The sequence below is a fragment of the Aureibaculum marinum genome, assembly GCF_003813905.1.
In the GTDB taxonomy this organism is placed as follows: Bacteria; Bacteroidota; Bacteroidia; order Flavobacteriales; family Flavobacteriaceae; genus Aureibaculum; species Aureibaculum marinum.
The window spans coordinates 1-57,671 of record NZ_RPFJ01000049.1 but is presented as its reverse complement, the minus strand read 5'-3'; the positions used below and the strand labels follow the sequence as shown (position 1 = coordinate 57,671).

Here is a 57,671-nt window from a genome sequence, read left to right as displayed (position 1 = left end):
GTTGGCAAATTATATGTTTCAACAATTTTGTAATCAATATAATGTAGCAGAAGTAGATTGTCTTGAGTTTAAAGTTGGAGCTTTGACTACAAATGCAGTTGCTCCTCATTATTATGGTTTTACTTGGAGTCCTATTGGTGTGGCAACTGAATATGTAAAAGAGTGTATTGCACTTCGTAATTTTAAAAAAGTGAACCTCCCTGCATTGTCTGAAAGAGCTACACTAATTATTGATGGTATTGCATATGAAGAAGATCTTACTTCTGGTGGTGCTGCTGACCTCCCTGATGCGTTAAGTGGTAAAGTTAAAAAACTAGATTATAAAACATTACGTCATCCTGGCCATTATGATTGGGTAGATAAGCAACTAAATAAGATAAAAAATTCTGATGCTATTATAACAGATTTGCAAGAAATTATGTTGTCGGAAATTCCACTTGTGGAAGATGATCAAATTGTACTTTATGTAGCGGTAGAAGGGAAAGATGATAAAGGAAACTTACGTAGACAGGAAATTTCTAAGCATATAAAACCCCAAAAGGTTGGTAAACATTTGCTCAGAGCTATACAAACTACAACGGCAGCTCCTTTAGTACAATCTATTCATTGGTTGTTAGAAAATAAACCAAAAGGGATTACTCTTCAAAGTCAATTGGATGCTAGCACATTTTTAAATGGAGCGTTTGTTAAACGCGTTTATGGAGAGGTGTAAACTTTAGTTATTTTCTATTTAATTGCTGATATGGCATGTTAAAAAAGTAAAAAACACCTCAAAAGGATTTTTAAATCCTTTTGAGGTGTTTTTGTAATGAATTTTACTTCAATACCTCCTTGTTTTTTATTTAAAATTAGGATGTATTGGGTTTTATTTGTTCATCAAATCCTCAATTTCTTCTGCTTCAATTGGAATATTTTTCATCAGATTTAAAGGTTCTCCATGTTCTTGAATAACCACATCATCTTCTAATCGAATACCAAATCCTTCATCAGGTATATAAATGCCTGGTTCAACAGTAAAAACCATATTTGCCTGCATAGGTTCAGTTAAAATACCATAATCATGAGTATCTAACCCTAAATGATGAGAAGTACCGTGCATAAAATATTTTTTATAGGCTGGCCAATCAGGATTTTCATTCTCAACATCTGCTTTGTCTAACAATTTTAATCCAAGCAATTCAGAAGTCATTATTTTACCAACTTCTTTGTGATATTCGGCCCAATCAGTTCCGGGAACAAGCATTTTTGTAGCCTCGTTTTTTACACGATTTACAGCGTTATATACATCTTTTTGTCTTTGGCTAAATTTTCCAGAAACAGGGATGGTACGTGTCATGTCACTGGAGTAATTAGCATACTCAGCAGCTGCATCAATTAATATTAATTCCCCATCTTTACACTGTTGGTTATTTTCTATATAATGCAATACGTTTGCATTGTTACCAGACCCAATAATAGGAGTGTAGGCAAATCCTTTAGATCTATTTATAAGAAATTCGTGCATAAATTCTGCTTCAATTTCATACTCCCAAACCCCAGGTTTTGTAAAATTTAGTACACGTCTAAAACCTTTTTCTGTAATAGTACAAGCTTGTTGTATTAAATCGATTTCAATTTGGTCTTTTACAGAGCGTAAACGTTGTAATATAGGGTTGCTTTTAGCTACCGCATGTGCAGGATATTTGTCTTTTAACCATTTTGTAAATCGGTCTTCACGAGTTTCAGTTTCTACCGAAGCTCTATAATGTTCGTTAGTGTTAATATAAACAGTATCGCATTGTGTCATTAACTCAAACATTACCTTTTCTAGGTCTTGTAACCAATAAACGGTTTTAATGCCACTCGTTTTAAAAGCGGCTTCTTTTGTAAGTTTTTCACCTTCCCAAATTGCAATATGTTCATTGGTTTCTTTTAAAAAGAGTATTTCTCTATGGTTTTCTTTTGGTGCATCTGGAAATAACACTAAAATGCTTTCTTCTTGGTCAACACCACTAAGATAAAAAATGTCTCGGTGCTGTTGAAATGGCATAGTGCTGTCTGCACTTATAGGATAAATATCGTTAGAATTAAAAACTGCAAGGCTGCTTGGTTTCATTTGAGCCATAAAGTTTTTACGATTTTTTATAAAAAGCCTGTTGTCAATAGGATGATATTTCATACATCTATATTTTGTAAAGTTAATCTTACAAATTTATTAAATCTTATAGAGTTTAGAGGTGCATTTCATATTAATTTAGTAGTTTTCGCTTATAATTTTTTAACTATGATTAGAAATTTAATTTTTGGTATTATCTTCCTTTCTTTTGGAATGGGCTTTTCTCAAAATACTAAAACTGATGTATCAGAATATTTATCTTTAGTAAGAGATGAATTTACTGGGAATCAAGCCTATAAAACTACTGTATTTGTAGAGCAGTTTTGGCGAGTTGTTGGTAATGAGGGATTTAATAAAAGTATTTATCATATTGCAACAACACTTGAAAACTCTGGTTATGTTTTAGAAAGTAATGCTAAGGAAACTGATAGGTTTACCTATAGAATTGAAAAAAGACCATTGAAGAACCCTACATGGCAACCTATTGATGCTAGGTTAACTATAGTAGGTGAAGATATGCCATTGTTAGAGTCTTCTACCAATAGAAATATGACATATTTAAACTCTGCATCAACTCCAAAAGGTGGTGTTGTCGCTGAAGTCGTCTATATAAAAGATCTAGAGTTATTAGAAAAAATAGACATAAAAGGTAAGGTAGTTTTTGCAGAAATGAGTCCTTATAGATTATATAAAACAGCATTGAAAAATGGAGCTTTAGGCATGTTAACCTATAATATGCCAGCTTATTTACAACCAGAAAAAAATAGTACTTCTATACAATTTAGAAGTATTCCCTATAATGAAAAAAATATATGGGGTATGGCTTTATCTTATCAAGCAAAAGAAAGATTAATAAAAGCTTTAGAGCGTGGAAAAGTTAAAGTAAAAGCAGTTGTAAATACAAAAATTTATCCTTCAGAAGAGCTTACTATTGTTGCTGATATAAAAGGAAATGTAACCCCAGAAGAAAGGTTGGTTTTTAGTGCTCATGTTCAAGAGCCGGGGGCAAATGATAATGCTTCTGGAGTAGGTGTTCAATTAGAAATGGCACAGTTGGCTGCCAAATTTGTAAAGGATAAAAAAATACCACTAGACAGAACATTAACTTTTTTATGGGGAGACGAAATTATCTCTACTCAACGATACATTAAAGAAGATAGTCTTAGAGCATCAACTATAAAATGGGGAATTAGTTTAGACATGGTGGGTGAAAATACAGCCCTAACAGGAGGTTCTTTTTTAATTGAAAAAATGCCAGATCCAAGTGCAATATGGACACGAGGAAATGATAAACATTCAGAGTGGGGTGGAAGACCTTTAACACTAGAAGATATGAAACCTCATTATTTAAATGATTTTATAGTAAGTGTTTTTGAAAAACAAGGTAAGTTTGCTAATTGGGTGGTAAATACCAATCCTTTTGAAGGAGGTAGTGATCATACTCCATTTTTAAAAGCTGATATTCCTGGATTGTTGTTGTGGCATTTTACAGATCAGTTTTATCATACTGATAATGATAGAATAGATAAGGTTTCTAAAGAAACTTTAAAAAATGTAGGTACTGCTGCATTAGCAAGTGCTTTTACTTTGTTAAATGCAAATACTAAAACTGCATTAAAAGAATTAAGAAATATAAAAACCAAAGCAGAAATACGACTTAAAAATGAGTTTTTATTGTCGCAGAAATCTATCGCTGAAGGCAATGATTTTTTAGAAGAAATTAAAATTTTATCGGCATGGAATACTTGGTATCAAAAATCATTCGAATCACTAAAAGATATGAGCAATACCCCAAATACTAAACTAAATAGAGCTATAAAAAAAGCGAAAATGCAATTAGATAAACAAACGGAAAATTATATTAAATTACTAAAATAGTATGCAAATTACAACAGTTAAGAAAATTCTGTTCTATTCTTTCACAATTGCTTTATTTGCCAATTGCTCACCGAAATTAAAGAAGTCTTTTTCTCAATTGTCAAAACCTGAAAAAACTTGGGCTATTTTTCATCCTTTTAAGGCAAAAAAAGGCTATCAAATTTCAAAAGAAGTTTTAGTTGTTACTGATTCTATAGCCAAAGAAAATATAATTGGAAGCGATAATAATGGAGGGCAATTGGATGCTTTTAAACATAGTTTCTGGATGGCAAGATCAGCACAAGTTATTGGTAAAAATGCAGCTCTTAGTTTAGGTAGAGCTCATGAAAAAGGAAATTACCAATCTTATTTAAATAGAAAGTTGGAGGATGGCTTGTTACCTGATAAACCTTCTTCTGATATGGATCTTTATAATAATTCAGTTGGTGCTACAGTTGGTAAAAAATATAAAAACGCTTCAAAAAAAATAATTATAAACCATTTATTAGACGCTATCCGTCAAGGTAAATTAAGAATGTTAAAAAAAGATAATTTTGGTAATTTCTTAGATTGCCAAGGTCAAATTATACCCCATGATATATTAAAAGGGAAGTGGGACAATAATAAATGTTTAATACCTACTCGTTAATTAGGTGGTTTGTTTATAGTAAATTTTTAATAATTTAATATCAAATTTAATATAATTTAAACCTATTTTGTTTTATTTTCGCAATACACCGCTAAAAACGATATATTTTATTTATTGTTTATAAACTAGACTTACTTTATGCATACACCACTATTACAAGATTTTGTAATTTTATTAGGATTCTCAATTTTAATTGTGTTTTTATTACAACGATTAAAATTACCTTCCATATTGGGTTTTTTAGTAACGGGTATTATTATTGGTCCACATGGTCTTAGTTTAATTAAAGCAAGTGACCAAATTGAAGTAATTTCAGAAATTGGAGTTATTTTACTGCTCTTTGTTATAGGAATGGAACTCTCTATAAAACAATTGGCATCTATAAAAAATACTGTGTTTATTGGTGGTTCTTTACAAGTAGGACTTTCTATTTTATTTTCAGGAGTTACATATTACTTTCTTGGTAAAACCATGGAAGAAGCTGTGTTTGTAGGTTTTTTGTTTTCATTGTCTAGTACGGCTATTGTTTTAAAAATATTACAAGACCGAAACGAAATGAAAACTGCTCATGGACGAAATGCTTTGGCTATACTTATTTTTCAAGATATTGTAGTTGTACCTATGATGCTGATAACACCAATATTATCTGGAGCATCAGAAAATGTAACTATGAGTATTATAATGCTTGTTGTAAAATCAATTATTGTTGTAATTATTACAATTGTTAGTGCAAGATATATTGTGCCAAAGTTAATGTATGCTGTTGCAAAAACGAATAGTAAAGAACTTTTTTTACTTACCACAATTGCAATTTGTTTTGCAGTAGCATTTTTAACCTCTGAAGCAGGACTCTCATTAGCATTAGGTGCTTTTTTAGCAGGTTTAATAATCTCTGAATCGGAGTATTCTCATCAAGCTACAAGTATTATTTTACCATTTAGAGAATTGTTTACGAGTATTTTCTTTATATCTATTGGAATGCTGTTAGATTTGGCATTTTTCTTTGAGCATATTGGAATTATTCTATTGCTAGTAATGGCTGTTTTTCTTGTTAAAACATTAGCTACCTCTATTGCAGTAGCTGTATTGAGATATCCACCAAAAACAGTATTACTTACTGGGTTGTCTTTATTTCAAATTGGGGAATTTGCTTTTATTCTTTCTACCATTGGAATGGAATACGGTTTGTTAAGTCATGAAGTAAATCAATATTTTTTATCAGTTTCTATTGTCTCTATGATTTTTACCCCATTTGTAATTATGTTTTCTCATACTATTTCAGATAAATTTTTAAGCACAAAATTGGGTAGAAGAATTGATAATAACGTGTTTAGTGATACTGAAAATGAAGATGTTCTTGATCATGAACTTTCCAATCACCTAATAATTATTGGTTTTGGTATTAATGGATCTAATTTGGCAAAAGCAGCTCAATATGCAGATATACCTTACGTAGTTATTGAAATGAACGCTTCTATTGTAAAAAAATCTAAACAAGAAGGAATTCCTATTTTATTTGGAGATGCTTCAGAGCCTCATATTTTAGACACTGCAAATCTTACAAAAGCAAGATCTGTTGTTATTGCTATTTCAAATAAAGAAGTTACCAAAACTGTTATTAGAAATATACGCGAAACTTCTCGATCTGTACATATTCTTGTACGTACTAAATATGTGCGAGAAATAAGAGGATTAATTGCCTTAGGTGCAGATGATGTAATTCCTGAAGAATTTGAAACTTCAATTGAAATATTTTCAAGAGTAATGCATAACTTTTTAGTTCCTGAAAGTCAGATAGATCAATTAATTGATTATGTAAGGTCTAATAATTATGACATATTCCAAATGAAAAACAAACAACCTAAAACATTTACAAATACTCAAATTCCAGATTTTAATATAACTTGTGTAAGAGTAACTTGTGATGGTAGTAAAATTAATGGTAGAACCATAAAAGAAGCCAATATCAGAGCAAAATACGGAATAAGCATTTTAGCTATTTTACACAATGATAAAATAAATGATGATATACATCCTGATCAAAAAATTTATCAGAACGATTTGTTGTATATTCAAGGAAGTTCTGAAAATATAGAGAAATTTAGAAAGTATGTAAATTAAAAGCCTATACTTGACTTTTTTTTGAAATAGCTAATTAAAATAATTAATTTTTATATCAAATTTAATTCTTAGAAATTATACAAATATGTTGCAAAAAGCTAAATCAATTGTTAGTACTTTTTAGTATATTGCAGGTTCAAAATTTCGATTTTACCTATAGCTTTAAATGCAAATATTTCCGAAAAAACATATACTTTTTTTATTCATTTTAACGTTACTTTTTTTAGGTAATATTTCTGTATTTTCACAGTTAACAATTCCTCCTAAACCTAATTTACAAACTAGTGTTTATGATGAGGCCGGCTTGTTAAAAGCTTCTGAAAAAAATGCCTTAGAACAAAAGTTAATTCGTTATAACGATACTACTTCAACACAAATTGTTGTCGCTATTATCAACACTTTAAACGGTGAGGATATTGCATTGTATGCTACAAAATGGGCTCATGAATGGGGTGTGGGTCAAGAAAAACAAGACAATGGTGTTTTTGTATTGGTGGCAAAAAATGACAGAAAGTTATGGATAGCAACAGGTTATGGAGTTGAGCATTTACTGACAGATGCACTTTCAAAACGGATTGTAAACAATATAATTACTCCTCAATTTAAACAAGGGAATTATTATAATGGGTTAGATAGAGGTACCTCTGCAATTATGCAGGTGCTTAATGGTGAGTTTCAAGGAACTCCGCAGAATGAGAGCGATGGCCATATTCCAATAGTATTTATTGTATTTTTTGTTATTATTTTATTTATAATCCTTACTAATCGCAATAAAGGAAATGGCGGCAATAGAGGCCATAGACACGATGGAGCTACACAATCTATATTAGAAGCTATTATTTTAAGTCGTGTTGGTCGAGGTGGCTTTGGTGGCGGCAGTTTTGGTGGTGGTAGCTCTGGTGGTTTTGGTGGTGGCGGTTTCGGCGGCGGCTTTGGCGGCGGCGGTTTTGGTGGGGGTGGTGCCGGAGGCAGCTGGTAATATGCTGCTTGAACATATTTTTACCTTATTTTAATTGTATTATGAAAAAAATTATACTAGTAGCTCTTGTAATTTCTATATGTTCTTGCAAAGTAAAAACGCCAGTAACAACTACAGAAACCAAAACAACGTTACAATCAGAAATAATACCTCATGAAGATAATTCTTTTAGCTTTATAAGTGATTTTTCTAAAGTATTTACCGATAATCAAAAAGCTTCTTTAAATTTAAAATTAGCAAAATTTGAACAAAAAACTACCAATGAAATAGCCATTTTTACATTAGATTCTATTGTTGGTGATGTTGTTTCTAACGCTACTTATTTGGCTAATCAAATTGGTGTTGGAAAAAAAGATAAAGACAATGGGTTGTTAATACTCTTGGTAAAGCCAATGAAGAAAGTAAGTATTGCCACAGGAAAAGGTACTATGCTTATTTTAACCGATTCAATTTGTAAAACTATTATTGATAAACAGATGATACCTGAATTTAAAAACGAAAATTATTATACCGGTATTAATAATGCTGTTGACGAAATTATTAAACGATGGAGTTATGAATAAAGGACTGTTTTTTATCCTATTTATTCTATTTATTTGTTGTGCTGAAAGGCAAAACAAAACCCTAGTTTTTAACGTTCCAAAAGAACCTTATGTAGTGGTGCTTGGTACTGCTCAAGATGCTGGATATCCTCAAGTTGCTTGTGAAAAAGAATGTTGCAAACGTGTGCAACAAAATCCTGAACTGAAAGAGTATGTGAGTGCTATTGCAGTGGTTGATCCAATTTCTAATGAAAGTTGGATTTTTGATGCTACTCCTGATTTTACTGCTCAAACGAAACTTTTATCTTATCATTTAAAAAATAAAGAATTGCCAGATGGTATCTTTTTAACTCATGGTCATATTGGGCATTATACCGGATTAATGTTTTTAGGTAGAGAAGCTCTTGGAGCAGATAAAATGCCAGTGTATGCCATGCCAAAAATGAATACTTTTCTAATTGAAAATGGACCTTGGAGTCAATTAGTTGAGCTTAATAATATTCAATTAAAAACCATTAAAAAAGATTCTACAATTTTATTAAATGAGAGAATTTCCGTAAAACCTATTCAAGTACCTCATCGTGATGAATTTACAGAAACTGTTGGGTATATGATTAATAATCAACAGAAAAAAGCATTATTTATTCCTGATATTGATAAATGGCAAAAGTGGGATAGAAGTATAGTTGATTATATTAAAAATGTAGACCTTGCTTTTTTAGATGCTACATTTTTTAAAGATGGTGAAATTAATCGTGATATGAATGAAGTACCACATCCTTTTGTCCAAGAAAGTGTAGCTTTGTTTGAAAACTTAACTGCTAAAGAAAAACAAAAAATCTATTTTATCCACTTTAACCATACAAACCCATTGTTAATTAAAGGAAGTGAAGCACAAAAAACAGTTTTAAAAAAAGGGTTTAATATTGCTGAACAAGGTATGGTGGTCAGATTTTAAAATGATGTGTTAGGTACGTTTTATTTTATAGATTACTACCAATTAATTAGCGAAGTATATATTTGAAATTTCAATAAAAAGTAGTTCCTTTAGTCCAACAATTTCATTTAATTTGTATCTCAGACCCAAAAAACGATTAATGTGCAATATTCTTTATTGAAATTTTTTTCTTGTACGGTTGTCTCCCTAGTTTTATTTAGCTGTAAGCCCACTGTTGAAGAGCCAGTTATTAATTTAGACGGATATAAGATAGAAGATGGTTTTCAATTGGAAGTAATTGCTTCAGAACCTTTATTAGAAGCTCCAGTAGCGATAGATTTTGATAATCAAGGTCGTATTTGGGTGGTAGAAATGCCTGGATTTTTTATTGGAGAAACCACTCCAAATGGTTCTATTAAAATTTTAGAGGATTTAGATAATGATGGTGTTGCTGATCATGCCAAAATTGTTCTTGATAGTTTGGTTATGCCTAGGGCCTTGGCTTTGGTTTATGATGGATTATTATATGTAGAGCCTCCTAAATTATGGTTTGCAGAACTAGAAAATGATAAGGTGAAAAATAAAGTTTTGGTAGATTCTCTTTATGCACCTGATGGTAATCCTGAGCATCAACCTAATGGATTGTTGATTAATATTGACAATTGGATTTATAGTGCCAAATCAAATTTCAGATATCAAAGAAAAGAAGGGAAGTGGATTAAAGAACCAACTTCATTTAGAGGGCAATGGGGTATTACAAAAGATAACTTTGGTAGACTTTATTTTAACGATAATTCACGTCAGTTATTAGGTGATTATGTGTTGCCTAATCGATTAATACGCAACAAATATTATACACCAAAAGAAGGGCAAAATAAATTGTTAACAGATGACCAACGAGTATATCCTATACATCCTACACCTGTAAATAGAGGTTATATTAAAGGGGTTTTAAATCAAGATAGTTTATTAGTTCATTTTACTGCAGCTTGTGGACCATTGGTATATCGTGGTAATAATTTTACTGATGATTATAACCAAAATGCTTTTGTATGTGAACCAGCAGCTAATCTTATTAAAAGAAATATTTTAGAATTTAATGGTATTTATACACAAGCAAATCAAGCTTGGCAAGAAAGAGAATTTTTAGCCTCTACCGATGAGGGATTTAGACCCGTTAATTTAAGTACCGGACCTGATGGAAATATGTATATAGTAGATATGCATCGTGGTGTTATTCAACATCATGCTTATTTGAGTCCATATTTGAGAAATATATCTGCCAAGAAAAAGTTGGATTCAATTGTAGATTTTGGACGTATTTTAAAAGTATCAAAAAAGGATATTCCCAATCAAAAAGTACCTATTCTCACTAATTTGTCAGCAAATAAATTAGTTGATTTATTAAAAGATAGCAATGGTTGGTTAAGAGATAGAGCCCAGCAATTAATTATTTTTAAAAATGATAAGAAAGTAATTCCTTTATTAAATGAATTGGTCAAAAATGTAGAGCATCCTTTAGCACAAATTCATGCTTTATACACTTTAAAAGGTATTGATGCCTTAAGTTTTGAAACTTTAATAGCTGTTGCTAAAAATAGTAATGCTGAAGTTGGAGCACATGCAATTATTTTATTAGAAAGTTTTTTAGAGAAAAAACACACGAATACTGTTGCTAATCTTTTTAATGAGCTTCTCGGAAAAAATAGTATGATAATTGATTTTTATATTTCTACCACACTTGGTGGTTGGGCATCTGTTGATAAAGAACAATTTATACCGCTTATAACTTTATTAAGTTGGAAATATAAGAATCATAAAATTTTTCAAGAGGCGTTAATTAGTGGGTTTTCTAATAAGAATATAGCTTTGCAAATGGAATTGATTGAGACTATACATGCTAAAAACATTCTTTTTAAAGATGTTTTACTTAAAAATATAAATCAATTTAAAGATGAAAAGCCAAATTCGCTTTATGTACAAATAGGACCGAGTAAAGATGCTCGAACAAATGGAGCAAAATTATATAGTCAAATATGTTCTGCTTGTCATAATTCTGGTGGTGAAGGAATTGAAGGTCTTGCACCTCCTTTATTAAATTCAGATTATTTAAAGGGGAATGTGGAAAAGTTAGCTCTTGTTTTATTACATGGCTTGCAAGGACCAGTTACTGTAAGTGGTAAACAGTATCATTTTAATAGTACGATGCCAGGAGTAATCAATAACGAACAAGTTTCAGATAAAGATTTGTCATCAATTATTTCTTATATAACAAATGCTTTTACTAATAAACAGCAACATATCGATGCTAATAAAATTAACGCTTTAAGGTCTAAAAAATCAAAAACTGGTGTAGAGTATTCAGAAGCAGAATTAAAAGAAATGTTTACAGACTAAGTTTGCTAATTTTATTTTTTAAAACATTCTATAACGTCTTCCTTTTCTTATTTCTCCAGCTTTACCTAGGGTGTTAAACTTATAACTAAAACCAACCATAAAATAGCGTTGTAAAACCATGCTCTGAGAGTCTTCTATATAATTTTCATTTGATACTCTTCTGGCATTTGTGTTTTGGTTTAATAAATCAAAGGCTTTTAAACTAATAATTCCTTTATCTTTAAGTATAGAATAAGAGATTGTTGAATTCCAAAACCAAGCACTTTTTTGGAATCCATCAGCAATGTTAGGGTTGTAATTAAAATTTACAACATTTTCCCATTCTAAATTCTTTGGCACATTGGTACGTGTAGAAATTCTTAAATTATGAGTTGTAAATTCCCTATTGTCAAAATTTTCAATATCGTAAGAGGTATTATTAAAAGAGAGTCTGTAATCTGGTCTTATTTCTAATACATCTCTCCAATCAAAAGTAAGGGATAAAGTAGGAGAAAAAGAAGTGTTAGTTGTAGCGTATTTTACATCATTATTAAAGCTGTATTGTTTGTTGGTACTAATATTTGTGCCTAAACCAAACTTTATTGTTTTTACTGAGTCTATTTTTACAGATTTGTTAAAGAAAGCACCTCCACCAACATAATAATTACCATCTACATTAGTATAAGTAGTAGTTCGTATATTGTTATTGTCTATAGTGGTTTTAGAAACAACCTCGTTATTAGTATAATTAGACCATAAATAACTATAAAATCCAGTACCTTTTTGAAAGTCGAAACTATTAAAATTCATGTTTAAACTATGCTCATTTGATGGTACTAAGTTTGGATTTCCTATACGTGTATTTAAAGGATTTGAAATGTCAACAAATGGTTGTAATTGACTTAATGCAGGTACTCTACTTCTTAAATTATATCGTAACCCAAATGATTTTTTTGAACTAAATTGATATCTGAACCTTGAAGAAGCTCTAAAGGTGTTAAAATTTCTTTTTAAATCAAGTTCTGGTCGTAATAAATCTTTATTTTCCAATACGCGATATACGTGAGATCCTCTAAGGTTAAAATAGATTTTATCTTTTCTGTAGTTTAGGCGTATGCCTTGGTCACTCGTTTTATTTAAGTATTGGTAATTTGTACTTAATTCTGTGTTAAAATCAGTAAAATCTTGATCTATTTGATTAAAGTCATATGTACTTCTAACATTTTCTCGTTTGTCTCGGCTATATTCATGCTGAAAATCTATATAAAATGTTTTACCCATCAAAGGCAATCGGTAAGTAAGTTCGGTGCCAAAACTGCTATTATCATTACTACCATCAGTAAATTGATTTCTTAAAATTGTTTCAGGAGTGTCACCATAAATTTCTGTTTCAGAACTTAAAAAATCATCACTTTTGCTAGAGTTAAATTGGTTGTCTAATTCAAATTTTAAGAATGACCCTTTACTACCAAATTTTTTAGTAATACTAAATTCATTTTCAAATGAATTAGCAGAACTTTCAACAAAAGAATTAGTGGTAGATTCGTTAGTTAATGATTGTATTTCATCTCTAGTACCTTCGTATTCTTCATATTTTCTTTTGTTGGTTGAAAATCCAAAAGAAGGTTGAATATTAATGTATAAGGTGGTGTCAATATTTATTTCAAATTCTAGATTAGCACTATGGCTTTCTGATTGATTTGTAGCTGCTGAATTTGAATTAGAGAAATACCTTCTATCTGGCAATATATTTTCTCTTTCTTTTGAACTTTCATCTTCAGAATTACTATTTGAATAAAAATAATCTGCAGAAACATCTACTTTTTTACTCAATTTATCTGCGTAGTTAAAACCTGTATTTTTTGAAGTGGTAATTCCTTGTCCACCACCAAAAGATCGTCCACCAATAGAAAATGACGTTTGACCTCCATTTGATACTCGAAAAGTAGTGTTACCACCACCAAACATTTTTTCAATTTCGCCAAAGCTAAATCCAGGAGAATTAATATTGTTTCCTCCAGCCAATACACTAATGCGTCTGTCGTTGTTAAAATAATTTAACATGCCGGCTCCTTCCCAACGTTTATCTGTTCCAGCTCCTGCTGATATTCTACCAAAAATACCTTTATTGTTTTCTTTCTTAATTGTTAAATTAATAGTCTTGTCGTCACTAGTACTTTCTTCTCCAGTAAAAGCCTGAGATTTTGTCTTGGTGTCTGTAACTTGAATTTTTTCAATAATATCTTTAGTTAAATTTCTAGTAGTAATTGTTGGGTCATTTCCAAAAAAAGGTTTGCCATTTACTAGTATTTTGTTAATAGGTTTGCCATTATGCGTAATTTGGCCACTTTCATCTACTTCAAAACCAGGTAATTCTCGAATTAAATCCTCAACAGAGGCATCTTTTTTTGTTTTAAAAGAGCTCACATTAAATTCAAGAGTATCTTTTTTTATGGTGATAGGAGATCTCGATTTTATAATTACTTCATCCAATACATTGGCATTAGCTAATGAAATGGTATTAAGATTTATAGGTGTGCCTTTGTAATCAATATTTTGGTTGTGAGGTTCGTATCCAATATATGAAACATTTAGACTAAAATCTGTCCATGAAGTTCTTCCTTCTAACTCAAACTTACCATTTTTGTCTGTTATAGTGTATGTAATTAAAGTGCTGTCTTTTGCTCTTTCTAAATAAACAGTGGCATCAGATAAAGGTTTTTGATCAATCTTAGAAACAACAGTTCCTGAAATGTAATATGGTTTAGATTGAGCTACTATTGTTATGGAACATAACAATAGTAAGAAGGTGATTGTTTTTTTCATTATTGGGTTAGTAAAATGAAAAGCAAATAACTAATTTTTTTACTGGAACAACTAAAAAATTAGTTTAAAATTTTGTTAAAGGAATCTTAAATGTCATTTAGATATGTGTAAAGTGAAAATTGAATTATAGAAATTGTTATTATGTTGTATAGGTTTAATACATTCGCCATTTCATATTCAAATCATTACCAGAAAGCTATATTTAATGAATAAGTCTTCAAAAAAAACTAATGTTTTATTACTTGTTGGTATTTTATTAATTGCTATTAATTTGCGTCCTGCACTTGCAGGTGTTGGTCCTTTAGTTGATGATATTAAAATGGCAACAGGTCTTTCTAATGCAATGTTAGGTCTTTTAACAACACTACCACTAATAGCTTTTGGTGTTATTTCTATGCTTACTCCACTGTTTACAAATCGTTTTGGTATTGGTAAAACTTTATTAGTAGCTTTACTGTTGTTAACGACTGGTATTTTAATAAGAACTATTGAAGGGAACTTTTTTCTTTATTTTGGTACGTTATTGTTTGGAATAGCGATAGCTTTTGGTAATGTACTATTACCTGGAATAACAAAAAGAAATTTTTCTGAAAAATCAGGATTTGTAACAAGTTTGTACTCTTCTTTAATGGCTGTAGGAGCTTCTCTAGCAGCAGGTTTAAGCGTTCCTTTAACGCATATAAAAGGAGTTGGTTGGAGAGGTTCTTTGGGGATCTGGGCTCTATTGGCTTTTGTGGCTATGCTGGTATGGATTCCTCAGGTAAAACAATTAAAAAAACCGTTGCAAAAAAACAATTACATAAAGGCAATGAAATTATTAAGTAAGTCGCGTTTGGCATGGCAAGTAGCTCTGTTTATGGGCTTACAATCTATGACTTTTTATATTGTTTTAGCTTGGCTTCCTGCCATTTTACAAAGCAGAGGGTATAATGCTAATTATTCTGGTTGGATGCTTTCTTTGTCACAAGCCACTGGTATTTTAGCTTCATTAATTGTACCTACAATTGCAGGAAAAACACAAGATCAAAGAAGTATTGTTGTGGTGTTAATTTTAATGGAAATAGTTGGAATTGTTGGACTTATTTTACCTCAATTTGGAGGTGTAGAAATTTGGGTGTCTTTAATAGGATTTGTACTAGGTGGCTCGTTTGGCTTGTCATTGTTGTTTATTGTGTTAAGATCTCATGATACTGCATCCGCAACGGAACTTTCGGGTATGGCTCAATCTATAGGTTATTTAGTTGCAGCCACAGGTCCATTTATTTTTGCTAGTATTTTCGATTTTACGGGAAATTGGATTTATGCACTAGTTTTATTACTGATTGTGGCAGTATTAAAGCTGCTGTCTGGCTTGTATGCTGCTAAACCAGGACAAGTGTAATTATTTTTACATGTTTATATTTACTTCTTTCTGAAATAAATTACAATGGGTACACCATTAAAATTAAATAACTCACGCATTTTATTTTCTAAATACCTTTTATATGGAGGTTTCACATATTGTGGCAAATTGCAGAAAAATGCAAATTGAGGAGTAGGTGTAGGCAATTGAGTACAAAATTTTATTTTTACATACTTGCCCTTATAAGCTGGTGGCGGATTTTGTTGAACAATATCCAACATTATTTCATTTAATTTACTTGTAGAAATTCTTCTTTTCCGTCTTTCATAAACTTCAACAGCTGTTTCTATAGCCTTAAAAATACGTTGTTTAGTAAGTGCAGATATAAAGAGAATAGGAACGTCTGTAAAAGGTTCTATTTCTTTTCTAATTTTAGCTTCAAATTCTTTAGTTGTTTTTGTGTTTTTTTCAACTAAATCCCATTTGTTAACAAGTATAACAATGCCTTTTTTGTTTTTTTCTGCCAACCAAAAAATATTTCGGTCTTGTCCTTCAAAGCCACGCGTAGCATCCAATACTAATAAAATTACATCAGAATGTTCAATAGCTCGCACCGAACGCATAACAGAGTAAAACTCCAAATCTTCTTTTACTTTGCTTTTTCTTCTTATGCCAGCGGTATCTACTAAATTAAATTCAAAACCAAAACGATTGTATTTGGTGTCTATAGCATCTCTAGTTGTGCCGGCTATGTCAGTTACAATATATCGATCTTCACCAATTAAAGCATTAATAAATGAAGATTTTCCAGCATTAGGCCTTCCTACAACCGCAAATCGGGGTAAATCATCTTTATTTTCTTCTTCTTTTTCAGGTAATTCTTTAACTAAGGCGTCTAATAAATCTCCTGTACCACTACCATTTATACTTGCAATGGTATAATATTCTCCTAAACCTAATGAGTAAAACTCTACCGCTTCAGCGTTACGTTTGCTATTATCTACTTTGTTAACTGCTAATAAAACAGGTTTTTTTATTTTGCGAAGTAATTTTGCTACATCTTCATCCATACCTGTTACTCCGGCTTCCACATCAACCATAAAAATAATAACATCTGCTTCGTCAATAGCCAATTCAACTTGTTTATCAATTTCGGTTTCAAAAACATCATCAGAACCTTTTACATAACCACCAGTATCAATTAATGTAAATTCTCTACCATTCCATTCGCTTTTTCCATAATGTCTATCTCGTGTAACACCACTAACAGCATCAACAATCGCTTCACGGCGTTGAATTAAACGGTTAAAAAAAGTCGATTTCCCTACATTGGGTCTTCCTACAATAGCAACTATACTCATAATTAATAAATAATTAGGCTACAAAGATAGGTGAAAAAATTTGCACTCTATTTAAAAGTTTCTCAATGGCTTGGAATGGATGTTAAATTTTATTTACTATTTTTAACCATTAACAAAAAATAAAAAATTATAAACTTTTGAACCAACCACTTCATGATAATAAACTAAATGCTATTCTTTTAAAACCTCGTTTCAGAGAAGAGTTAAAAGAGAGTAAAGACGTTATTTTAAAAAAGTTTCAAACTTTTTTTGCTGAAAATAAATATGAATTTAGAACAAAAATGTCTGATAGTCATATTATTATTGATGTTCCTAAAAATGAAGATCATTTTTGGTCTCCACAATTACAGATTGAAATTGTAGAAGAAGAGGGTAAAGCTTTTTTAAAAGGATTATTTGGACCTAAACCTCAAGTTTGGACAATGTTTATGTTTTTTCATTTTATTGTTGGGTTGGCCTTTTTTGTTTTTTTAATTATGGCATATACACAATATAGTTTAAAACAGGAGTATCAATTTGCTATGAGCATGTGTATTGCTATGCCAATTATTTGGATTCTCTTTTATGTTTTTGGGCAGTTAGGAAAAAAGAAAGGATATCGTCAAATGTTAGCCTTAGACGAGTTTGTGAAAAGAATAATCAATCATTAAATAGGATTAGTATGAACTCTTATTTAAGTTAAATCTCTTTATAAAAATAAGTGTTTTGTTTAGCTTTTAATTAATAGTTCCATTTCTTTTTGCAATTCCAAAGCTTTTTCTGTTGCTTTTTCTGCAAAATCTTCACTATTAGAAGCGTAAATAATGCCTCTACTTGAATTTACTAATAATCCAATGTTGTCAGTTAAACCGTATTTACAAACCTCTTGCAAGCTTCCACCTTGAGCACCAACGCCAGGGACTAATAAAAAGTGATGGGGTACAATTTTTCTAATTTTCTGAAAAAAATCAGGTCTTGTAGCACCAACTACATACATTAAGTTATCTGAATTTTTATAATTAAGAGATGTTTTTAAAACGCTCTGGTAAAGTTGTTCATTGTTGTATTCTGAGGTTTGAAAATCCAACCCGCCAGCATTTGATGTTAAAGCTAAAAGTATAGTAAATTTATCTTCAAATGCTAAAAAAGGTTCAACAGAGTCTCTTCCCATATAAGGGGCAACCGTAATTGAGTCAAAGTTTAAATCGTCAAAAAAAGCCTTTGCATAACGCGTTGATGTGTTTCCAATATCACCTCGTTTAGCATCAGCAATAGTAAAAATTTCAGGATAATTGTTGTTGAGGTATTTTATAGTTTTTTCTAAAGATTGCCATCCTTTAATTCCGTAAGCTTCGTAAAAAGCAATATTGGGTTTATAAGCAACGGTTAAATGATGTGTGGCATCAATAATTTGTTTATTAAACTCAAATATAGGATCGTCTAATTGTTTTAGATGGGAAGGAATTTTATCTAAATCAACATCTAAACCAATACATAAAAAAGACTTTTTTAATCGGATTTGTTCAATAAGTTGCTTTTTTGTCATAAACCTCAATAATTTTCACAAAAATAGTAATTATTAATAGATTATTCTTTTGTAATTATAAAACAAAAGTCAACACTTGTTCTTATATTTGTACTTTAAATAAAGTTAACATTAAATTCCATAAAATGAGAAAAAACATAGTTGCCGGAAACTGGAAAATGAACAATAATTTATCTGAATCTAAAGCATTAGTTAAGGGTATTAAAAAAGCTATAAAAGGCAAAGAATTGAAGAATACGAGAGTAATCGTTTCTCCAACTTATGTTAATTTAAGAGCTGTGGTTAAAAAAGCAAAAAAATCTGCTGTTGAAGTTGCTGCACAAAATATGCATCAAGCGGATAGTGGTGCTTTTACTGGAGAGATTTCTGCAGATATGTTAAAAAGTATAGGAATTAAAACTGTTATTTTAGGTCATTCTGAACGAAGAGAATATTTTTGTGAAACAGATGAAATATTGACTAAAAAAGTAGACCAAGCATTAAAAAATAAATTAGAAATTATTTTTTGTTTTGGAGAAAAACTAGAAGAGAGAAAAAACGACAAACATTTTGAAATTGTTGAAAGTCAATTAAAAAATGCGTTGTTTCATTTAGATGCTAAAGCATGGAAAAATATAATTTTAGCCTATGAACCAGTTTGGGCAATTGGTACAGGAGAAACAGCAAGTCCTGAACAAGCTCAAGAAATGCATGCATTTATTAGAAAAATAATTTCTGAAAAATATGATGCTAAAGTAGCAGAAAATGTTTCTATCTTATATGGAGGAAGTGTAAAACCTGCTAATGCAAAAGAAATTTTTTCTAAAGAAGATGTTGATGGAGGTTTAATAGGTGGTGCATCTTTAAAAGCTGATGATTTTGTAGCATTAATTGATGCTATATAACTAGAAATAAATATAATTTTATGATTAAGGCTCCAAATTTGGAGCCTTAAACTTAAAAAAACTACAGTATTAACTTTATTGAGTTTCACAAATGTCAAACATTTACATTGCTTATAACTTTATTGTTTCACCATTACAACCAACAACAGAAATTTTAATTGCAGAATTAGGAAATGTTGGTTTTGAAAGTTTTGTGGAAAACGAAAATGGTTTTATTGCTTACATTCAAAAGGAGGATGATGCAGATGATATATTAGATGAAATATACATTCTTAAAAGTGATGAGTTTGAAATTTCATTCACTAAGGAGGAGATAGAACAAGTAAATTGGAATAGTGAGTGGGAGAAAAATTTTAATCCCATTCAGGTAGATGATTTGGTAAGTATAAGAGCTCCTTTTCATGACAATCCTAATTTAAAGTATGATATTGTAATTGAACCTAAAATGAGTTTTGGTACTGGACATCATGAAACTACACACATGATGGTACAACATCTTTTAAAGTTAAATTTAAAAGATAAAAAAGTTTTAGATATGGGATGTGGTACTGGAATTTTGGCAATTTTAGCTGAAATGAAAGGTGCCAAACCCCTTGATGCTATTGATATTGACAATTGGTGTTACGAAAATTCTTTAGAAAATGTAGAACGCAATAATTGTAAACATATTAGTGTTTATGAAGGTGATGCCACCTTGCTCACTAATAAAAGTTATGATGTAATAATTGCTAATATTAACAGAAATATTTTGCTTAATGATATAAAAACCTATGCGAATTGTTTGTTTGAAAATGGAATTTTATTATTAAGCGGTTTTTATCAAGAAGACATTCCAATTATTGATTCAGAAGCCATAAAATATGGATTCAATTTAGAAGATACAATAGAGAGAAACAACTGGGTTGCACTGAAATACGTGAAAAGCTAAACTGTTAAAATGTTTTGAATTTGGAATCTTTTTTTTACATTTACAAACATTATGAGTACTACACAACATAAAAAACAGGAAGATTTTGATGTTCTTGAACAGGATGTCAAGCAATATGAAATTATACTATTTAATGACGATGTTAATACTTTTGAACATGTTATTGAGTCACTAATTAGCGTATGTAATCACACTCCTGAGCAAGCAGAACAATGTGCCTATATTGTGCATTACAATGGAAAATGCACAGTTAAGACTGGTGAGTATGACGAATTAAAACCACGTTGCTCACGTTTATTAGAGTTAGGTTTGTCTGCCGAAATCGTTTGAAAACTGCACTTTCAGTTTTATTTGCTACAAGTAAATCGTAAAAATTCTTACCAGAAGTAACATTTTCTGTAATGAAAATTCGTTTTTTTTGATTATTCTCTAATACGTTCTGTTTAGGGTTATTTTATTTTATGAATATTTTAAAAAGTTTTAATAATTAGTTACATTTGTGAGCATTAATTTTAAGAAATAGATAAATATTATGGCATTTGATATTGAAATGATTAGGAACGTTTACAAAACTATGGGTGAACGTATTAACAAGGCGAGAACATTAACAGGAAAGCCTTTAACATTAGCAGAAAAGATTTTATATTCTCATCTAGACGAAGGTATGCCAACTCAAGTTTACACAAGAGGAAAATCTTATGTTGATTTTAAACCAGATAGAATTGCTTGTCAAGATGCTACAGCACAGATGGCATTATTGCAATTTATGCAAGCAGGAAAGCCAAAAGTAGCTGTGCCAACTACAGTTCATTGTGATCACTTAATTCAAGCCAAACAAGGAGCTAAACAAGATTTAAAACGAGCTAATGAAACGAGTAGCGAAGTTTTTAATTTTTTAGAATCAGTTTCTAATAAATATGGAATTGGTTTTTGGAAACCAGGTGCAGGTATTATTCATCAAGTAGTTATAGAAAATTATGCATTTCCAGGAGGAATGATGATTGGTACAGATTCACATACGGTAAATGCAGGTGGTTTAGGAATGGTTGCAGTAGGTGTTGGAGGTGCTGATGCTGTTGATGTAATGGCAGGTATGCCTTGGGAATTAAAATTTCCTAAATTAATAGGAGTAAAGTTAACAGGAAAATTAAATGGTTGGACCGCTTCTAAAGATGTTATTTTAAAAGTAGCAGGTATTTTAACTGTAAAAGGAGGAACAGGAGCTATTGTTGAATATTTTGGAGAAGGAGCAAGAAACTTATCATGTACGGGTAAAGGAACTATTTGTAATATGGGAGCAGAAATAGGTGCTACCACATCTACTTTTGGTTATGACGAAGCTATGGAACGTTTTTTACGTGCTACCGATAGAAATGATATCGCTGATGAAGCTAATAAAATAAAAGAACATTTAACTGGTGATCCTGAGGTTTATGCAGAACCTGAAAAATATTTTGATCAAGTTATTGAAATTGATCTTTCTACATTACGTCCTCATTTAAATGGTCCTTTTACTCCAGATTTAGCAACACCAGTTGGAGAATTAGGAGAGAAAGCAAGAAAAAATGATTGGCCATTAAAAGTAGATTGGGGATTGATAGGTTCTTGTACAAATTCATCTTACGAAGATTTAACACGTGCCGCTTCTATTGCTCAACAAGCTATTGATAAAAAATTAAAACCAAAGAGTGATTTTGGTATTAATCCTGGTTCTGAGCAAATTAGATTTACTGCAGAGCGTGATGGATTGTTAAGTGTATTTGAAAACTTAGGTGCAACAATATTTACAAATGCCTGTGGGCCATGTATTGGACAGTGGGATAGAAGTGATGCTCTAGGGGATAAAAAGAATACCATAGTACACTCTTTTAATAGAAACTTTTCTAAACGTGCAGATGGCAATCCAAATACGCATGCTTTTGTAGGGTCTCCAGAAATGGTTGCTGCTATTGCTATCTCAGGTAAATTGGACTTTGATCCAATGAATGATACTTTGATAAATGAAGATGGACAAGAAGTAAAATTAGATGAACCAAAAGGATTAGAATTACCACCTGAAGGTTTTGATGTTGATGATAATGGATATTTAGCTCCTATAGAAGATGGAAGCTCTGTTGAAGTAAAAGTTTCTAAAGAAAGTGAAAGATTACAATTGCTAGAACCTTTTAAACCTTGGGATGGTAAAAATATTACAGGAGCTAAATTATTAATTAAGGCTTTTGGTAAGTGTACAACTGACCATATTTCTATGGCAGGCCCTTGGTTGCGTTATAGAGGTCATTTAGATAATATTTCTAACAATACGTTAATTGGTGCTGTTAATGCTTTTAATAAGCAAACAAATATGATTAAAAATCAATTAACTGGAGAGTATGGAGGTGTGCCAGATACTGCAAGAGCTTATAAAAAAGAAGGAATTCCAACTATTGTTGTAGGTGACCATAATTATGGTGAAGGATCTTCTCGTGAACATGCAGCTATGCAACCTAGACACTTAGGTGTTATTGCTGTTTTAGTGAAATCATTTGCTAGGATTCATGAAACAAACCTTAAAAAACAAGGAATGTTAGGTTTAACCTTTGCTAATGAAGCTGATTATGATAAAATTCAAGAAGATGATACTTTTGATTTTATTGATTTAGTTGATTTCGCACCAGACAAACCTTTAACTATTTTAGTTAAACATGCAGATGGAACTGAAGATACCATTATTGCAAATCATACTTATAATGATAGTCAAATACAATGGTTTAAAGAAGGTTCTGCGTTAAACTTGATTAAAAAGGAAAATGCAAAATAAGAAGTAAATTTTGAGTGGTTTAAATACCATTGAATTTTTAAAATAAACCCCGCAAACCAATAAGCTTGTGGGGTTTTTTAGTAAAATTGATTTCTTTTTTTTATTGTAAAACTTATTAGCTTCTAGAAAAATACCCTAAACGCAACATTTGGGGTGAAACCTAACGAATATGTATTAATTTCTTTTGCTGTATTTGTATTTGAATCTACATAATAATACGTATTGATAATATTTTTCCTGTCTAAAACATTAAGTACAGAAAGTCCAGCTTGAGCTTTTATGGTTTTTGAAAAATTAAAATCATAAATAACTGATGCATCTACTCGAAAATAAGAATCTAGATTACTGCTGTTTGGTGACTGGTAATTGACTAGATTGTTAGAGATTTCATTACCTACTACAGGTTTTGTTGTTGGTTTGCCTGTACGCCAATTGGCACCAGCAGAAAGTTTTAGTTTATCAAATCTATAGCCTCCTGCCAACGAGATTGTGTGTCTAATATCGTAATTACTTGGAAATTTTTCAGTATCCAATTCTTTAAACTTATAATTATTGTCTGCTAAAGAATAGCCTAACCATGTATTAAAATTTCCAATTTTATTATTTACCATAAAGTCAAAACCTTTAACATTATAATCTCCGGTTGTATTAATAAATTCGTATTGGTTCCGAAATCCTTGACTTTGAGCGGTAATTCCATTAACGTGTTTGTAATAGATTTCGGCATTTATTAATAATCCTTCATTACTATAATTAGAGCCGAAAGAAATTTGTTTACTTTTTAAAATTGGAATAGAATTGTCATTTGCTAATGTCCATCTTCTACTCTCAATACCTAAAAAGTTGTTTCTAAAATCATTAATTAGAGTTGTAGTTTGACTTTTAAATTCACCTAGAACTTCTAATGTAATTTTATCATTTATTCTATAATTAAAATTTAATCTAGGCTCAATTAGTAGTTTATTTAAAGCATTGAGGTAATTAAACCGAAGACCAAAGTTAATGTTGGTATTGCCATCTTCAGATCTATAGGCCGCTGTTGAAGAGATGGCATGAGATTGAATAGTTTCTTTTGCGACAGTATCTAATGGCGGAAAATTTAATTTATCAGCATTAGAAATCATCGTATTTCTATAATGATAGCCGTTGTGTAACGTTAAATAATCATTCAATTCTAGTCTTGAGTTTATATCGATTCCTATTTCTGTTATTTTATTATTTTGATTTAAAATAAGTTCATTAATAACATCAAAATTGGTTCCTTTTAATTCATATTCTGTGGCATATACCTGAGCTGTAGTCTGAAATTTGTCATTCCATCTTCTTTTGTATTCAACACCACCCGCAATATTACTTTGATTTAAAGAACTTTCGTATGAAGCTGTTTGCCCACCGCCAAAAGCATTTTCACTAATGGTTAAATTGTTGTTAAGGTGTAAAAAATTTACTCTAATATTGTCTTTTGCAGAAACTTTGTAAAGCCATCGTAAACTTAGATCGTAAAAATCGAATTTTTCATCAGTAGTATTAGTGTTACTTGTACTTATTACAACGTCGGTATTTTGAAAAGCTCTATCAAAATATTGTGTATATGTTGGCGTATTTAAAAAATCATTTATAGAAGTTCTAGAAGCTATTTGTAAAGACGAGTTTTTATGAATAGGAATGTCTATAAAGGCATCTAGATTTATAAAATTTAATCCTATTTCAGCATTTAAAACCTTATTTGTAATCCGGTCAGATTCCATGTCAATAGTGCCAGAGATCCCATCAGTATAAGAGGTTGGTGTACCGTTTTTATAGAGTTTTACTTTCTTAGCAATACGAGGATTTACTGCAGAAATTAAACCAAAAAAATGTCCAGATTGATACAGTTTTATGCCGTCCCATACTATTAAGTTTTGATCGTGTGTACCACCTCTTACATTAATGTTTGAAACCGTTTCGTCTATACTTTGAATTCCAGGAACTACTTGTATGGTTTGTAAAACATCTGTTTCTATTAATCCTGGTACTGTACCAAAATTTTTGTAATTTACACTTATGCTTCCATCCATAACCTTGTTTATACCTTGAGTAATATAATCTTTAAGGATAATTTCAGATAAGTTTTCAATTTTAGAATCTAAAAAAATAACTTCACAACTTTCGGTATTTAAATTTTTAGCATAATCAGTGTATACATTATAACTAATATGTCGAATTGTAATGATGTCATTTTTCGAAAGGTCTTCCAATATAAAATACCCATTTTCATCACTTATAACAGAAGTGTTCTTTGTTTGAATGACGGCACTTTCAATGGGAAAGTTTGTGGTTCCATCCATTAAATATCCGCAAACAGAGAATAAATTTGATCTGTCTTTAGTAATGGTTATGAAGTTACTTCCAAGAATAGTAAATACTAAAGAAGTATTGTTTTGTAGGTAATTAATAGATTCTGTTAAATTAAGAGAATCTGCGGGGGCTGGAATAAAAATGTTATTAATGTCTTTATCTATAAATGAAAAATTAGAGTCGAAACGTGACTCTAATTTTTCTAAAATTTTAATAAGCGATTGCCTATCTTTTTTGGTTTGGGCTGTAAGTGAGTTTAGACAAAAAAAAGATAAAAAGATTAGACTAAGAAGTAATCGCTTTTTTATCACTCTTTAGTTAATACAATTTTGGTTTTATTTTCCTTGTTATACTTCAACTGTAATGGTAATGTTATTGCTTTTAAAGCTAATTCTTGGTCATTTAATGCAAAACTACCTGTAAATAATTGGTTTGTATCTACATTTTTAGTTTCTACTTTAGTGTTATATTGTCTTTCAAATTCATTGATAACTTCGCTGTAAGGAACACTTTTGAAACTAGCCATTTTTTTACTTGACCATGAAGGCAAAGAATCTTTAGTTTCGTCTTCAACAATTTCATTTCCAATTACTTTGAAAGATTTACCTGCTGGAAGTTTTATTTCCTTCCCTTTATAGTTTACACTTACTAAACCTTCATAACAGGTAACTTCAAAATAATTAACGCGTTGTTTAACATTAAATTGTGTACCTAATACGCTTACTTTACCTAACCAAGTGTTTACATCAAATTGTGATCCTTTTGCAACTTTAAAATAAGCCTCACCTACTAAATTTACTTCTCTATTGTTTTTCCAATTTCCTTTTTTGAATTGAATAGATGATTCAGCATTTAATTTTACACTTGAATTATCTGGCAATTCTAATGTTTTTTGATTGCTTGCTAATGTTTTAACAGTGGTTGTATCTCCATAAAGAGGAGCGTAATAAATGGCTAATCCTACTACAAGTATTGCAGCTACTCGCATTAAAGGTTTTATCCAATTTAGCGTTTTTACCGGAGGATCTTTTTGACGCCGTTCTTTTATAATAGCATCTAATTTGCTATACTCCATTTCAACATCGTAAGATGTGTCTTCAAAAAGCTTTGCCTTTTCGGAAATCTTTATGTAAGACGCATACTCAGGCAATGCCTTAAAAGCAGCAAGTTCGGCGTCGTTTAACTCGCCGTCTAACCATTTTTGTATTAAAATTTCTTTTTTCATATCAATGTTTCTTATTACATAACAACTGAAGTTGGACTTTTCCTACCCTAAGTATAGAATTATTTTTAATTCTTTTTAGAGACACTTCATCTATGTAACAACTTCTTCGCATTAATTCCTACTAATATATATTAAATTCCATCAATTTCCTTTCTTAATTTCTCTAAAGCTCCATAAATTCTTTTTTCTACACCTTTTCTAGAAATACCTAATTCTTCTGCAATCTCTTTATGTTTCTTACCTTCAATTCTGTTCATTAGAAAAGCTTCTCGTTGAGCTTCAGTTAAATTACCTAATGCCCGTTGGTATTTTTTCATATACTCTGATTCCTCCATTATAAATTCAGGATTCTCATTCGTATAATCTTTAGGCTTAACTTGTTGATGTTTAAGAACAACCTTTTGATGTTTTACTTCATTAAGCATCATATTATTTGCCGTAGTAAATAAAAAAGATTTTGCCTTTTCTGGCGTTACATTTTTACAATTGTCCCACAATTTAATAAAAGCTTCTTGAACTTTATCCTTCGGATTTAAATTATCCCCATACTTATACCGTAAAAAGTTATGTACATCTTTTGACAGGGTTTTAAATAAGTTAGAAAAAATACGCTCCTCACAAACATTTGTATTTAAAGACTGTACCATTTAATTGAGATAATTTATTTAGTATTGGTTGATTTAGAGTTTTTATTCAAGAAAATATCAGCTTAACTTTGTTAATATATTCCTAATAATAAACACTCTAATAACTACAAAATAGTATAAATTATTGTTTTTATATGCTAGAATTATACGATTAATAAGGTTTAATAGAGGATTTAAAGAAAAATAAGACGCTATTTTATTTTTAATAATTATTAAATTGTAAATGGACATTCGCAATTTAAGATTTAATTTAATAGATGAATTATAGAAAGTAAATTTTTTTTAAAAATTTAAAACATTGATAAATAGCAGGTTATAATTTTTTTTGATTTTTTTTTATTATAAGGTAGGAATTTTAGCACGGTTGTTGTTCTATACCTAAAGAGCCGAAACTAATTAGTTAAATAAAATAGAACTTTTAACGCACTTGATTTAGGTTTAATAAATGAAACATAAAGTAAACTTTTTATAAGTCACTAAAAAGAAACATTTATTACAATATTTTTATCAAGAGTAGTTTAAAGGCGTAGTGGGAAAATTGCTATAAATACTTTTGTGGATTTGCTAATCTTATTTAGCAAATTCACTTCCCAAAAATTATAGATTACTTTTAAAAAGAGAGCTTAAAAAGTTAGTTTAAATTGATAGTTTAGTTAGAGAAAAATTGCCCGCTGAAGAGTGGGCTTTTTTTTTGTTAAATTGCTCTATGTTAAAATTCAATGTAAATGAATTTTCTACTTATTTCCTGTTTTGTAAAACCATACTAGATTTTTAGTAATTAGTGTTGAATTAAAAAAATTCACTTTTTCGTGTACGTACACGAAAAATTATGATTACATTTGACTATCAATAGTTTTAAGCCTTTTAAAAAGTTCAAATTAAATTACTTTTAAAACCAGTAAATCACATAAAATTTAATAAAAATGAATAAAGTAATAGTTTTAACAGGAGCTGGAGGTGTACTTTGTAGTACATTAGCAGAAGCACTTGCCAAAAAAGGAAACAAAATAGCTGTTTTAGATTTAAGAATAGAGGCAGCAGAAAAAGTAGCCAACAAAATTAAAGACGTAGGTGGAACAGCTATTGCAGTTGCTGCTGATGTGTTAAAAAAAGAATCTTTAGAGGTTGCGAGAAATGAGGTAAATGATATATTAGGAAGTTGTGATATTCTTATTAATGGAGCCGGAGGAAATCACCCTTTAGGTACCACATCTAATCCTTTTTTGTATAAAGAAGATTTACTTAATGATTCCGATGATTTTAAAACATTTTTCGATTTAGATTCTGAAGGTATTAAATTTGTTTTTGATTTAAATTTTATAGGGACATTACTTCCTACACAAGTGTTTGCCAGAGATATGGTTGGAAAAGAAGGTTGTAGTGTTTTAAATATATCTTCAATGAATGCTTTTACACCATTAACAAAAATACCTGCCTATAGTGGTGCAAAAGCTGCTGTTTCAAATTTCACACAATGGTTGGCAGTGCATTTTTCAAAAGTTGGTATTCGTGTAAATGCTTTAGCACCAGGCTTTTTTCTTACAGATCAGAATAGATCATTATTAACTCATGAAGACGGTAGTTTAACTCAAAGAGGTCAGCAAATTATAGATCAAACACCAATGGGGCGTTATGGAGAACCTGAAGATTTAATAGGTACAACCCTTTGGTTGTGTGGAGAAGGATCAAAATTTGTGACAGGTGTTGTGGTGCCAATAGATGGTGGATTTGCTGCATATAGTGGTGTTTAATGTCTAAATGTCTCTTTTTACTTATAAATGAGCAATCAAATAGATAAAAGAAAACAAATAAATTATAATCTAATTTTAAAGTAATGAGCTTAGAACAAACATGGAGATGGTATGGGCCAAATGATCCTGTAACATTATCTGATATAAAACAAGCTGGTGCAACAGGTATAGTATCTGCATTGCATCATATTCCAAATGGTGAAGTTTGGTCAATTGAAGAAATACTAAAACGCAAACAAATTATTGAGCAAGCCGGATTAACATGGTCTGTTGTAGAAAGTGTTCCAATTCATGAAAATATTAAAACCCAAACAGGTAACTTTAAAACCTATATAGATAATTATAAACAAACACTTCTTAATTTAGGAACATGTGGTATAGATACCGTTTGTTATAATTTTATGCCTGTATTAGACTGGACACGTACAGATTTGGAATTTGAAGTTGAAGACGGGTCAAAAGCATTACGTTTTGATGCTACTGCATTTGCAGTTTTCGAAGTCTTTTTACTAGAAAGACCCGGAGCAAAAGAAACTTATACATCAAAGCAATTGGCAGATGCAGAAGTGACGTTCAACAACATGAGCGAGGCTGATAAAAATCTGTTAATTAAAAATATTATTGCTGGCTTACCCGGAGCAGAGGAAGGATATACTTTAGAAGAATTTAATGCTATTCTTGCAACTTATAATCAAATAGGTTCAAAAGAATTAAAAAAACACCTGTTTTATTTTCTAGAACAAATTATTCCTTCTGCTGAAAAGGCAGGAGTATTAATGTGTATTCATCCTGATGATCCTCCTTATCCAATTTTAGGATTGCCTAGAGTGGTAAGTACAGAACAAGATATTTTAGATTTATATAAAGCTGTTGATAGTTTAAATAATGGGTTGACTTTTTGCACAGGTTCTTTTGGAGTAAGAGCTGACAATGATTTGCCTAGAATGGTAGAACGTTTAGGAAGTAGAATTCATTTTATTCATCTAAGAAGTACAAAAAGAGATGCATTAGGTAATTTTCATGAAGCTAATCATTTGGAAGGTGATGTAGATATGTATGCCGTTATGAAGTCTTTGATAAAAGAGCAACAAAAACGAAAAAATGAAGGAAGAAAAGATTTAAGAATGCCTATGCGTCCAGATCACGGACATCAAATGTTAGATGATTTACATAAAAAGACAAATCCTGGTTATTCCGGAATTGGACGGTTACGAGGTTTAGCAGAGTTAAGAGGATTGGAATTAGGAATTTCTAAAAGCCTTGAGAAATGAATCAAATAAATGCTAAAAAGTTTATAACTGATAACTTTTTGCTTCACTCAAAAGAGGCTATAATTTTATATCACGATTATGCTAAGGATATGCCTATAATAGATTATCACAATCATTTATCGCCTAAACAAATTGCAGAAGATTTGCCTATTAGTAATATTACTGACGCATGGTTAAACGGAGATCATTATAAATGGCGAGCGATGCGAGCCAACGGAATCGAAGAAAAATTTATTACTGGAAATTCAACAAAAGAAGAACGTTTTCAAAAATGGGCAGAAACAGTGCCCTATACATTAAGAAATCCGTTGTTTCATTGGACACAATTAGAGTTAAAAAGATATTTTGACATTGACCAAATATTGCAACCTAGTACACAAAAGGCAATTTATACAAAAGCAAATGCTGTTTTAGCTACAAAAACGCCAGCTGATTTATTGGCTCAAATGAATGTTGAAGTTATTTGTACTACTGACGACCCTACTGATAGTTTAGAACATCATAAAACTATTGCTAAAAAGAATTTTTATACCAAAGTATTACCTACTTTTAGACCTGATGATTTGGTTTTAATTGAAAAGGATTCTTTTTTAATTTATCTCAAAAAACTTGAAACTTGTGTTGATTTTTCAATTGATAATCTAAGTGATTTTTTAGAGGCTATTCAATGCCGAGTAAATTATTTTGATGAACATGGATGTAAGTTGGCTGATTATGGATTGAAACAAATTTATGCTTATGATTTTAATGAAAAAGAAGTTGATATAATCTTTAAAAAGAGATTAAATAATAAAAAGTTAACACAAGATGAAGTAAATGTATATGCTTCGTATATTTTATTTAATTTATGTAAAATGTATCACGCTAAAGGTTGGGTACAACAATTTCATTTAGGAGCATTACGAGATAATAATAGTCGTTTGCTAAAAGAAGTTGGAGCCGATGTTGGATGTGATTCTATTGGAGATTTTAACCAGGCCGAAGCCATGTCTACTTTATTTAACAATTTAGATGCAGAAAATTGTTTGAGCAAAACCATAACCTATAATTTAAACCCTTCTCAAAATGAAGTGTTTGCTACCATGATTGGAAATTATAGTGAAGCTGGTATTCCTGGGAAAATGCAATTTGGGTCTGGCTGGTGGTTTTTAGATCAAAAAGATGGGATGGAAAAGCAACTTAATACGCTCTCTAATATGGGGCTTTTAAGCAGATTTGTAGGAATGCTAACTGACAGTCGTAGTTTTTTATCATTTCCTAGACACGAGTATTTTCGAAGAATTTTATGTAATTTAATTGCAGAAGATATTAAAGCGGGAATAGTTCCAAATGACATTCCTTTTATTGGTAAAATGATACAAGATATCTGTTATAATAATGCAGTTACTTATTTTAAGTTTCAATAAAAATGAAAAACAAAACAAAATACAATCGATTGTATTTTTTGTTATATTTGTTAAATAATAAGTACTCAAACAACTCAACATCACTAATCTAATGAATTATAAACTAATACTATTAGTATTTCTTTTTGCAAACTTAATATCTTGTAAAGAAGATGATGGTACAAAAATGTTGTACTTAGCACATGGTTTACCTCGGACTCATCCTGTTCATAAAGGGATGGAAGAGTTTAAAAGAGTATTAGAAAAAGAATCTAATGGTACACTAAAAGTAAAAATATTTTCAGATGCTCAATTAGGTTCAGAAAGAGAAGTATTAGAATTATTGCAAATAGGTAGTGTTGCTGCCACCAAAGTAAGTGCCGCTACATTGTCTAATTTTGTGCCTGAATATCATATTTTTGGAGTTCCTTATTTGTTTAGAGATAAACAACATCAATACGATGTTTTAGAAGGTCCAATAGGAAAGTCGATATTAGAAAAAGGATCTAAATTTTGGTTAAGAGGGCTTTGCTATTATGACGCTGGTAGCAGAAGTTTTTATACCAGTAATAAAGCTATTAGAACACCTGATGATTTAAGTGGCCTTAAAATTAGGGTAATGAACAATCAGATGGCCATTAATATGGTGAATTCTATGGGAGGGTCTGCCACTCCTTTATCGTATAGTGAGTTATATACAGCCATTCAACAGGGAGTTGTAGATGGTGCTGAAAATAATCCGCCTTCTTTTGTGTCTTCAAATCATTATGAAATTTGTAAATATTATACGCTCGACGAACATTCTGCCGTACCCGATGTACTTTTAATAGGCACTAAATATTGGAATAAATTAACTGATGAGCAAAAAAAATGGGTTCAGAAAGCAGCAGATGAGAGTGCTCAAGCAGAAAAAGTTTTTTGGAATGAATCTGTAGAAGAGTCTATGAAAATTGCCATAGAAGCAGGAGTTGAGGTTATTAAACCTGACAAATCTTTGTTTACAGAAAAGTCTAAATCTGTGTTGGAAGATTTTGTTAAAAATAATCCCGAAATGGCAACTATTGTAGATCAAATTAAAAATCAATAACTATGGGAAAAGCCGAACGGGTATTTAATAAGATAAGTAAAGTTTTAGAATGGTTTCTCATTGTAATTTTTGCTCTTTTAGTATTTGATGTTTTATTTCAAGTTTTTTCCAGATATTTTATAGGACAATCTTTTGCATGGACAGAAGAGTTTGCAAGGTTTTCATTAATTTGGATGACAGTGTTAGGTGCTGCTTATCTCAATGCTAAAAGAGAACATTTGTCTATGGATTTTTTATATCAAAAGTTCTCTGAAAAAAATAAAAGAAAAGCATCTCTTTTAATTGAAGTATTAATATTTCTGTTTGCATTAATAGTCATGGTAATAGGTGGGGTAAATTTGGTTTATACCACTTTGCATTTAAATCAACTTTCAGGGACATTACAAGTCCCTTTGGGCTATATTTATGCCATTATGCCATTTAGTGGTTTCCTTATCATGTGCTTTTCCATTTATCACATTTCAAGAATTTATACGAACAAAATACCAAATTAATTATGAGCCTAGAAGTAATAAGTATAATCGTTTTATTTGTTAGTTTTTTTGTGCTTTTATTATTAAAAGTCCCTGTTGCATACAGTATTGGAATTTCTACTACCCTTAGTTTATTATTAAATATTGATAAAATGCCAGGGGTAACAACAGTTGCTCAACGGATGACTACTGGTATTGATAGTTTTGCATTGTTAGCTATTCCTTTTTTTATTTTAGCTGGAGAAATTATGAAGCGTGGAGGAATTGCTAATCGACTTATAAATTTTGCAAAATCTTTAGTAGCAAGTCTTCCAGGTGGATTGGCATATGTAAATGTATTGGCTTCTATGCTTTTTGGAGCCATATCTGGTTCGGCTTTAGCAGCGGCATCAGCAATTGGCTCTATAATGACTGACCGAATGGAAGAAGAAGGTTATCCAAGAACGTTAAGTGCGTCAGTAAATATTACGTCTTCGACAACAGGTTTATTAATTCCGCCAAGTAATATACTTATCGTATATGCCTTAGCAAGTGGAGGAGCAGCCTCTGTTGCAGCACTTTTTGTTGCAGGCTATTTACCGGGAATATTATTGGGTTTTGCCATTATGGGCTATGTTGCTTTTATAGCTGTTAGTAAAAATTTTACAAGAGGTAAGCGTGCAACTTTTATAGAAGTTTGGACATTTTTTAGAAAGGCTTTTTTTAGTTTATTACTCCTGTTTATTGTTGTTGGAGGTATCGTTGCTGGTGTTTTTACTGCAACAGAAGCGTCTGTTATTGCAGTATTATATGCAGCAATTTTAGCATTGATTTACGGCGATATCAAAATGAGAGATTTTTCTGAAGTGTTATTAACTAGTGCCAAAACCACAGCAGTAGTTATGTTTTTAATTTGTACTTCTATGGCGATGTCATGGTTATTTTCATTTGAAGGAATTCCAGAAATGATAAGTTCGTTTCTATTAGATTCTTTAAGTAATAAAATTGCAATCTTTTTAGCTATTAATATTATTTTACTTATCATAGGAACCTTTATGGATATGACGCCAGCTGTTTTAATATTTACACCTATATTTTTACCAGTTGTTACTACGCTAGGAATGGATCCAGTGCATTTCGGAATTGTAATTGTGTTAAATTTATGTATAGGAATTTGTACTCCGCCCGTGGGCACATTATTGTTTGTAGGTAGTGGTGTGGCTAAAGTTTCAGTTACGCAGGTAATTAAACCATTGTTGCCATTTTTAGCAATTATGGTTGGAGTGTTGATGTTGATTACATATGTTGAGGAAATTTCGCTGTTTTTGCCCCGACTATTTGGGCTGTAATTCGGTAATTTTACATTACTATTATAATATTTGAGTATCGTCTATAATGTTTTCTTTAACAATAATATCTATTGGAATATCTATGTTAAGTTCTGAGGTATCTTGTTCTGTTATGTATTTATACAATCCCTTTATAGCTTTATATCCTTGCTGTTTTGGGTTTTGATTAATGATAAAGTCAATTTCATTAGTGTGTAAACATTTCAAATTTTCTTTGTTTAAGTCAAACCCAAGAACAAATGTATTTTTAATGTTGTATTTTTTTAATAAAGGAGGAATTAGATGTGCTCTAGAATTAGTTACAAATATTCCTTTTGAATTCGTATTCTCAAATTTAAGTTTCATCTCTTTTGAAATTTCAAAAGTGTTGCCTACAGGATGATTTATAGTATGTATTTTGACATTTTTATCAATTGATTTAAAAAATGATTTGAAGCCGTTTTCTCGTTGTTTTCCGTTGGCATGAATGCCTTTGTCATTAGAAATATTTATTACAAAATAGTGTCCATCTTTTCCAACTAAACCGTGAAGCAACCTCCCTGCTACCATGCCTGCTTTAAATGCGTTTTGACGAATGAAATGGGCATTTTTATCCAATTTTATTTCTGTATCTAAAAATACAACCGGAATGTTTTTAGAATCTGCTATTTTTAATAACGAATTACTCGCTTTTTTAAAAAAAGGAACCGTTACTATGGCGTCGTAATTTTTGTTAAAAATGGTATCGTGTTTATCTATAAATGTGGCTTCATCTGAAAATTCATAAAAATCGGCCTTAACACCAAGTTCGGTTAGTTCTTCAATTGCTTTTAAAACTCCTTTTTTAGGTTGTTTCCAATAACTCCATTTACTACCACTTTTTGGTATTAAAATTGCAAATTTTATTTTTTTTACTGATGCCAATTTTAATCGGCTAGCAGTTGTGTTTTTTGAATACCCGGTTTCTTTAATAATTTTTAAGACCCGTTTTTCAGTTTCTTTTGAAACACCTGGTCGTTTATGTAAGACCCGATCAACAGTACCTATAGAAACATTTGCTAATTTTGCTATTCTTTTTATCCCCATGTTGCTTCAACACATTTTATTTATAGTGACTAATTTAAAGAATAATTCAAGGTTATTACTTAATTTTTAGTTATTCTTAAGTAAAACGTATTAAACTATAATGATGTAGAGTTTTAAAGTTTAAAGATAATAAACTTCATTTTAGGGGATATAAAGTTGATTATTTAAATTTAGTTTAATATTAACAAAGGTTTATATGTGTAAGGCAATTAAATTTTAAAATTAAATCCTTCTTCTAATTTTTCTTTATATTTTTTTTCATTAAACCTATATAAGAATGATCCTTTTCTTGAGCTAGTCATGTCCTTTTCGTCTAATTTGTCTAAAATATCTAGTTGATTTACTTTATTAATAAAATTTCTTTTGTCTAATTTACAATCTAAAATAGATTCGTATAAATTTTGAAGTTGACGCATTGTAAATTTTTCTGGTAATAATTCAAAACCAATTGGCTTGGTTTGTGTTTTACGCCTTAATCTATTAATTGCTTTTTGAACCATTTGATTATGGTCAAAAATTAATTGTGGTCGTTTGTTGAGTTTAAACCATTGTGCACCATCAATTAATATTCCATCAAATTGATGAGAATGTACATCAATTAAAGCAAAGTATGCTACTGAAATTGTTCGTTGACCAGGATCTCTATCAATTTCACTATACGTGTAAAATTGTTCCATGTATATATCTTTGATTCCCGTTAGTGTGTTTAATACGCGGTTAGCTGCTTCGTCTAAATTTTCGTTTCTTTTTAAAAAGCCACCAATTAAAGACCATTTTCCTTTTTCTGGTTCAAAATCACGCTTTACAAGTAGAACTTTGAGGTCTTTTTTATCAAATCCAAAAATGATACAATCTACTGCTAATAATACCTGATCTTCTTTTTGGTAATATTGTAATTTCATGTTTGCATCTTTTTTTGAGGAGTCTTTACTGGTTATTTTCATTTTTCTTTACTGAATTTTTTTTAGTTGAATGTCAAATAGTTGTCAAAAATAACATTTCTTTATGATTAAGAAAGAGGCTAAGATAAACTAATAAGTGTTAAAGTCACATTTTTATTGTGAAAAATTTGTTAAATAGAAAATTCTTTCCTTATATTTGTAAATGTAAAAAATACATTTAATATAAAATACGTCGTGTCACTTTTACTTTTAAGAGATATATTTAGGCATTTGGTATTTAGGTTAGTAAAATAATAGTTTTTTAAATATTTTATATAGAAGTTTATATAATTATTAGATTAACTGTTAGATATTATCAGGTAATGTAGTTAGAGTTAAAAACAAGTATCAACCATATTATAGAGATGAAAAAACAAGTTCCTTACACAAAACGGCCCGATTCTAGTTTGAAGTATGTTATTAACATAGGGCTTTTTGTATTGATTTTTATTTCCCAATTTGCTCTCTTTGCACAAACTAATTCTGAAAAAATTACTGTGCGAGGTACTGTCACGGAAGCAGAGTTTGGGGCTGTAATTGGTGCTAATATTATTGAGCAAGGTACCACCAATGGAGTAATGACAGATTTTGATGGTAATTATTCTATTGAAGTTCCAAAAGATGCGGTGCTAGTAATAAGTTATATTGGTTTTGCTACTCAAACTATTAAAGTTAATGGTAGAACCGAAATAAATATTGTTATGGTTGCTGAAGCTTCTGTACTTGATGAAGTTGTTATTGTTGGTTATGGAAAACAGAAAAAAGAAAGTGTAGTAGGTTCTATTGTTCAAGTGTCAGGTGATGATTTGGTACAATCTGGAGGTGTGCCTACAGTTGGTCAGGCTCTTACTGGTCGTTTGCCTGGTGTGGTAACAGTGTCTTCTACCGGGCGTCCAGGTGATGAAAATCCTGCTATCTATATTCGTGGACAAAGTACTTGGAATGGCGGTGGACAACCGTTAATTCTTGTCGATGGAATAGAAAGAAGTATGAATGATGTTAACTCCAGTGATATAGAAAGTATGTCTGTGCTAAAAGATGCATCTGCAACTGCGGTATTTGGGGTTAAAGGTGCTAATGGAGTTATTCTTATTACGACAAAACGTGGTAAAAAAGGAAAAGCTCAACTTTCAGTTACGGCAAGTTCATCGATAAAGATGCCTTCAAAATTACCTGAAAAATACAATTCTTACGATGCTATTATGGTAACCAATGAGGCTATTGAAAGAGTGGTGTCTATAAATGAAGAGGTTTGGGGGCAATATACACCTGCAGAAATTGCAGATAGATATAGAAATCGTAGAAATGAAACGGATCAGTATGTATATCCTGATGTTGATTGGGTTGATGTTACTCAAAAGGATTTTGCCATGGATCATAAAGTAAATCTTTCAGTTAGTGGTGGTACAGATGCTGTAAAATATTTTGGAGGATTAGGTTATCAGCACGTAGGTGATATTTTTGATGGTGGTTCATTTAATAATGGAAGAGATTATGCTCCTAATTTTGATTATGATCGTTTCAACTTTAGAAGTAATATAGATTTTGATATAACTAAGTCTACACGCTTTTCAGTAAATTTATCTGGACATTATGGAATTCAAAATGGTAGCAATGCAGATAGTCAATTACTCTATAGTAGTATTTATAATTTGGCACCAAGTTTATTTTATCCAATATATCCTGATGGTGCTTATGGACGAACTGTTGTTGAAAATTACGAGCTTGCCAATCCGGCAGTAGTATTATCTACCAAAGGTTCTACAAAAAATCATAGAGTTCAAGTAAATACTGACTTCGCTCTTACTCAAAAATTAGACTTTATTACAGAGGGGTTAGCTTTTAAAGCTTCATTGTCATATGATAATAACTTTAGAGGACAAGGAGGTATTAATGATCCTGATCCTTCAGGTGGTGATAATGTAATTTATAGAGTATATCTTTCTGATGGTACTGAGCAAATTATTGCTCCTTCTGGAACCAATCAGTTTGATTACGTAATTCAACCTTGGACCAGAGATGCTCTTGAAATTCAAGATTGGCAGACCAGTAGAAGGTTGTTTTATCAATTTTCACTTAATTACGATAAAACATTTGCAGATAAACATAATGTAAGTCTGTTAGGATTGATGAATAGAGAAGAATATGCTATTGGTGATATGTTACCTCGTTATAGAGAAGATTGGGTAACTAGACTGGTTTATAATTATGATAATCGTTACTTTATAGATGTAAATGGTGCTTATAATGGATCTGAAAAATATGGACCAGGATATAAATTCGAATTGTTTCCTTCAGCGGCATTAGGATGGATGGTTAGTAATGAATCTTTTATGGAAAACGTAACTTGGTTAGATAAACTAAAAATACGTGGTTCTTATGGGGTTGTAGGTGATGATTCGGCTGGAAATAGATGGGCTTATTTATCTCAATGGACAAATGGAGGAAGTGCATATATGAATAATGCTAATGTGTGGGGAGAAAAATCTCCATATACGTATTATGCTGAGAGTGTAATTGGAAATCCTGATTTACAATGGGAAACTTCAGAAAAAGCTAATATAGGTTTCGAAATGGCAGTTCTTGGAAATATGTTCTCGTTAGATGTAGACTATTTTCAAGAAGATAGACATGATATTATAATTCCTGCAGAAGATCGAAGTGTTCCTAGTTTCTTAGGTTTTGACCCTGCAGATGTAAATCTTGGTGAAACTAGTGTTAAAGGGTTAGAAGTTGCTTTAAACTTTAAAAAGCAGTTAACCGATGACTTGGATGTGTCAGCAAATTTTGCTTACACCACCGCTAAGGATGAAGTGATTTATAAAGAAGATCCTGCATTACAAGAGGCATATCAAAAAGATGAAGGATATCCTATTGGACAGCATAGAACTATTATTAGAGGTGATATGATGCAATCTTGGGATGATGTTTATGGTTCTTCTCCAGTTGAAAATAATCAAGGTGCAGCTAGACCAGGATCTTATGATATGATTGATTATAATGGAGACGGTGTAATAAATGATAATGATAACGTGCCTTATGGTTATCCAACCCGTCCTCAAAATACATATAACCTAACTCTTGGAGCTGGATATAAAAATTTATCTTTTATGGTTCAGTTTTATGGGGTAAGTAATACCACAAAAGAATATCAAGACAGAACATTTGCGGCAAGTACGCCTTTGTTTTTTGATCATAAATCTGATTATTGGAGTGTTAATAATCCTGATGGTGTGGATATTCTTCCTTCGTATGGAGGTTCTTCAGGAGGTATTGATCCTTACAGGTATTGGTATGATGCATCTTATTTAAGGTTGCAAAATGTAGAGTTAGCATACACTTTCGGGTCAAAAAACGGAAGTCAATATAGAATATTTTTAAATGGTAATAACCTAGCTTTTTGGTCAGATCTTCCTGATGATAGGGAAGAAAATATTGGAAATCAGTCTGAGTATAGAGGTAATTATCCAACCTTTAAAAGAATGAATTTAGGGGTAACAATTAATTTTTAATAAAAGACAATGAAAAATTTATACAAATTAATCGGTTTATTATGTCTTGTTGGAGTTATGAATTCCTGCGAGGACTATCTGGATAAAACTATAGAAACTGATCTTACTATAGATGAAGTCTTTAAAAACTTTGATAATGCTCAAGGTTTTGTTGAAGAAATGTATGCTATGATTGTAGATTATTCTGTGCCTTTTTGGTCTGCTTATTCTTATTATGGAGAAGATGCTATTGGTGTTGAAAGTTGGATTTTTGATTATTCTTCAGATCAAGGAACATATTGGGATTGGCAAAATGATTTCAATTATTTTAGTGGAAAAGCAGATACAAGTGCAGATACTCCAATGGATAAAAGTGCAGTATGGCCTAGTAGTTGGGCAGGGATAAGAAAATCTAATGTTGTTATTGCTAATGCAGATTCTTTAATGGTAGATGCTACTCAACAAGAAAAGGATGCTATTTTAGGGCAAGCTTATTTTTTTAGAGCTTTCTTTCATCATGAAATCATGAAATTTTGGGGGCCAATGCCTTATATAGATAGAGTTTTACAAGATGATTGGCGAATACCAAGGCCTACAGAATGGGCAGAAACAGCTCTTAAAATTGACAAAGATTTTGATAAAGCAGCAGAATTGTTACCTGTAGATTGGGATGATGCAAATTGGGCTCCTGGTGCTAAAACTAGAGGGCAGAATATGTTTAGACTAACAAAAGGAGCTGCCCTAGCGATGAAAGCAAAAAACTTATTATTTGCGGCTAGTCCGTTAATGCAAAATAGTAATGATACTTACGGCTATGATAAAGAACTTTGTAAGCAAGCTGCAGATGCGTTTGCTAAAGTTATAGAGATACCTAGATATCAATTAGTACCTTGGGATAATTACGAATCTGTTTTTTATTCTACTGATGGAAAATATTCTTACCATTCCGAATACATTTTTGGACAATCTGGATTTGTAGGTTGGTTTGGTGGATATTTAGGAGATGCTTGGCAGTTAGGTGCAATAGGTAAATCTAATGCCCTTAATTCTCCAACACATAATTATATTCATAATTATTTTGGAATGAAAGATGGATTAGCCTGTGATGATAGTCCTCTTTATAATCCTGACGATCCATGGAGTAATAGAGATCCTCGTTTTTATAAATGGATTGTTGTTGATGGAGATCAATTAGTAGATAATTTAGGTGCTGTTACTGGTGCAGATACAGTAAATAGATATGCTGAGTTTTATGATGGTGGTGCACATAGATATCCAGGAAAAACTAATGGAACCAGAACAGGATATGTAGCTAAAAAATGGTACCCAAGATCATATAATAAATATGATAACCAAAGCTTGTTTGCATGGAGAAATCATGTAAGACTAACAGATGTATATTTAATGTACGCTGAAGCTGCTGTTATGGGATATGGAATTCATGGTAAACCAGATGGTTTTAATCTTTCTGCTTTAGACGCTATTAATGTGCTTAGAAATCGTGCTATGCCTGATGGTAGTATGGAAGTAGATGACATGTATCTAACAAGTCCTAATGTATTTATGGATGAAATACGTCGTGAACGTGCTATGGAAATGTCATGGGAAAATCATCGATGGATGGATATTAGAAGATGGAAAGTAGGTACAGACATGAAATATAAATTAAAAACTGGAATCCGATTTGATAGAAATGCAGACGGTAAACCTATTAATATGGTAGAAGAAGTTTTAAGAACAAGGGTTTTTGAAGAAAAACATTATTGGTTACCACTTCCTAAAAATGATACTCAACTTTATGAAGGGTTTCCTCAAAATCCAGGATGGTAATTCGTAGTAGCTATTTTCTGTATTAGATATTAACAACCAAATTTATGATACACTTTATTAAATATAAAAAATCTCTACTGTGCATAGGAAGCTTTATGTTGTTTTCTTTTGCATTGGCTGGGCAAAACATCCAAAATACTGACACTATTGCTATCGATAGTATCAAATTAACCGATCAGGTTGATAAGTTGGCTTCAAAAATTGACAAGGAGATAAATTTAGGTTTTCGCAAAGACAAAACAAGAAATGCAGTTGGTGCTGTTTCTTCAATTGAACCTAATCAATTTTTAAAATATGATAATACCCAATGGGTACGAGATGCTCTATATGGTAAAATAACTGGGCTTAAATACAGCGATAACATTCGGGGCCTAGGAGATGCCATGATAGTTGTTGATGGTATTCCGGGAAGATCAATAGATCTTCTTAATATGGAAGAAATCCAAGAAATTACCATATTGAAAGATGCAAGTGCTGTTGCTCTATATGGTTCTATGGGTAAAAATGGAGTAATTGTTGTTACAACAAAACGAGGGTCAAATAAAACCGAGTTTAATGTGAGTGCAAGTACAGGGATAAAAAATCCAATTTCTATGCCTAAGTATCTCAATTCAGCTGAATATATGCAATATTATAACGAAGCTCGCTTAAACGATGGTTTGTCTCCGATTTATTCAGATCAAGACATTGCGAATTTTAGTAGTGGAGTTAATCCGTATAGATATCCAGATGTTGATTTTTATTCTAATGATTATTTTAAATCTCAAGCATCATTTACCAATGTTATAGCTGATTTTTCTGGAGGAATAAAGGATACAAGATATTATATAAATGTTGGATTTAAATCAGATAGAAGCTTACAAGATGTTAGCGATAATGATAAAGGAACAACCCGTTTTAATGTAAGAGGTAATATTGATTTTAGAATTAATGATTGGATTACAAGTAGCTTAGATGCGGTTGCAATTATTGAACAAAATAAAAGTTCATTAGCTAACCTTTATAGTGCAGGACAAACTTTTAAACCAAATTTATATGCCCCATTACTTCCAATAGATTTAATAGATTTTACAGGAAATCCTAACCTGCAAGGTACTGTTGAAGCTGCAAATAAATATAACGGCTTTATTTTAGGTGGCAACCAATCTTATAGTGATAATGTTCCATTAGCACAAATATTTGGAGGAGGACGTCAAACTAGTATGACAAGAATTAGTCAAGTAAATAATTCTATTGATTTTGACCTTAGTTCTATTACTGAAGGCTTGTCTGCAAAAACTTATTTAAGTTTCGATTTTTATAATCGGTATAATTTAACAGTGAATAATGAATTTGCAATATATCAACCTACTTGGAGTGATGATAATAAAATTATTGATCTAGTTAATGTGGGAAGTCCTGACAGGGTAGGGCAAGAAGAAGAAGTAGAAACAAATACGTTTACTATCAGATACGGATTTTATGGTTTGATAAATTATGAAAAACAACTAAAAGAAGATCATTTATTAAAAGCTTCTTTAATAGGTTTCTTTAACCATACACACGAAAGAAATGTACAACAAGCTGATAAAAATTCTAATGCTGCTTTAAGTCTAAATTATAGTTTTAAAAACAAATTTTTATTAGATATCAATACTTCTTATGTGCATTCAATTAAATTGGCTGAAGGAAATAGAGGTAAATTGGCTCCTACATTAGGGTTGGCTTATGTGTTATCTGAAGAACCATTATTTAAAAATTTAACTTGGCTAAATTATTTAAAAATACGCTCATCTGCCGGAATTGTTTATTCAGATTTAGGAATTCCAGGATATTTCTTGTATGATGCAATTTACAGACAAAATGAAGGTAATTATTATTGGGGAGATCATTACGGATTAAGCTCTTCTAATGGCTATACTAAAATAGATAGAGGTCAAAACAATAGCTTAGGTATGGAAAAAAGAGTGGACTTTAATCTTGGTTTTGAAGGACTTGTTTTTGATAAATTATGGGTAGAAGCTAATTATTTCCGTTCTACTTTAGAAGATAAGGTTACTAGAGTATCTACAGTATATCCTGAATATTATAATGCTTTTCGTCCCTATTCTAATTATAATGAAGAGCTACGTTCAGGATTTGAATTTGGTGTAACTTATTTTGATAAGATAGGAGAGGTTGGCATGAATATTGGTGCTCGTGTGCTTCATACAGCTTCTGAACTAACTAAAGTAGATGAGGTATACGCAGATGAGTATCAATATAGAAAAGGAACAGAAATTGACGCCTATTGGGGACTTCAATCTCTAGGATTTTTTACCTTAGATGATTTTAATACTGACGGTACTTTAAAAGATGGCGTGCCAACACAATTTGGTAGTGTACAACCTGGAGATATAAAATATAGAGATGTAAATAATGATGGTGTGGTAAACGATCAAGATCAGGTAGTTATTGGTCGTTGGGATGCTCCATGGACTTTTGGAGCAGACATTAAATTAAATTATAAATCGTTTACTCTATTCACCTTACTAACTGCTCAAACAGGTAGTGATGCAATGGTCTCAAATAGCTATTATCAGCCACAAGGTGGAGATAAATATTCTGAAATTGTTAGAGGTAGATGGACAGAAGCTACAGCTGAAATAGCTACGTTTCCACGATTATCTTCTATAGAAAACACCAATAACTTTGGTCAAACATCAGATTTCTGGATGTATGATAATAGTAATTTTAAAATTGAACGCGTACAATTAACATACGACCTTCCTAAAACATGGGTGTCTAATCTTAATATGGAAGATTTTAGTGTATATGCTAGTGGTTCTAACCTGTTAATGCTTGCTAATAATAAAGATATAAAGCAATTAAGCTTGGGTTATGCTCCGTCGTACCGTTATTACTCATTGGGACTTAGAGTGAAGTTTTAACTGAAAAAATTAGATCTAGATATGAAGACTCTTATAAAATATACATTTCTCTTATTGATTCTACTATTCGTTGTAGGATGTAATACTTTTGAACCTCTCGATGAAAATTTGTCTGGAGATGATAGATTAACTTCTGACCCAGCTATGGCAGAAGGGCTATTGTTAGATGCCTATGAAGGCATGCCTAATCAGTTTTTATTTAACGACACATCTACTGATGATGCTGTTACTAATTACCTTAGTGGTTATAGTAGAATGGCAACAGGAGAATGGAATGCCGATAATCCTTTTTCAAGCCGATGGGGACAATATCAACAAGTGCTTTATGTAAATAAATTTCTTACCGTTATTGATCAGGTTCAATGGAAACGAGATGAAGAAACTAATAATCTTTTTAAACAGCGTATGTATGGTGAGGCTATTGCTATGAGAGCTTTAAGACATTTTTGGATTCTTCAAGAGCATGGTGGTTTAGGAACTTCTGGTAAACTTTTAGGAGTGCCTTACATTACGGAGTTTTTAGAACATGATGCAGATTTTAATTTACCAAGACCTGATTTTGAAGTAACTGTACAAATGATTAATGACGATTTTAATGAAGCATTAGAATATTTGCCAATGGATTGGGATGGAGATCTTTCAAAACAGCCATCTCGATATAGTGGTGTAGATGATGATATATACCAATATGTTTTTGGAACTACACAAGATGGTCGTATAAGCGGAAGAATTATTAAAGCTTTTCAGGCAAAACTTAACCTTTTAGCTGCTAGTCCTGCATTTATGGATGGTTCTGGAGATTATTATCAAAAAGCAGCAGATATACTTGGAGAACTATTAAGTGATAATGGTGGGGTTGCAGGAATAGACCCTGAAGGGTATTATGATTTTTACGATTTTAATATTGGTACTCGAAATTTTCCAGAAGTACTATGGCGTGAAAATGTTTCTACAAATTTTACTTGGTTAGAAAAACAACATTATCCACCTTCTTTAAATGGTGAAGGTAAACTAAATCCATCTCAAAATTTAGTAGATGCATTTCCTATGTTAGATGGTTTCCCTTTCTCAGAAAGTCATCCTGAATATGATCCTCAGAATCCATTTAATAACAGAGATCCTAGATTAAAGAAATATATTCTATACAATGGAAACGATTTAAATAACAGAATTATTTATACTGGTGTTGGTGGTGGTAGTGATGAAATAGATAGGGTGCAGTTTCGCTCAACTAGATCTGGATATTATCTAAAAAAATTATTAGATCCAGGAGTAGTAATAAGTAGTGATGGTAGTGTTTCTGCATCTGAAAAAATGAATGTATTTTTACGATATACTGATCTTTATCTAATGCTTGCAGAAGTGGCTAATGAATTAGGAGGGCCAGATTATATGGTTGATGGAATGTCTGCTAGAACAATTATTGAAGCTCTAAGGAAAAGAGCAGGAATTGGACTTGATTCTGGAGATGCTTATTTATCTAGTATCAGTACAAAAGAACAAATGAGAGACCTTGTTCGTAATGAAAGAAGATTAGAGCTTTGTTTTGAAGGACACCGCCTTTTTGATTTACGACGATGGAATATGTTAGATGATATACCTAATGTTATAGGCTCTAAATATGATGGTAGTAGCTATAATAAATTTGTAGTTGAACAAAGGTTATATTCTAACTATGAGAATCCGAATTATGCACCGATACCACAAAGTGAAATAGTGAAGTTCGATGCATTAGAACAAAATATTGGTTGGTAACACAAGTTAATCGTTACCAAAGGTTAAAATCATCAATGACAATGAAATCATTGATAATAAATGAACAATTGTAAATTTTTTCACTCGATGAAGACAAGAAATATAATTTTACTAATAAGTGCAGTCATTGCAATGTCATGTAGCAATTCTGAACCTGAATTTGATGATTATGATGTTATCGCAGCTTATTTTCCATATCAAACACCTGCTCGTACTCTTATATTAGGTAAATATGATCAAGGTTTTAATGATAATGACAATGCTCATAATTTTGAAATTACAGCTTTAATGACTGGTGTAAGAGAAAATGGTAAAGAACGAAGTATCTATTTTGAAGTAGATAATAGTTTGTTAAATAATGTGAAGAACGTAAAGGCTTTACCTGCTGAGTACTATACTATGGAAAGAATTAGTCCTGTTATTATTCCTTCTGGAGATACTAAAGCACGCATAAAAGTACAGTTGCACGATGCGTTTTTTCAAGATACGCTTTCTTTTGGGGCTGTAAATACAACTAATTATGTAATTCCTTTACGAATGACAAAAGCGGAAAATATTGATAGTCTTCTTACAGGTGTTAGTATAGTAGATAATCCAGATAGAGTAAATCCAGAAGATTGGGAGGTTTTACCAAAAGATTATACACTTTTTGGTATTAAGTATATGAATAAATATCATGGAAATTACCTTAGAAGAGGAGAAGATTTAATAACAGAACCAAGCAATAGAATAGGGAGAGTTTATCATGAGGAGTATGTAGAAGACGACGAGGTTGTTTTTGTTGAAACTACAGGTTTTAATAAGGTTAAATTAGAAAATTTAATTGGTAGAGGAGAACAAACAAGCCCTGGAAATGTAGTCTTGGAACTTACATTTAACGATGATGGTACTTGTACAATCTCTAGTTTTAAAGGAGACCAATATAATATTACAGGATCTGGTAAATTTGTTGAGGAGGGCGATGAATGGGGAGGAAAACCTAGAGATGTAATTTATTTAAACTATACCTACGAGGATATTGATAATACCGAAACACATGTGGTTAATGATACCCTAGTTGTTAGAGACAGAACAGCTGTCTTCGAAGAATTTGAGGTTGAATTTAAATAAGTACGTTTCATTAAATCAAAAAATGTATTAAGATTATAATTTCTAAATGAGTTCAAGTTTTTTACCATATAGAAATAAATAAAATTCTAACAGATGAAAAAAACAATAAAATTTACACGCTCTAAGTTTACGTATTTACTAGTTGCATTCGCCTTTGTTGTTCTTTATACTTCATGTAACAGCGAAGATGATGGTCCTTCATCTGATATCAATCGTATATCTATGAAAACTTTACCTCAAGTTAAATACGTGCTTGGAGAAACTCTTAATTTGTCTGATATGGTTATAACTGTAAATAGAGGTGAAGGTTCAGTAGATATCCCTTTTAGTTCTTTTGAAGCAGAAGGGATTATTACAGAACCTGAAAATGGTAAACCGCTAGAATTGTCTGACGAATCAGTAACTATTAAATTTGGAACTACAGGTAAAGGTCTAATACAACCAATAAACGTTACCAATGATGTTGTTGAAATAAGAATTAAAACAGAACCTAATATTAATTATGTTAATGGACAAAAATTAGATTTATCGGATATGGTTCTTACATTGGTTTATGAGAATGGAGATGAAGAAGATTTTGAGTATGAAAACATAAAAGAAGATATTGTAACCGTGCCTGCTCATGGAGATGTTATTAAAGCTACTGATACTGAAGTGCTGATAACTTATGGTGAAACTGAGGTACAAACAGTTCAAGAATTAGAACTGGTTCGGTTTACTCCAGTTAGAGGAGAATTAATAACAACACCATTAAAAAGTGAATATGAAATAGGAGAACGGTTAGATCTTTCAGGTACAGTAATTCGTTTTACATTACTAAATAATAGCACAGTAGACGTTGCTTTTGAAGATTTTGAATCGTTTAAACTTACTCCAACTCCAGCAAATGACGAGAAATTGAGTGCTGGTAGAACTGAAGTTAATGTAAGACATGTTTCGGGTATTCAGGTTGCGGTTCCTATTATTGTGAACTCTTTAAATGTTACTGGTATAGAAATTGAAACTAAACCTGAAAAAGTGGCTTATGAAGATGGTGAAACTATAGATTTGAAAGGTTTATTTGTTAAATTAATAGTTGATGGTAGTGATGAATTAATAGTATCCTATACAGATTTTGATATTTATGGTATTGTGGCTACACCAGCTCATGGAGAAACTTTTAGCGAAGGAACAACTGAAATAGAAATCTCTTATCCTGGCTTGGCTGATTCGGTTTCAATATCACTTGGTGCAGAAACGCTTTATGAATCTGATTTTTCTCAAGGTTTTGACGGTTGGATTACTAATCAGAATGGTGGAGGATCTGCAAATGTATATGAAGAGAACAGAACCATTGTTATTACTGATATTGTACCTGGTGCTAACTATTGGGATGTTCAGTTTTATAAACCTGGTTTTACACTTGTAAATGGAGGTAAGTATAAACTAACATTAGTGGTAAAAGCTTATCCAGGACAAGGAAACTTCAATTTTACATTTTCTGTAGGTGACGGTGATGGTAGAGATGGATATCAACCATATGATGGTGGAGGAGAATTGTATCTTGTAGATTCAGAATATAGTACTTACGAAGGAGTATTTACAATGAGTAAAGCTGATACCCCAGCAGCACGAATATTATTAGATATAGGAAAGCAATCTAATGGTATTATTATAAAGTCTGTTAAGTTAGAAAGAATTTAATTTTTGCTATATTACACTTTTCTGTGTTTAAATAAATAAGACCAAATGAGCATAAATCTCATTTGGTCTTATTTATTTAAAACTGTTTAACTATTTTTTATTAAAATAATGGGTTTGTGCCCAGTCTCAAATTAATTATTTAAAAATAGTATTAGCTATTAATAATAAATAGTCTGTTTAATGTTTAGTTATGCTAAACACTTCCCTTTTAGACTGAATCTTAATCTTAAAAGTAATTAATGCTTAAAACACGTTTGCACTAAATGTAAATTCACATTTAGTGATGTAAAAAAGGGAGGTAAGCTATCTGTTTAACTTAAAAAGAAAAGGCAAATGATTTCAAATAACCATTTGCCTTTTTATTTTAAAAATTATTAATACTTCTAGTTGATGGTAATTGTTTTATTAAGCCTAATATCCTCGGCAGAACTTCCTATCATTATTTCAAATTCACCAGGCTCAACAATATAGTTCATGTCTTTATCCCATAAACCAAACTCTTTTATAGGTATGGAGAATTCAATTGTTTTATATTCAGAAGGTTGTAATTCTATTTTTTTAAAAGCCTTTAATACTTTGACAGGAGTGGTTATAGAACTAATTTTATCATTGATATATACTTGAACAACTTCTTTTCCAGTAACTTTTCCAGCATTTTTAATTGTAACCGCTAGTTTTACATCTCCATTTGCATCTAATTTGGTGTTATCTACTTTTAAGTTAGTATATTCAAATTTAGTATAGCTTAAGCCATGTCCGAAAGGGAAAAGAGGGTCAGGAGACGAGAAAACGTAGTCTCTACCAGGTTTTTCCGGACTACCAGGATTTTTGTAAAAACCTCTTCCCGAAGGTTTGTGATTGTAAAAAACAGGTACATGACCTACACTTTTTGGAATACTAACGGTTAATTTACCAGACGGATTTACGTTGCCAAACAACACATTGGCAACAGCATTTCCACCTTCTTCACCAGGATACCAAGCCTCTATAATTGCAGGGATATGTTCTTTTTCCCATGGTATTGAATATGCTCTACCATGAACCATCACTAATACAATAGGCTTTCCAGTTTCATAAATAGCTTTTATTAATTCTGATTGTACTCCAGGAGGAGTTAAAGAAGCTCTATCAAAACCTTCTCCACTAGTTGGATAATCATTTGGAATGTCTTTGCCCCAACCAATACCAGATAACGTACTACTTGTTCCTCCAATAACTAAAACAACTACATCGCTTTTTGAAGCTGCTTCTACCGCTTTTGGAATGTTACTGGTGTCGTTTCCAGTAATATCACATCCCTTAGCATAATTTATTTTAACCTTATTGTTTGTTAAATTTTTGATTCCTTCCAAAATAGTTACTCCAGATTCGTTGTCTTTAGTAGCACTATAGTCTCCGTATTGTACTTGATCAGCGTTAGGTCCAATAACAGCGATAGAGGTTAATTTTGAGGCATCTAAAGGAAGTTGATTGTTTTCATTTTTTAGAAGTATAATTGATTCTTCGGCAATTTCTCGAGCCAAATTTTTTGAAGCTTCTGTATGAATAAGTTCTGATACTTTTTTAGGGGCTTTGTATGGCTTATCAAATAACCCAGCCTTAAATTTAGCAGTTAATATATTCCGAACTGCATTGTCAATTAACGCAATATCAACTTTACCAGTTTTTACCAATTCAGGTAATTGAGAATAAGCGAAGCTTGAAGGGGCTTCTAGGTCAATACCAGCATTTAAAGCTGCTATAGCTGTTGTTGAAGCATCTTTTGTTATTTTATGAAAGTAATTAAGCATAGCAATTGCTTCATAATCAGAAAAAACATATCCTTTAAAACCAAGCTCATCTCTTAAAATATCTTTCATCAAATAAGTATTGGAGTGTAATGGGATACCGTTGACTTCATTATATGCTGGCATAACAGCATAGATATTGGCTTCTTGTATCACTTTTTTAAAAGGATATAAATGTAAATCTCTTAAATCTCTTGGCCCTAAATTATTTGGACCAAGATTGATACCTGCAATAGGATTGCTATAAGCAACATAGTGTTTTGCAGTACACATTAATTTTCCATCTGGAATCTTATCCTTTGTAATGTTTGGTTCTCCTTGCATTCCAATAACGAAAGCTTTTCCCATTTCAGCTACAAGAAAAGGGTCTTCACCAAAAGACTCTTCATATCTTCCATACCTAGGGTCTCTAGCTAAATCAAATATAGGAGATAGTGCTTGGTCAACTCCAGAAAGTGTAGCTTCACTAGCTATGGTAGCTCCCATTTTTTTTATCAAATCAGGATTCCAAGTACTACCCTGAGCTATCGTTTGAGGAAAAATAGTTGCTCCGAAAGCCAATTGACCATGTAAGCATTCTGCAATCTGAATTGCCGGAATTCCTAATCTAGTGTTGTTTCGTAAATAATGATCAGCGGCTTCTGAAAGCTTGGAAATTTCATCAACTCCAATAAAAGGACTCTCAAGTGTTCCAATACTTTTGCCTTTGAACAGAGAGTCTAAAGATGCTTTACTAACATTTCCTTTTTTGTTGAATGTTAATTTTTTGAGACTTAACATATTCATTTGAGAAACTTTTTCCTCAAGTGTCATTCTTTCTAACAAATCATTTACACGAACTTCTACAGGTAAACTACTGTCTTTATAGGGTAATTGTTGCTTTTTGTTTTTTTGAGCACTGCAAGATGTTAGTATAAAAAAAGAACTAATTACCGCTACAATTGTTTTTTGAATTTTCATAAAGATTTATATTTATTTATCAAGGTATTACTATTAATTATACAAGTTATTTACTATTCTAAGTATTGTTTTTTTGCAGATTAGAATCTATTTTTTTATCTTTATATTTAAAAGTGTGTAAAATACACTATATTTGGTAAATATAATAAATATGAAAATGTTTTTTCATAAAATTGATAATAAATTCATCAATTTTTAAAGAGTAGTATTAAAGAATTTTTAATGTCTTAATCCATTGAAATTATAAAAATAAAGAACATGATTAAATTATACAGAGCTTTATTCTTCTTTTGTTGTTTTTTTATATTAATTAATTTGGCTTCCGCACAATCTTATAATGATTGGGAAAACCCTGAAATATTTCAGCGTAACCAAACTTTACCTCATGCTAATTTAATGCCTTTTAATACTGTAAAAGAGGCTTTGAATTTGAGTAAAAAATCATCGCCTAATTTTTTAAGTCTTAATGGAATTTGGGAGTTTAATTTCTCAGAAAATCTTGATAAAGCTCCTAAAGATTTCTACAAAAAGAATTTTAATCGAAAAAAATGGGATCAGATAAAAGTTCCTTCTAATTGGGAAATGGAAGGTTTTGGATATGCCAAGTTTAGAAATATAGGACAACCTTATAGTGCAACACCTCCTTTTGTGCCAAAAGATTTTAACCCAATTGGGTCGTATTATAGAACATTTACACTCCCTAAAAACTGGAAAGAAAAACAACATTTTTTACATTTTGAAGGAGTTCAATCTGCTTTTTACTTGTGGGTTAATGGTGAAGAAGTTGGTTACAATCAAGGGGCTATGGAGCAATCTGAATTTGATATAACCCCCTATTTAAAAAATGGAAAAAATAGCATAGCTGTTAAAGTTTTACATTATAGTGATGGTTCGTATTTGGAAGATCAAGATACTTGGAGACTTGCCGGAATTTATCGTGATGTTTATATCATGTCTACTCCAAAAGTACATATTCATGATTTTTATGTAACTACAGATTTAGATGAAAATTATAAAGATGCAACTCTTAATATTGATGCCTTTGTAACTAAATTTGAACAGGGTAACTTTCGTCAATATGGAGTTCGAGCTACTCTATATGACGGTAAAAAGAAACAGATTGTAAGTGAGAAATTAATCAACCTGGAGAAAAATGTTTTAACAGGAGATTTTGATAAAATTTCAGGTTCTATGGATATAGAAAATCCAAAGAAATGGTCAGCAGAATATCCGTATTTATATACATTAATATTAGAATTAATGGATGAAAACGATAGCGTAATAGAGGTCTTTAGTCATAAAATAGGTTTTAGAAAAGTAGAAGTAAAAAATAAAGCCATTTATGTTAACGGTATGCCTATTAAGTTTAATGCGGTTAATAGTCATATGATGCATCCGAAAACGGGTCATGCAATGGATGTTGAAACTATGCGTAAAGATTTAATAACAATGAAGAAATTTAATATCAATTGTGTTCGTACTAGTCATTATCCGCCAAATGTGGAATATTTAGAGTTGGCTGATGAACTTGGTATGTATATTGTCGATGAGGTTGGTGATGAAGCTCATAGTAATATTCAATTATCTAGTCAACCAGAGTGGAAAGCTCAATATTTAGACCGTATGAAAAAAATGGTGTATCGAGATAGAAATCACCCTTCAATAGTAATATGGAGTGCAGGAAATGAGAGTGGTCCAGGTGATAATATTTGTGATTTAATTGTAGAAGGTAAACAAATAGACCCAAGTCGTCCTGCCTGGATGTATGGTGGTAATAGAGATGAAGATCCAAAGACAAACCCTATAAAATGTGAAGATATTGTAGGTCCAAGATATGTCACCCCATTTATGCTTGAAAAACGATTTGCATTAGAAGAAGATTCTCGTCCGTCGTTTATGGATGAATATTTATCTGTAGCTGGTAATGGACTTGGAGGGTTGGACGAATATTGGAATCTTATTTATAAATATCCGAGGCTAACTGGTGGTGCAATTTGGGATTGGGTAAGCCCAGGAATTGATGCCAGATGGAGAACCACTCCTGATGCTTCTCCAAATAATATAAGTGCTGCTTTAATGAATAAAGCCTTTTTAAAAGAAGGAAAATTTGGAAAAGCTCTATATTTAAGTGGTCATGATGATTGGTTAGAAGTCTATAGAGATAAGGCTTTAGATATTTCTGATGATAGACTTACGCTCTCTTTTTGGGTTAAACCTGAAGAATATAATGGAGATGCTTATTTTATAACTAAGGGAAATTATCAATATGGTATTATTCAGTCCAGTGCAACTAAAATTCAATTTTATGTTCATACTGGAGAGAAAGTTTTTGTTGAAGCAGAACTTCCAAAAAATTGGATAGGAAATTGGCATCAAGTATCAGGAGTATATGATGGTGAAAATCTCATACTTTATATCAACGGACAAAAAGTGGCTTCAAAAAGTTGTAGCGGTACCATAGTTAATGGACCTTATCCTGTAAATGTTGGTAAATCTGCTAATATTATAGACAATCATTTAGGCTATCTTACACATACCACTATTGATAATGTGAGAATATTTAATCAAGTTGTTGCTATCAATGATTTATTAAATAATAATGAAGATTTAAAAAGTTCAGCTTCTCTTTGGCTTGATTTTGAATCGGTTAATGATGAATCTCATTATTACACAATTGGGTTACCAGGAAGAACGTATGGTTTGGTTTGGCCAGATAGAAGTATTCAACCTGAATTATGGCAGTTAAAAAAATCACCACAACCTATACAAATAAAACTTTTAGATTTAGAAATTGGAGAGATTGAAATTTTTAATCGTTTTCATTTTACCAATTTAAATACCCTAAATGCCAATTGGATTTTATCTGCAAATGGAAAGAAAATAGAATCAGGTTCGCTACTGATTGATTTAGCTCCTTTAAAAAAAGGGAATTTTAAAATTCCATATAAAACTAAAAATTTAAAAGAAGGAGTGCATTATGTTTTAGAAATAAGTTTTACCCTCTCTAAGAATACAAAGTGGGCTACTAAAGGGCATGAAGTGGCTTGGGAACAGTTTGAATTTCCTTTTGTTTCAGAAAAGCTTAAATCATCTAATGTTGCTGATGTAACTATTGAAGATAAACTAGAAAGTATTGTGTTTAAAGGGGCTGATTTTACATATACTTTCGACAAAGAGAGTGGATTGCTTTCTTCTCTTGTATACAAAGAAAAAGAATTTTTAAAACAAGGTCCTAAGTTTAATATATGGCGTGCCCCATTGGCTAATGAGCTAGATGCTTGGAGTACTTTTACGGTATCTATTGGTCAACAAAAAGAAGGTATGGGAAAAAATATGGCTAATGGATGGTATGCTTTAGGGTTGAATAATTTGAAGCATAAAGTAGCATCTATAGAAATTGTAAAAAAGGAAAACAAAGTTGGATTGAATATTATCACTTTAGCTACAAGTAATAACGATGCTACTGGGTTTTATAATGAATTTAATTATGAAATTAATCAGGATGGAGAAATTACTGTAAAAACAAAATCTTCGCCAGCAGGTGAATTTACACATTGGATTCCTAAAATAGGACTTCAACTTCAGTTGCCTGATAGTTTTCAGAATATAAAATGGTACGGAAGAGGTCCTTACGAAACTTATCCAGATAGAAAAACTGGTGCAAAATTTGGTACTTATTCTACTACAGTTAAAGAAGATTATGTTCCTTATATAATTCCACAAGATTATGGAAATAAAACGGATGTGTATTGGACTTCAATAGGTGATGGCCAGGGGTACGGATTGCTTGTAAAGGGAGATCAACCGTTTAATACAAGTGTACAAATGTTCGATACTGATAATATGACAAGGTCTTATTATAGAAGACAATTAAAAGAGGTAGATTATGTAACCTTAAATTTAGATCATAAAACGTCAGGAGTTGGAGGTACAGCAATTTCTATTTTAAATAAGTATAGAGTACTTCCTAAACACTATGAATTCACATTTTATATTAAACCTTTTAAAAATTAACTTAATACCAAGTTTTTTGTTAGAGATTGATTTTTAATAGGCTGATTCTTGTTCTTTTGAAACCGTATTTATTACATTTTTGTATAAGTGTTTAAAGGTAAAAGGGTTAGTCTATTTGTCTGTGTAATAATTTTTTTTAATTTTTTTAAATGTAAAAGTTACATTTATAAAAAAAAGATGTATATTTATCCTATTAAAGGTATAAAAGTATAGTTACACTAACTTTTTTAGAATTAACACTCAAATAAAAATATAATTATGAAGAAAAAATTATACTTATTATTTTTTGCAATGCTCTTTATGATGTCACTGCAAGCACAAAACACCATAACTATAGTTGATCCACCAACTACGGTTAAAGCTGGTACTTATGTTGACATTACTTTTAATTATACGTTAGATGAAGCGGAAGCTTGGGCCTATATACGATTTAAAGATTCGGATAATCTAACTGAAGTAAGCATAAAGTTAACAGAACCTTCTGGTACAGAAACCTTAAGTCTTGAAATTCCTGCAGATTCTCCTCCAGGAGATGGTTATAGTTATCAGGCACAATTGTTTTCTACAGGTTGGAGTCATTTGTATACTCAAAATTTTGAAGGAATATCTATTGAAGATCCAAGTGCTGCACCAAATATTATTTCAATTGTTAATCCTCCATCTACAGTAACAATAGGAACAACAGTTGACTTTACTTTAAGTTATAAAAAAGATGTAGATGTGGCTTATGCCTTGATACGATTTAAAGATGCTTCTGGAAATCTTAATCAAGCATTTGAGGAAGTTACAGATGCAACAGGAGAAGTTACTTTAAGTCTTCAGGCACCAGAAACACCAGGTAGTGATTATAGTTTACAAGCACAACTATTTACGACAGAGTGGGAGCCTTTGGCTACTCAAGACATAGATGGAATTACAGTTGAGGAACCATCGCCAAATTCTATCTCTATTGTTAATCCACCTTCTTCAGTGCCATTAGGTGAAATGGTTGATATCACTTTAAGTTATACCAAAGATGTTGCTATTGCTTATGCCTTAGTTCGTTTTACTGGTCCTGAAGGTAATTTAGAACAAATATATGCTGAAGTTTTTGATGATGAAGGAACATTGACATTAAGTGTAATGTCTCCATCAGATTCAGGTAGTGATTATGGATTGCAAGCACAACTATTTTCGGCTGATTGGGATGTTTTAGATACAGAAAATGTTGGAGGAATAACAGTTGCAGTGCCAAATTCAATTACCATAGTAAACCCACCAGCAACAGTTACTGCAGATAGTACTGTTGATATCACTTTTAGTTATACAAAAGACGTTGATGAAGCATGGGCATTTATCCGTTTTAAAGATGCAGATGGAAATGTAGCAGATGCAGATGCATTTGTTCAGGTAACTGATGA

General features: G+C 31.3%; 38 protein-coding genes (1 of these 38 running past the window's edge). 28 read left to right on the top strand and 10 right to left on the bottom strand.

The annotated features are described in order from the left end of the window. Window positions 1–712, top strand: partial view of a saccharopine dehydrogenase family protein gene (locus tag EGM88_RS14200; RefSeq protein WP_123899094.1) — the 3' portion only. The gene continues 431 nt to the left of window position 1, outside the view; only the last 712 of its 1,143 coding nucleotides appear in the window; its start codon lies off the left edge, out of view; it ends in the stop codon at window positions 710–712. Window positions 713–865: 153 nt separating this feature from the next. Here the strand turns inward: EGM88_RS14200 and EGM88_RS14195 are convergent, their stop codons facing one another. Beyond that, on the bottom strand, window positions 866–2,158 hold the full coding sequence (locus EGM88_RS14195) for an aminopeptidase P family protein (protein WP_123899087.1): 1,293 nt from the start codon (window positions 2,156–2,158) through the stop codon (window positions 866–868). 105 nt (window positions 2,159–2,263) lie between these two features. On the opposite strand from EGM88_RS14195, the gene EGM88_RS14190 reads away from it, so the two are divergent. From EGM88_RS14190 to EGM88_RS14160, 7 genes are all read left to right on the top strand, one after another. After that, the gene (locus tag EGM88_RS14190) at window positions 2,264–3,973 is read left to right on the top strand and encodes a M28 family peptidase (RefSeq protein ID WP_123899086.1); all 1,710 of its coding nucleotides are present in this window, start codon (window positions 2,264–2,266) and stop codon (window positions 3,971–3,973) included. Between the two features lies 1 nt (window position 3,974). Beyond that, a complete protein-coding gene (locus EGM88_RS14185) occupies window positions 3,975–4,601 on the top strand; it encodes a DUF6973 domain-containing protein (protein WP_123899085.1) in 627 nt (208 codons plus the stop codon). Between the two features lie 138 nt (window positions 4,602–4,739). Continuing rightward, window positions 4,740–6,722, top strand: coding sequence for a monovalent cation:proton antiporter family protein (locus tag EGM88_RS14180; protein ID WP_123899084.1), 1,983 nt, complete (start codon window positions 4,740–4,742; stop codon window positions 6,720–6,722). Window positions 6,723–6,888: 166 nt separating this feature from the next. Continuing rightward, window positions 6,889–7,701 (top strand): TPM domain-containing protein, encoded by an 813-nt coding sequence (locus tag EGM88_RS14175; RefSeq protein WP_123899083.1) that lies wholly within the window; start codon window positions 6,889–6,891, stop codon window positions 7,699–7,701. 41 nt (window positions 7,702–7,742) lie between these two features. Further along, the gene (locus EGM88_RS14170; RefSeq protein ID WP_123899082.1) at window positions 7,743–8,264 is read left to right on the top strand and encodes a TPM domain-containing protein; all 522 of its coding nucleotides are present in this window, start codon (window positions 7,743–7,745) and stop codon (window positions 8,262–8,264) included. Further along, on the top strand, window positions 8,257–9,201 hold the full coding sequence (locus tag EGM88_RS14165; protein WP_123899081.1) for an MBL fold metallo-hydrolase: 945 nt from the start codon (window positions 8,257–8,259) through the stop codon (window positions 9,199–9,201). The genes EGM88_RS14170 and EGM88_RS14165 overlap by 8 nt, the downstream gene beginning before the upstream one ends. Window positions 9,202–9,342: 141 nt before the next feature. Further along, window positions 9,343–11,577, top strand: coding sequence for a DUF7133 domain-containing protein (locus EGM88_RS14160; protein ID WP_238988452.1), 2,235 nt, complete (start codon window positions 9,343–9,345; stop codon window positions 11,575–11,577). An 18-nt stretch (window positions 11,578–11,595) separates the two neighbouring features. Here the strand turns inward: EGM88_RS14160 and EGM88_RS14155 are convergent, their stop codons facing one another. After that, window positions 11,596–14,382, bottom strand: coding sequence for an outer membrane beta-barrel protein (locus EGM88_RS14155; RefSeq protein ID WP_123899080.1), 2,787 nt, complete (start codon window positions 14,380–14,382; stop codon window positions 11,596–11,598). 205 nt (window positions 14,383–14,587) lie between these two features. Here EGM88_RS14155 and EGM88_RS14150 point away from each other — a divergent pair, with 205 nt between their 5' ends. Then, complete coding sequence (locus EGM88_RS14150) at window positions 14,588–15,763, top strand: CynX/NimT family MFS transporter (protein ID WP_123899079.1); 1,176 nt, start codon at window positions 14,588–14,590, stop codon at window positions 15,761–15,763. Window positions 15,764–15,783: 20 nt separating this feature from the next. Here the strand turns inward: EGM88_RS14150 and der are convergent, their stop codons facing one another. After that, window positions 15,784–17,088 (bottom strand): ribosome biogenesis GTPase Der, encoded by a 1,305-nt coding sequence (gene der, locus EGM88_RS14145; RefSeq protein WP_123899078.1) that lies wholly within the window; start codon window positions 17,086–17,088, stop codon window positions 15,784–15,786. Window positions 17,089–17,222: 134 nt separating this feature from the next. On the opposite strand from der, the gene EGM88_RS14140 reads away from it, so the two are divergent. Then, entirely contained in the window at window positions 17,223–17,735 is a 513-nt protein-coding gene (locus tag EGM88_RS14140) for a GTP-binding protein (protein ID WP_123899077.1), read from the top strand. 59 nt (window positions 17,736–17,794) lie between these two features. Here the strand turns inward: EGM88_RS14140 and pyrF are convergent, their stop codons facing one another. Next, the gene (gene pyrF / locus EGM88_RS14135; RefSeq protein ID WP_123899076.1) at window positions 17,795–18,610 is read right to left on the bottom strand and encodes an orotidine-5'-phosphate decarboxylase; all 816 of its coding nucleotides are present in this window, start codon (window positions 18,608–18,610) and stop codon (window positions 17,795–17,797) included. A 125-nt stretch (window positions 18,611–18,735) separates the two neighbouring features. Here pyrF and tpiA point away from each other — a divergent pair, with 125 nt between their 5' ends. From tpiA to EGM88_RS14115, 4 genes are all read left to right on the top strand, one after another. Then, entirely contained in the window at window positions 18,736–19,494 is a 759-nt protein-coding gene (tpiA, locus tag EGM88_RS14130; protein WP_123899075.1) for a triose-phosphate isomerase, read from the top strand. Window positions 19,495–19,585: 91 nt separating this feature from the next. Further along, complete coding sequence (prmA, locus tag EGM88_RS14125) at window positions 19,586–20,422, top strand: 50S ribosomal protein L11 methyltransferase (RefSeq protein ID WP_123899074.1); 837 nt, start codon at window positions 19,586–19,588, stop codon at window positions 20,420–20,422. A gap of 51 nt (window positions 20,423–20,473) precedes the next feature. After that, entirely contained in the window at window positions 20,474–20,752 is a 279-nt protein-coding gene (locus EGM88_RS14120; protein ID WP_123899073.1) for an ATP-dependent Clp protease adaptor ClpS, read from the top strand. Between the two features lie 202 nt (window positions 20,753–20,954). Further along, window positions 20,955–23,222, top strand: coding sequence for an aconitate hydratase (locus EGM88_RS14115; RefSeq protein ID WP_123899072.1), 2,268 nt, complete (start codon window positions 20,955–20,957; stop codon window positions 23,220–23,222). A gap of 122 nt (window positions 23,223–23,344) precedes the next feature. Here the strand turns inward: EGM88_RS14115 and EGM88_RS14110 are convergent, their stop codons facing one another. The 3 genes from EGM88_RS14110 to EGM88_RS14100 all read right to left on the bottom strand — a co-directional run bounded on the left by EGM88_RS14110 (window position 23,345) and on the right by EGM88_RS14100 (window position 27,431). After that, entirely contained in the window at window positions 23,345–25,870 is a 2,526-nt protein-coding gene (locus EGM88_RS14110) for a TonB-dependent receptor (RefSeq protein ID WP_123899071.1), read from the bottom strand. Continuing rightward, window positions 25,867–26,784 carry a FecR family protein gene (locus tag EGM88_RS14105; RefSeq protein WP_123899070.1) on the bottom strand — a complete coding sequence of 306 codons (918 nt, stop codon included), beginning with the start codon at window positions 26,782–26,784 and terminating at the stop codon, window positions 25,867–25,869. The genes EGM88_RS14110 and EGM88_RS14105 overlap by 4 nt, the downstream gene beginning before the upstream one ends. A gap of 131 nt (window positions 26,785–26,915) precedes the next feature. Beyond that, window positions 26,916–27,431: an RNA polymerase sigma factor gene (locus tag EGM88_RS14100; RefSeq protein WP_123899069.1), complete on the bottom strand. Its 516-nt coding sequence runs from the start codon at window positions 27,429–27,431 to the stop codon at window positions 26,916–26,918. Between the two features lie 923 nt (window positions 27,432–28,354). Here EGM88_RS14100 and EGM88_RS14095 point away from each other — a divergent pair. The 6 genes from EGM88_RS14095 to EGM88_RS14070 all read left to right on the top strand — a co-directional run bounded on the left by EGM88_RS14095 (window position 28,355) and on the right by EGM88_RS14070 (window position 34,726). Continuing rightward, window positions 28,355–29,182 carry an SDR family oxidoreductase gene (locus EGM88_RS14095; RefSeq protein WP_123899068.1) on the top strand — a complete coding sequence of 276 codons (828 nt, stop codon included), beginning with the start codon at window positions 28,355–28,357 and terminating at the stop codon, window positions 29,180–29,182. An 83-nt stretch (window positions 29,183–29,265) separates the two neighbouring features. After that, window positions 29,266–30,453 carry a mannonate dehydratase gene (gene uxuA / locus EGM88_RS14090; RefSeq protein WP_123899067.1) on the top strand — a complete coding sequence of 396 codons (1,188 nt, stop codon included), beginning with the start codon at window positions 29,266–29,268 and terminating at the stop codon, window positions 30,451–30,453. After that, window positions 30,450–31,859: a glucuronate isomerase gene (gene uxaC, locus EGM88_RS14085; RefSeq protein WP_123899066.1), complete on the top strand. Its 1,410-nt coding sequence runs from the start codon at window positions 30,450–30,452 to the stop codon at window positions 31,857–31,859. Before uxuA ends, uxaC begins: the two co-directional genes overlap by 4 nt. Before the next feature lie 91 nt (window positions 31,860–31,950). Beyond that, window positions 31,951–32,925 carry a TRAP transporter substrate-binding protein gene (locus tag EGM88_RS14080; protein ID WP_203229472.1) on the top strand — a complete coding sequence of 325 codons (975 nt, stop codon included), beginning with the start codon at window positions 31,951–31,953 and terminating at the stop codon, window positions 32,923–32,925. Between the two features lie 2 nt (window positions 32,926–32,927). Then, complete coding sequence (locus EGM88_RS14075; RefSeq protein ID WP_123899065.1) at window positions 32,928–33,419, top strand: TRAP transporter small permease; 492 nt, start codon at window positions 32,928–32,930, stop codon at window positions 33,417–33,419. 2 nt (window positions 33,420–33,421) lie between these two features. After that, complete coding sequence (locus EGM88_RS14070; protein WP_123899064.1) at window positions 33,422–34,726, top strand: TRAP transporter large permease; 1,305 nt, start codon at window positions 33,422–33,424, stop codon at window positions 34,724–34,726. Between the two features lie 21 nt (window positions 34,727–34,747). On the opposite strand, the gene EGM88_RS14065 is transcribed toward EGM88_RS14070, so the two are convergent. Together EGM88_RS14065 and EGM88_RS14060 are read right to left on the bottom strand one after the other, a co-directional pair. Then, window positions 34,748–35,791, bottom strand: coding sequence for a substrate-binding domain-containing protein (locus EGM88_RS14065; protein WP_123899063.1), 1,044 nt, complete (start codon window positions 35,789–35,791; stop codon window positions 34,748–34,750). Window positions 35,792–36,000: 209 nt separating this feature from the next. Continuing rightward, window positions 36,001–36,735 (bottom strand): NUDIX hydrolase, encoded by a 735-nt coding sequence (locus tag EGM88_RS14060; protein ID WP_394336880.1) that lies wholly within the window; start codon window positions 36,733–36,735, stop codon window positions 36,001–36,003. A 362-nt stretch (window positions 36,736–37,097) separates the two neighbouring features. Here EGM88_RS14060 and EGM88_RS14055 point away from each other — a divergent pair, with 362 nt between their 5' ends. The 6 genes from EGM88_RS14055 (at window position 37,098) to EGM88_RS14030 (ending at window position 49,510) form a co-directional block, all read left to right on the top strand. Further along, window positions 37,098–40,244: a SusC/RagA family TonB-linked outer membrane protein gene (locus EGM88_RS14055; RefSeq protein WP_123899062.1), complete on the top strand. Its 3,147-nt coding sequence runs from the start codon at window positions 37,098–37,100 to the stop codon at window positions 40,242–40,244. A 9-nt stretch (window positions 40,245–40,253) separates the two neighbouring features. Then, window positions 40,254–42,053 carry a RagB/SusD family nutrient uptake outer membrane protein gene (locus tag EGM88_RS14050; protein ID WP_123899061.1) on the top strand — a complete coding sequence of 600 codons (1,800 nt, stop codon included), beginning with the start codon at window positions 40,254–40,256 and terminating at the stop codon, window positions 42,051–42,053. A gap of 44 nt (window positions 42,054–42,097) precedes the next feature. Beyond that, the gene (locus EGM88_RS14045) at window positions 42,098–44,962 is read left to right on the top strand and encodes a SusC/RagA family TonB-linked outer membrane protein (RefSeq protein WP_123899060.1); all 2,865 of its coding nucleotides are present in this window, start codon (window positions 42,098–42,100) and stop codon (window positions 44,960–44,962) included. Between the two features lie 21 nt (window positions 44,963–44,983). Then, window positions 44,984–46,717 (top strand): RagB/SusD family nutrient uptake outer membrane protein, encoded by a 1,734-nt coding sequence (locus tag EGM88_RS14040; RefSeq protein ID WP_123899059.1) that lies wholly within the window; start codon window positions 44,984–44,986, stop codon window positions 46,715–46,717. An 87-nt stretch (window positions 46,718–46,804) separates the two neighbouring features. Next, window positions 46,805–47,827: a DUF5627 domain-containing protein gene (locus tag EGM88_RS14035; protein ID WP_162497590.1), complete on the top strand. Its 1,023-nt coding sequence runs from the start codon at window positions 46,805–46,807 to the stop codon at window positions 47,825–47,827. Between the two features lie 93 nt (window positions 47,828–47,920). Continuing rightward, window positions 47,921–49,510, top strand: coding sequence for a carbohydrate binding domain-containing protein (locus EGM88_RS14030; RefSeq protein WP_123899057.1), 1,590 nt, complete (start codon window positions 47,921–47,923; stop codon window positions 49,508–49,510). A gap of 383 nt (window positions 49,511–49,893) precedes the next feature. Here EGM88_RS14030 and EGM88_RS14025 read toward each other — a convergent pair whose 3' ends face one another. After that, complete coding sequence (locus EGM88_RS14025; protein ID WP_123899056.1) at window positions 49,894–52,257, bottom strand: glycoside hydrolase family 3 N-terminal domain-containing protein; 2,364 nt, start codon at window positions 52,255–52,257, stop codon at window positions 49,894–49,896. Between the two features lie 258 nt (window positions 52,258–52,515). Between EGM88_RS14025 and EGM88_RS14020 the strand changes: the two genes are divergently transcribed. Both EGM88_RS14020 and EGM88_RS14015 read left to right on the top strand, forming a co-directional pair. Beyond that, complete coding sequence (locus EGM88_RS14020) at window positions 52,516–56,271, top strand: glycoside hydrolase family 2 TIM barrel-domain containing protein (RefSeq protein ID WP_123899055.1); 3,756 nt, start codon at window positions 52,516–52,518, stop codon at window positions 56,269–56,271. 258 nt (window positions 56,272–56,529) lie between these two features. Further along, window positions 56,530–57,671: hypothetical protein (locus EGM88_RS14015; RefSeq protein WP_148084091.1), on the top strand; the 1,142-nt coding region annotated here is incomplete at its 3' end.

Excerpts from the sequence above, each read along its gene's own strand:
- EGM88_RS14195 (WP_123899087.1), bottom strand. The coding sequence starts at position 2,158 with ATGAAATATCATCCTATTGACAACAGGCTTTTTATAAAAAATCGTAAA.
- EGM88_RS14190 (WP_123899086.1), top strand. The coding sequence starts at position 2,264 with ATGATTAGAAATTTAATTTTTGGTATTATCTTCCTTTCTTTTGGAATG.
- EGM88_RS14185 (WP_123899085.1), top strand. The coding sequence starts at position 3,975 with ATGCAAATTACAACAGTTAAGAAAATTCTGTTCTATTCTTTCACAATT.
- EGM88_RS14180 (WP_123899084.1), top strand. The coding sequence starts at position 4,740 with ATGCATACACCACTATTACAAGATTTTGTAATTTTATTAGGATTCTCA.
- EGM88_RS14175 (WP_123899083.1), top strand. The coding sequence starts at position 6,889 with ATGCAAATATTTCCGAAAAAACATATACTTTTTTTATTCATTTTAACG.
- EGM88_RS14170 (WP_123899082.1), top strand. The coding sequence starts at position 7,743 with ATGAAAAAAATTATACTAGTAGCTCTTGTAATTTCTATATGTTCTTGC.
- EGM88_RS14165 (WP_123899081.1), top strand. The coding sequence starts at position 8,257 with ATGAATAAAGGACTGTTTTTTATCCTATTTATTCTATTTATTTGTTGT.
- EGM88_RS14155 (WP_123899080.1), bottom strand. The coding sequence starts at position 14,382 with ATGAAAAAAACAATCACCTTCTTACTATTGTTATGTTCCATAACAATA.
- EGM88_RS14150 (WP_123899079.1), top strand. The coding sequence starts at position 14,588 with ATGAATAAGTCTTCAAAAAAAACTAATGTTTTATTACTTGTTGGTATT.
- pyrF (WP_123899076.1), bottom strand. The coding sequence starts at position 18,610 with ATGACAAAAAAGCAACTTATTGAACAAATCCGATTAAAAAAGTCTTTT.
- tpiA (WP_123899075.1), top strand. The coding sequence starts at position 18,736 with ATGAGAAAAAACATAGTTGCCGGAAACTGGAAAATGAACAATAATTTA.
- prmA (WP_123899074.1), top strand. The coding sequence starts at position 19,586 with ATGTCAAACATTTACATTGCTTATAACTTTATTGTTTCACCATTACAA.
- EGM88_RS14120 (WP_123899073.1), top strand. The coding sequence starts at position 20,474 with ATGAGTACTACACAACATAAAAAACAGGAAGATTTTGATGTTCTTGAA.
- EGM88_RS14115 (WP_123899072.1), top strand. The coding sequence starts at position 20,955 with ATGGCATTTGATATTGAAATGATTAGGAACGTTTACAAAACTATGGGT.
- EGM88_RS14105 (WP_123899070.1), bottom strand. The coding sequence starts at position 26,784 with ATGAAAAAAGAAATTTTAATACAAAAATGGTTAGACGGCGAGTTAAAC.
- EGM88_RS14100 (WP_123899069.1), bottom strand. The coding sequence starts at position 27,431 with ATGGTACAGTCTTTAAATACAAATGTTTGTGAGGAGCGTATTTTTTCT.
- EGM88_RS14095 (WP_123899068.1), top strand. The coding sequence starts at position 28,355 with ATGAATAAAGTAATAGTTTTAACAGGAGCTGGAGGTGTACTTTGTAGT.
- uxuA (WP_123899067.1), top strand. The coding sequence starts at position 29,266 with ATGAGCTTAGAACAAACATGGAGATGGTATGGGCCAAATGATCCTGTA.
- uxaC (WP_123899066.1), top strand. The coding sequence starts at position 30,450 with ATGAATCAAATAAATGCTAAAAAGTTTATAACTGATAACTTTTTGCTT.
- EGM88_RS14080 (WP_203229472.1), top strand. The coding sequence starts at position 31,951 with ATGAATTATAAACTAATACTATTAGTATTTCTTTTTGCAAACTTAATA.
- EGM88_RS14075 (WP_123899065.1), top strand. The coding sequence starts at position 32,928 with ATGGGAAAAGCCGAACGGGTATTTAATAAGATAAGTAAAGTTTTAGAA.
- EGM88_RS14070 (WP_123899064.1), top strand. The coding sequence starts at position 33,422 with ATGAGCCTAGAAGTAATAAGTATAATCGTTTTATTTGTTAGTTTTTTT.
- EGM88_RS14065 (WP_123899063.1), bottom strand. The coding sequence starts at position 35,791 with ATGGGGATAAAAAGAATAGCAAAATTAGCAAATGTTTCTATAGGTACT.
- EGM88_RS14060 (WP_394336880.1), bottom strand. The coding sequence starts at position 36,735 with ATGAAAATAACCAGTAAAGACTCCTCAAAAAAAGATGCAAACATGAAA.
- EGM88_RS14055 (WP_123899062.1), top strand. The coding sequence starts at position 37,098 with ATGAAAAAACAAGTTCCTTACACAAAACGGCCCGATTCTAGTTTGAAG.
- EGM88_RS14050 (WP_123899061.1), top strand. The coding sequence starts at position 40,254 with ATGAAAAATTTATACAAATTAATCGGTTTATTATGTCTTGTTGGAGTT.
- EGM88_RS14045 (WP_123899060.1), top strand. The coding sequence starts at position 42,098 with ATGATACACTTTATTAAATATAAAAAATCTCTACTGTGCATAGGAAGC.
- EGM88_RS14040 (WP_123899059.1), top strand. The coding sequence starts at position 44,984 with ATGAAGACTCTTATAAAATATACATTTCTCTTATTGATTCTACTATTC.
- EGM88_RS14035 (WP_162497590.1), top strand. The coding sequence starts at position 46,805 with ATGAAGACAAGAAATATAATTTTACTAATAAGTGCAGTCATTGCAATG.
- EGM88_RS14030 (WP_123899057.1), top strand. The coding sequence starts at position 47,921 with ATGAAAAAAACAATAAAATTTACACGCTCTAAGTTTACGTATTTACTA.
- EGM88_RS14025 (WP_123899056.1), bottom strand. The coding sequence starts at position 52,257 with ATGAAAATTCAAAAAACAATTGTAGCGGTAATTAGTTCTTTTTTTATA.
- EGM88_RS14020 (WP_123899055.1), top strand. The coding sequence starts at position 52,516 with ATGATTAAATTATACAGAGCTTTATTCTTCTTTTGTTGTTTTTTTATA.